Source organism: Mycobacterium sp. NGS41 (assembly GCF_059812725.1).
The window spans coordinates 113,260-159,348 of the sequence record NZ_JCALDF010000010.1 but is presented as its reverse complement, the minus strand read 5'-3'; the positions used below and the strand labels follow the sequence as shown (position 1 = coordinate 159,348).

Annotated in this window: 42 protein-coding genes and 3 pseudogenes (1 of these 45 only partly in view); 21 read left to right on the top strand and 24 right to left on the bottom strand. The window is 66.2% G+C overall.

Going from position 1 to position 46,089, the window contains the following annotated elements; translation table 11 throughout:
- A partial coding sequence (locus tag AC5Y21_RS12435; RefSeq protein ID WP_499912644.1) for a hypothetical protein occupies positions 1 to 313 on the bottom strand: 313 nt, incomplete at its 3' end.
- Positions 314 to 483: 170 nt separating this feature from the next.
- On the opposite strand from AC5Y21_RS12435, the gene AC5Y21_RS12430 reads away from it, so the two are divergent.
- From AC5Y21_RS12430 to rfbA, 3 genes are read left to right on the top strand one after another with little or no spacing between them, the layout of a single operon-like run.
- Positions 484 to 1,239, top strand: a complete 756-nt coding sequence (locus tag AC5Y21_RS12430) for a maleylpyruvate isomerase family mycothiol-dependent enzyme (protein ID WP_499912642.1) — start codon at positions 484 to 486, stop codon at positions 1,237 to 1,239.
- Between the two features lie 24 nt (positions 1,240 to 1,263).
- Positions 1,264 to 1,638 carry a nuclear transport factor 2 family protein gene (locus AC5Y21_RS12425; protein WP_499912640.1) on the top strand — a complete coding sequence of 125 codons (375 nt, stop codon included), beginning with the start codon at positions 1,264 to 1,266 and terminating at the stop codon, positions 1,636 to 1,638.
- A gap of 27 nt (positions 1,639 to 1,665) precedes the next feature.
- Positions 1,666 to 2,532 (top strand): glucose-1-phosphate thymidylyltransferase RfbA, encoded by an 867-nt coding sequence (gene rfbA, locus AC5Y21_RS12420; RefSeq protein ID WP_499912638.1) that lies wholly within the window; start codon positions 1,666 to 1,668, stop codon positions 2,530 to 2,532.
- 307 nt (positions 2,533 to 2,839) lie between these two features.
- On the opposite strand, the gene AC5Y21_RS12415 is transcribed toward rfbA, so the two are convergent.
- The 12 genes and pseudogenes from AC5Y21_RS12415 to AC5Y21_RS12360 form a co-directional block, all read right to left on the bottom strand.
- Entirely contained in the window at positions 2,840 to 4,126 is a 1,287-nt protein-coding gene (locus AC5Y21_RS12415; protein WP_499912674.1) for a pyridoxal phosphate-dependent aminotransferase, read from the bottom strand.
- Between the two features lie 30 nt (positions 4,127 to 4,156).
- On the bottom strand, positions 4,157 to 7,102 hold the full coding sequence (locus AC5Y21_RS12410) for a (Fe-S)-binding protein (RefSeq protein ID WP_499912672.1): 2,946 nt from the start codon (positions 7,100 to 7,102) through the stop codon (positions 4,157 to 4,159).
- A gap of 200 nt (positions 7,103 to 7,302) precedes the next feature.
- Positions 7,303 to 8,565: a DUF445 domain-containing protein gene (locus tag AC5Y21_RS12405; RefSeq protein WP_499912636.1), complete on the bottom strand. Its 1,263-nt coding sequence runs from the start codon at positions 8,563 to 8,565 to the stop codon at positions 7,303 to 7,305.
- Positions 8,562 to 9,221, bottom strand: coding sequence for an Abi-alpha family protein (locus tag AC5Y21_RS12400; RefSeq protein WP_499912634.1), 660 nt, complete (start codon positions 9,219 to 9,221; stop codon positions 8,562 to 8,564). The genes AC5Y21_RS12405 and AC5Y21_RS12400 overlap by 4 nt, the downstream gene beginning before the upstream one ends.
- 58 nt (positions 9,222 to 9,279) lie before the next feature.
- Positions 9,280 to 10,515: pseudogene (locus AC5Y21_RS12395) on the bottom strand (Hsp70 family protein); the annotation flags it as partial.
- Between the two features lie 22 nt (positions 10,516 to 10,537).
- Positions 10,538 to 10,756: pseudogene (locus AC5Y21_RS12390) on the bottom strand (Hsp70 family protein); the annotation flags it as partial.
- A 74-nt stretch (positions 10,757 to 10,830) separates the two neighbouring features.
- Positions 10,831 to 12,516: an Hsp70 family protein gene (locus AC5Y21_RS12385; protein WP_499912633.1), complete on the bottom strand. Its 1,686-nt coding sequence runs from the start codon at positions 12,514 to 12,516 to the stop codon at positions 10,831 to 10,833.
- An 84-nt stretch (positions 12,517 to 12,600) separates the two neighbouring features.
- Positions 12,601 to 13,008 carry a hypothetical protein gene (locus AC5Y21_RS12380; protein ID WP_499912631.1) on the bottom strand — a complete coding sequence of 136 codons (408 nt, stop codon included), beginning with the start codon at positions 13,006 to 13,008 and terminating at the stop codon, positions 12,601 to 12,603.
- An 86-nt stretch (positions 13,009 to 13,094) separates the two neighbouring features.
- Positions 13,095 to 13,757: a hypothetical protein gene (locus AC5Y21_RS12375; protein ID WP_499912629.1), complete on the bottom strand. Its 663-nt coding sequence runs from the start codon at positions 13,755 to 13,757 to the stop codon at positions 13,095 to 13,097.
- 45 nt (positions 13,758 to 13,802) lie between these two features.
- A complete protein-coding gene (locus AC5Y21_RS12370) occupies positions 13,803 to 14,390 on the bottom strand; it encodes a hypothetical protein (protein WP_499912628.1) in 588 nt (195 codons plus the stop codon).
- Between the two features lie 157 nt (positions 14,391 to 14,547).
- The gene (locus tag AC5Y21_RS12365; RefSeq protein ID WP_499912626.1) at positions 14,548 to 15,498 is read right to left on the bottom strand and encodes an amidohydrolase family protein; all 951 of its coding nucleotides are present in this window, start codon (positions 15,496 to 15,498) and stop codon (positions 14,548 to 14,550) included.
- A 4-nt stretch (positions 15,499 to 15,502) separates the two neighbouring features.
- Positions 15,503 to 16,972 carry an aldehyde dehydrogenase family protein gene (locus AC5Y21_RS12360; protein WP_499912624.1) on the bottom strand — a complete coding sequence of 490 codons (1,470 nt, stop codon included), beginning with the start codon at positions 16,970 to 16,972 and terminating at the stop codon, positions 15,503 to 15,505.
- A gap of 82 nt (positions 16,973 to 17,054) precedes the next feature.
- On the opposite strand from AC5Y21_RS12360, the gene AC5Y21_RS12355 reads away from it, so the two are divergent.
- On the top strand, positions 17,055 to 18,998 hold the full coding sequence (locus tag AC5Y21_RS12355; RefSeq protein ID WP_499912622.1) for a LysR substrate-binding domain-containing protein: 1,944 nt from the start codon (positions 17,055 to 17,057) through the stop codon (positions 18,996 to 18,998).
- A 14-nt stretch (positions 18,999 to 19,012) separates the two neighbouring features.
- Here the strand turns inward: AC5Y21_RS12355 and AC5Y21_RS12350 are convergent, their stop codons facing one another.
- The 4 genes from AC5Y21_RS12350 to AC5Y21_RS12335 are packed head-to-tail and all read right to left on the bottom strand — an operon-like array spanning position 19,013 to position 21,572.
- A complete protein-coding gene (locus tag AC5Y21_RS12350; RefSeq protein WP_499912620.1) occupies positions 19,013 to 19,447 on the bottom strand; it encodes an SRPBCC family protein in 435 nt (144 codons plus the stop codon).
- A 2-nt stretch (positions 19,448 to 19,449) separates the two neighbouring features.
- Entirely contained in the window at positions 19,450 to 20,262 is an 813-nt protein-coding gene (locus tag AC5Y21_RS12345) for a 1-acyl-sn-glycerol-3-phosphate acyltransferase (RefSeq protein ID WP_499912618.1), read from the bottom strand.
- Positions 20,263 to 20,298: 36 nt separating this feature from the next.
- On the bottom strand, positions 20,299 to 20,964 hold the full coding sequence (locus AC5Y21_RS12340) for an enoyl-CoA hydratase-related protein (RefSeq protein WP_499912616.1): 666 nt from the start codon (positions 20,962 to 20,964) through the stop codon (positions 20,299 to 20,301).
- The gene (locus AC5Y21_RS12335; RefSeq protein ID WP_499912614.1) at positions 20,961 to 21,572 is read right to left on the bottom strand and encodes a TetR/AcrR family transcriptional regulator; all 612 of its coding nucleotides are present in this window, start codon (positions 21,570 to 21,572) and stop codon (positions 20,961 to 20,963) included. The genes AC5Y21_RS12340 and AC5Y21_RS12335 overlap by 4 nt, the downstream gene beginning before the upstream one ends.
- 491 nt (positions 21,573 to 22,063) lie before the next feature.
- On the opposite strand from AC5Y21_RS12335, the gene dnaK reads away from it, so the two are divergent.
- The 4 genes from dnaK to AC5Y21_RS12315 are packed head-to-tail and all read left to right on the top strand — an operon-like array spanning position 22,064 to position 26,230.
- The gene (dnaK, locus tag AC5Y21_RS12330) at positions 22,064 to 23,935 is read left to right on the top strand and encodes a molecular chaperone DnaK (RefSeq protein WP_499912612.1); all 1,872 of its coding nucleotides are present in this window, start codon (positions 22,064 to 22,066) and stop codon (positions 23,933 to 23,935) included.
- A complete protein-coding gene (gene grpE / locus AC5Y21_RS12325; protein WP_499912610.1) occupies positions 23,932 to 24,624 on the top strand; it encodes a nucleotide exchange factor GrpE in 693 nt (230 codons plus the stop codon). Before dnaK ends, grpE begins: the two co-directional genes overlap by 4 nt.
- Before the next feature lie 38 nt (positions 24,625 to 24,662).
- On the top strand, positions 24,663 to 25,832 hold the full coding sequence (dnaJ, locus tag AC5Y21_RS12320; protein ID WP_499912609.1) for a molecular chaperone DnaJ: 1,170 nt from the start codon (positions 24,663 to 24,665) through the stop codon (positions 25,830 to 25,832).
- Positions 25,832 to 26,230 (top strand): heat shock protein transcriptional repressor HspR, encoded by a 399-nt coding sequence (locus AC5Y21_RS12315; protein WP_499912607.1) that lies wholly within the window; start codon positions 25,832 to 25,834, stop codon positions 26,228 to 26,230. Before dnaJ ends, AC5Y21_RS12315 begins: the two co-directional genes overlap by 1 nt.
- Before the next feature lie 11 nt (positions 26,231 to 26,241).
- Here AC5Y21_RS12315 and AC5Y21_RS12310 read toward each other — a convergent pair whose 3' ends face one another.
- Together AC5Y21_RS12310 and AC5Y21_RS12305 are read right to left on the bottom strand one after the other, a co-directional pair.
- Complete coding sequence (locus AC5Y21_RS12310) at positions 26,242 to 27,144, bottom strand: aldose 1-epimerase (protein ID WP_499912605.1); 903 nt, start codon at positions 27,142 to 27,144, stop codon at positions 26,242 to 26,244.
- Between the two features lie 13 nt (positions 27,145 to 27,157).
- The gene (locus tag AC5Y21_RS12305) at positions 27,158 to 28,321 is read right to left on the bottom strand and encodes an FAD-binding oxidoreductase (RefSeq protein ID WP_499912603.1); all 1,164 of its coding nucleotides are present in this window, start codon (positions 28,319 to 28,321) and stop codon (positions 27,158 to 27,160) included.
- A 218-nt stretch (positions 28,322 to 28,539) separates the two neighbouring features.
- Here AC5Y21_RS12305 and AC5Y21_RS12300 point away from each other — a divergent pair.
- Positions 28,540 to 29,364 (top strand): annotated as a pseudogene (locus AC5Y21_RS12300) (serine/threonine-protein kinase); the annotation flags it as partial.
- Positions 29,365 to 29,388: 24 nt separating this feature from the next.
- The gene (locus AC5Y21_RS12295) at positions 29,389 to 30,792 is read left to right on the top strand and encodes a DUF7373 family lipoprotein (protein WP_499912670.1); all 1,404 of its coding nucleotides are present in this window, start codon (positions 29,389 to 29,391) and stop codon (positions 30,790 to 30,792) included.
- 98 nt (positions 30,793 to 30,890) lie between these two features.
- Here AC5Y21_RS12295 and AC5Y21_RS12290 read toward each other — a convergent pair whose 3' ends face one another.
- Positions 30,891 to 31,538, bottom strand: a complete 648-nt coding sequence (locus tag AC5Y21_RS12290) for a GAP family protein (RefSeq protein WP_499912601.1) — start codon at positions 31,536 to 31,538, stop codon at positions 30,891 to 30,893.
- 221 nt (positions 31,539 to 31,759) lie between these two features.
- Between AC5Y21_RS12290 and clpB the strand changes: the two genes are divergently transcribed.
- Positions 31,760 to 34,306, top strand: a complete 2,547-nt coding sequence (clpB, locus tag AC5Y21_RS12285; protein ID WP_499912599.1) for an ATP-dependent chaperone ClpB — start codon at positions 31,760 to 31,762, stop codon at positions 34,304 to 34,306.
- Positions 34,307 to 34,380: 74 nt separating this feature from the next.
- On the opposite strand, the gene AC5Y21_RS12280 is transcribed toward clpB, so the two are convergent.
- Positions 34,381 to 35,202, bottom strand: a complete 822-nt coding sequence (locus AC5Y21_RS12280; RefSeq protein WP_499912597.1) for an enoyl-CoA hydratase/isomerase family protein — start codon at positions 35,200 to 35,202, stop codon at positions 34,381 to 34,383.
- 122 nt (positions 35,203 to 35,324) lie between these two features.
- On the opposite strand from AC5Y21_RS12280, the gene ttfA reads away from it, so the two are divergent.
- From ttfA to AC5Y21_RS12255, 5 genes are read left to right on the top strand one after another with little or no spacing between them, the layout of a single operon-like run.
- Positions 35,325 to 36,176, top strand: coding sequence for a trehalose monomycolate transport factor TtfA (gene ttfA, locus AC5Y21_RS12275; protein ID WP_499912595.1), 852 nt, complete (start codon positions 35,325 to 35,327; stop codon positions 36,174 to 36,176).
- 55 nt (positions 36,177 to 36,231) lie between these two features.
- Positions 36,232 to 37,005 carry an SDR family NAD(P)-dependent oxidoreductase gene (locus AC5Y21_RS12270; protein ID WP_499912593.1) on the top strand — a complete coding sequence of 258 codons (774 nt, stop codon included), beginning with the start codon at positions 36,232 to 36,234 and terminating at the stop codon, positions 37,003 to 37,005.
- Entirely contained in the window at positions 36,992 to 37,531 is a 540-nt protein-coding gene (gene pyrE / locus AC5Y21_RS12265; RefSeq protein WP_499912591.1) for an orotate phosphoribosyltransferase, read from the top strand. Before AC5Y21_RS12270 ends, pyrE begins: the two co-directional genes overlap by 14 nt.
- A gap of 18 nt (positions 37,532 to 37,549) precedes the next feature.
- Positions 37,550 to 38,446, top strand: coding sequence for a hypothetical protein (locus AC5Y21_RS12260; protein ID WP_499912589.1), 897 nt, complete (start codon positions 37,550 to 37,552; stop codon positions 38,444 to 38,446).
- A gap of 5 nt (positions 38,447 to 38,451) precedes the next feature.
- On the top strand, positions 38,452 to 39,096 hold the full coding sequence (locus AC5Y21_RS12255; RefSeq protein WP_499912587.1) for a TrmH family RNA methyltransferase: 645 nt from the start codon (positions 38,452 to 38,454) through the stop codon (positions 39,094 to 39,096).
- Positions 39,097 to 39,324: 228 nt separating this feature from the next.
- On the opposite strand, the gene secE2 is transcribed toward AC5Y21_RS12255, so the two are convergent.
- Positions 39,325 to 39,540: a calcium dodecin gene (gene secE2, locus AC5Y21_RS12250; RefSeq protein ID WP_499912585.1), complete on the bottom strand. Its 216-nt coding sequence runs from the start codon at positions 39,538 to 39,540 to the stop codon at positions 39,325 to 39,327.
- 107 nt (positions 39,541 to 39,647) lie between these two features.
- Between secE2 and AC5Y21_RS12245 the strand changes: the two genes are divergently transcribed.
- Positions 39,648 to 40,781 (top strand): glycoside hydrolase family 76 protein, encoded by a 1,134-nt coding sequence (locus tag AC5Y21_RS12245; protein WP_499912583.1) that lies wholly within the window; start codon positions 39,648 to 39,650, stop codon positions 40,779 to 40,781.
- Positions 40,782 to 40,842: 61 nt separating this feature from the next.
- Here the strand turns inward: AC5Y21_RS12245 and AC5Y21_RS12240 are convergent, their stop codons facing one another.
- Positions 40,843 to 41,538: a DedA family protein gene (locus AC5Y21_RS12240; RefSeq protein ID WP_499912581.1), complete on the bottom strand. Its 696-nt coding sequence runs from the start codon at positions 41,536 to 41,538 to the stop codon at positions 40,843 to 40,845.
- Between the two features lie 90 nt (positions 41,539 to 41,628).
- Here AC5Y21_RS12240 and fbaA point away from each other — a divergent pair, with 90 nt between their 5' ends.
- Positions 41,629 to 42,660, top strand: coding sequence for a class II fructose-bisphosphate aldolase (gene fbaA, locus AC5Y21_RS12235; RefSeq protein ID WP_499912579.1), 1,032 nt, complete (start codon positions 41,629 to 41,631; stop codon positions 42,658 to 42,660).
- A 72-nt stretch (positions 42,661 to 42,732) separates the two neighbouring features.
- On the opposite strand, the gene AC5Y21_RS12230 is transcribed toward fbaA, so the two are convergent.
- Positions 42,733 to 43,626: an Rv0361 family membrane protein gene (locus AC5Y21_RS12230; protein ID WP_499912577.1), complete on the bottom strand. Its 894-nt coding sequence runs from the start codon at positions 43,624 to 43,626 to the stop codon at positions 42,733 to 42,735.
- 80 nt (positions 43,627 to 43,706) lie between these two features.
- Here AC5Y21_RS12230 and AC5Y21_RS12225 point away from each other — a divergent pair, with 80 nt between their 5' ends.
- The 3 genes in view from AC5Y21_RS12225 to AC5Y21_RS12215 are tightly spaced (at most 39 nt apart) and all read left to right on the top strand, a layout consistent with a single transcriptional unit that may run on beyond the window.
- The gene (locus AC5Y21_RS12225; RefSeq protein WP_499912576.1) at positions 43,707 to 44,120 is read left to right on the top strand and encodes a DUF3151 domain-containing protein; all 414 of its coding nucleotides are present in this window, start codon (positions 43,707 to 43,709) and stop codon (positions 44,118 to 44,120) included.
- 9 nt (positions 44,121 to 44,129) lie between these two features.
- Positions 44,130 to 46,040, top strand: a complete 1,911-nt coding sequence (locus tag AC5Y21_RS12220) for a serine/threonine-protein kinase (RefSeq protein ID WP_499912574.1) — start codon at positions 44,130 to 44,132, stop codon at positions 46,038 to 46,040.
- Between the two features lie 39 nt (positions 46,041 to 46,079).
- Positions 46,080 to 46,089, top strand: the beginning of a protein-coding gene (locus AC5Y21_RS12215; protein WP_499912572.1) for a serine/threonine-protein kinase. Its footprint extends 1,877 nt past the window's final position; 10 of the gene's 1,887 nt are visible here — the first part of the coding sequence; its start codon is at positions 46,080 to 46,082; the stop codon falls past the right edge of the window.

Below are 46,089 nucleotides of genomic sequence, written 5' to 3'. Positions count from 1 at the left end.
CGGCACGGCCCGCGATGCGCTCACGCCGCTCGAGCGCGGCGCGCTGCCAGCGCTTATGCTGTTGCCCAGCAGAGATCACGGCAAGCGCAAACCCGACACCATCCGGTGGGATCATCCACCTTGAGTTCTCCTCGGCGCGCTCCGCCCACTTCGGCCGTATCAGACCAAAGATTATGGCCCCCAACGCGATACCAACCGCAACGAACAATATTTTTGGATTGGTGTCCCCTTCGACATAGGCGGCGGCACCAATGCCAATAGTGATGCAAGCAAGAGGAAGGCATACAGCGGCAACTTTTCTAGCAAGAGCCATTTATGGTCCTTTCTCTCGCGCGTGTGCTCCAGCATGCTCCGAGGTCGGTCGTGCTGGCAGACAATGCGTAAGGTACGACAGGATCCTTGAAATATCCTTGGCGAGCTCCTTGCTGTCGGCGCCTCAGGCCGCAGGGCACCTGTGGACAAACCCCCCGGTAATCTGACCCCGTGGACTTTGCGTCGGCATATCTAGAGCAGACCCGCGCTTTCGGCGACCTGATCCGCGACGCAGATCCGTCGACGCCGGTCCCGACGTGCCCCGGCTGGACACTTGAGCAACTGTTCCGCCACGTCGGGCGCGGTGACCGTTGGGCGGCGCAGATTGTCCGCGAGAAGCGCGACCAATTCCTCGATTTCCGCAGCGTCGAAGGCGGCAAGCCGCCGCCGGACCGCGCCGACGCGATCTCCTGGCTGCACGGCGGCGCACAGCGACTGATCGATGCCGTCGAGCAGGTGGGTGTGGAAACGCCGGTGTGGACCTTTCTCGGGCCGCGCCCGGCGAACTGGTGGATCCGCCGCCGGCTGCACGAGGCGGCCGTGCACCGCGCCGACGCCGCGATCGCGGTCGGCAGCGACTTCGCCCTCGATCCCGACATCGCCGCTGACGGGATCACCGAATGGCTTGAGCGCGTTGCGATTCAGGCCGGACGCGACGGGGCGCCGCTGCCGCTCGGCGACGATGACACCATCCACCTGCACGCCACCGATCCTGATCTCGGTGAGCCGGGTGAATGGACGATCAGTGTCGCCGACGGCGCGATCAGCTGGGTACATGAACACGGCAAAGGCACCGTGGCACTGCGCGGCGGCGCCGCCGAGCTGCTGCTGGCACTGTTGCGCCGTGTCTCGATCGCCGACAGCGGCATCCAGATGTTCGGCGACGACGTCGTCTGGCAGAACTGGCTGGACCGCACGCCGCTATAGGCCGGACACGGTAATTTGCAGACCATGACCACATCGGAGATCGCCACCGTTCTGGCGTGGCACGACGCGCTCAACGCCTCTGACCTGGACACCTTGGTGGCGCTGTCCAGCGACGACATTGACATCGGCGATGCGCGCGGGGCCGCGCAGGGCCACCAGGCGCTGCGCAGGTGGGCCGCTTCGCTCAATACGACGGCGGAGCTCGGCCGGATGTTCGTACATGACGGCGTGGTCGTCGTCGAACAGCAGATCAGCAGCCGGGACGACCCCGATGCCGTCACAACCGCGGCGTCAGCTTTCCGGGTGGTACGCGACCACGTCACCGCCGTCTTCCGTCATGACGACCTGGCGGCGGCGCTGTCGGCCACCGAACTCACTGAGGCGGATCTGGTCAATTGAGGCCGACCGAGCAGTAGGGAGCCACACATGCGCGGAATCATCCTGGCCGGCGGCTCGGGCACCCGCCTGTACCCGATAACCATGGGAATCAGCAAGCAATTGCTGCCGGTTTACGACAAACCGATGGTCTACTATCCGCTTTCCACGTTGATGATGGCCGGCATCCGCGACATTCTGGTGATCACCACGGTCCATGACGCGCCCGGCTTTCAGCGGCTTCTGGGCGATGGCAAGCAATTCGGGGTCAACATCAGCTACGCGACCCAGGATCAACCCGAAGGTCTGGCGCAGGCGTTCGTCCTCGGCGCCAACCATATCGGCACCGATTCAGTGGCATTGGTGTTGGGAGACAACATCTTCTACGGCCCCAGCCTGGGAACCAGTCTGAAACGCTTTCAATCCATCAGTGGCGGAGCCATTTTCGCCTATTGGGTGGCCGACCCGTCCGCCTATGGGGTCGTCGAGTTCAGCCCCGACGGCACAGCGCTGTCGCTGGAGGAGAAACCCGCTACTCCGAAGTCCAACTACGCGGTGCCGGGCTTGTACTTCTACGACAACGACGTGATCGAGATTGCCCGCGGCTTAAGCAAATCGGCGCGAGGCGAGTACGAGATCACCGAGGTCAACCAGATCTACCTGAACAGGGGCCGGCTGAAGGTCGAGGTGCTGGCCCGTGGTACGGCGTGGCTGGACACCGGAACGTTTGATTCACTGCTGGACGCCAGCGACTACGTCCGCACTTTAGAACGTCGGCAGGGCTTGAAGGTCAGCGTTCCCGAAGAGGTGGCGTGGCGGCTTGGTTGGATCGACGACGAGCAGCTGTCGCGGCGCGCGCACAGCCTGATCAAGTCCGGCTACGGTCGCTACCTGCTGCAGTTGTTGGAACGGAGCTGATTTCGCCTCGTAGTGCTTTGGGTGTGAACACACGGCTTTGCGTGTGACGCCAAGGCGAGGAAATCGGCTTTGTCCCGCCCGCGATTCACCGCGAAAGCCCAGGCTTCACAGCCAAAGTGCACGATTCACGCCGAAAGCCCGCGACGACGAATTCGCCGCGGTCACCTTGACATGAGGCGATAAGCGAACACTTCGCGCTCACATCACAGCGACAAATTGCTTGGCGGACAACGTTTGTCGCTCAGAGTCGACAACAACCGGGTATCTTGCGCTCAGCCAACGGGTCCGGCCGAGTCACCAAACGGCCCTACTGCCGGTAGCTGGTTAAAAAGTTCCCAAGCCGATCGATGGCGGCCGCGAGATCGCGCGACCACGGCAGGGTGACGATGCGGAGGTGATCTGGTTCCGGCCAATTGAATCCGGTGCCCTGAGTGACCAGGATCTTCTCCGACAAGAGCAGCTCGAGGACGAGCTGCTCGTCGTCGACGATGTCGTACACCTCGGGGTCCAGCCGGGGGAATGCGTACAACGCGCCTTCGGGCTTGACGCATGACACTCCGGGGATCTCGTTGAGCTTGGTCCAGGCCACGTCGCGCTGTTCTAGCAGCCGGCCGCCCGGAAGCACTAGATCTTCGATGCTCTGGTGGCCTCCGAGCGCTACCTGAATCGCATGCTGCGCAGGGACATTCGGGCACAGCCGCATGTTGGCCAGCAGGTTGATGCCTTCGATGAAGCTGCTGGCGTGGTCCTGGGGGCCGGTGATCGCCAGCCAGCCGGCCCGATAGCCGGCGACCCGGTAGGCCTTCGACAGCCCGTTGAAGGTCAGGCACAGCATGTCGGGAGCCAGGGTGGCAACGCTGATGTGCTCGGCGTCGTCGTAAAGGATCTTGTCGTAGATCTCGTCGGCGAGCAGCAGCAGTTGATGCTTGCGGGCCAGATCGACCAGCTGGCACAGTATTTCGCGGCTGTACACCGCGCCGGTGGGATTGTTCGGGTTGATCACGACCAGCGCCTTGGTGCGCTCGGTGATCTTCGATTCCAGGTCTGCGATATCGGGCTGCCAGCCCTGGGTCTCGTCGCACAGGTAATGCACTGGCGTGCCGCCCGCGAGTGAGGTCGACGCCGTCCACAGCGGATAGTCCGGCGACGGGATCAACACTTGATCGCCGTTGTCGAGCAGCGCTTGCAACGTCATCGTGATCAGCTCGGAGACCCCGTTGCCCAGATAGACATCGTCGACATCGAAACGGGGGAAGCCTTCGACGAGTTCGTAACGGGTTACCACTGCGCGCCGGGCCGGCAGAATTCCCTGGGAGTCGGAGTACCCCTGGGCGTTGGGCAGCGCCTGGATCATGTCGCGCATGATCACGTCGGGCGCCTCGAAGCCGAATGGTGCCGGGTTGCCGATATTGAGCTTGAGGATGCGGTGTCCCTCGGCTTCCAGCCGCGCGGCATGCGCGTGCACCGGACCGCGAATTTCGTACAGAACGTCCTGCAGCTTGGACGACTGCGCGAAGGCGCGCTGCCGATGATGACCGGCATGCAAGGGCAGCTGGTGAGTACTCACGTCACCCATGGTGCCATCGCTGTCCAGCGATATTTGCTGATAGGTGCCAAGTCGTGATCAGCGCTTGCCCGGTGGACGGGCCCCGCGTGCGATGCCCAGTCCCTTGACCGGCGCAGCCGGCGGCGCCGATTCGCCGTCGCTTTCCGACGACGGCTCAGGTTCCGCCTTCGCTTCGGGAGCCGGCTCAGCGGGTTTGACTTCGGCCGCCGGCTCGGCCGTTTCAGCCGGTTCAGCCGGCTTGGCCGGTGCCGCAGCCGCCTGCGCCTTGGGCGCTGCTTTGTTGGCTCCCGGGCGCTTGGCGCCGGCGGCGATGCCCAGTCCTTTAACGGGCGCGGCGGGCGCGGCGGGTTTGGCCTGCTCAGCGGCGGCCTCGGGTGCCTCAGAGGCCTCAGGCTCAGCGGAAACCTCGGTTGCCTTGGCCGTCTCATCCGCTGCTTTTGCGGCCGCCGGAGCGGCGGCCTTTTTGGCACCTGGTCGCTTGGCGCCTGCCGCCAGGCCCAGCCCCTTGGCGGGTGCGGCGGCTGCGGCAGCTTCGGGGGCCTTGGTGGCTTCCGCTGCGGGAGCCGCGGCTTTCTTGGCGCCGGGTTTCTTAGCCCCGGGTTTCTTGGCCCCACCGGCGATACCCAGGCCTTTAGCAGGCGCGGCAGGTGCCGCTGCGGCGGGCTTTTCGGCGGGTTGCGCTGGCGCCTCCGCTGGTTCCTCGGCGGGTGCCTCAGCCGGTGCGGCCGGCGCCGCAGCCTTGGGTTCGGTTTTCTCAACCTTCGCAGTCCGCTCGGAGGCTTCCTTGGCGGCCGTGCCCTTCTCCGGCAGTTTCACCTGGTCGCGGTCGAGAGACCCGAGCAGCACCTGAGCCACGTCGAGCACCTCGACGCCGCTGCGGCCCGCCTCTTCGGCCCGGTCGTTCACACCGTCGGTGACCATTACCCGGCAGAACGGACAGGCGGTGGCGATGGTGGAGGCTCCGGTTGCCAGCGCTTCGTCCACACGTTCGTGGTTGATCCGCTTGCCGATGTGCTCTTCCATCCACATCCGGGCGCCGCCGGCCCCGCAGCAGAAGCTGCGGTCGGCGTGGCGCGGCATTTCGGTCAGGTTCGCCCCCGCGACGCCGATCAGCTCGCGTGGCGCCTCGTAGACCTTGTTGTGGCGGCCCAGGTAGCACGGGTCGTGGTAGGTGATGTCCTGGCTGACCGGGGTGACCGGGACCAGCTTCCTGTCGCGGATCAGCCGGTTGAGCAGCTGGGTGTGGTGCAACACGGTGAAGTTGGCGCCCAGTTGGCGGTATTCCTTGCCGATCGTGTTGAAGCAGTGCGGGCAGGTGACGACGATCTTGCGGTCGACGGTCTCCACCCCCTCGAACACCCCGTCCAGGGTTTCGACGGCCTGCTGGGCGAGTTGCTGGAACAGGAACTCGTTGCCGGACCGGCGTGCCGAGTCGCCGTTGCAAGTTTCCCCGTCGCCGAGCACCAGGTACTTCACCCCGGCGATGGCGAGCAGTTCCGCGACGGCCTTGGTTGTTTTCTTGGCTTTGTCGTCGTAAGCGCCCGCGCAACCCACCCAGAACAGGTACTCGTAGCCGTCGAAGCTGTCGACATCCTGGCCGTAGACCGGGACGTCGAAGTCGACCTCGTCGATCCAGTTCGTCCGGTCGGAGGCGTTCTGACCCCACGGGTTGGCTTTGTTCTCCAGGTTCTTGAACAGCACCGACAGCTCGGACGGGAATTCCGACTCCATCATCACCTGGTAGCGGCGCATATCGACGATGTGGTCGACGTGCTCGATGTCCACCGGACACTGCTCCACGCACGCCCCGCAGGTGACGCATGACCACAACACGTCGGGATCGATCACCCCGCCCTGTTCGGCCGTGCCGACCAACGGGCGGCTGGCCTGCTCCGGCCCGGAGCCGAGTACGCGGCCGAAACCCGACTCCGGGACGTGATGCTCTTCGGCGTGCTTTTCACCGCGCAACTCTTCACCGAGTCCGCCCGCCGGAGTGCTTTCGAGCGGAGTCTCCTTCTCGCCAAGGATGTAGGGCGCCTTGGCCATCCAATGGTCGCGCAGGTCCATGATGACGAGCTTGGGCGACAAGGGCTTTCCGGTATTCCAGGCCGGGCATTGCGACTGGCAGCGCCCGCATTCGGTGCAGGTGGCGAAGTCGAGCATGCCCTTCCAGGTGAAGTCCTCGATCTTGCCGCGGCCGAATTCGGCATCGTCGGGCGGGTTTTCGAAGTCGATCGGCTTAGCTTCACCATCGACCACCGCCTCGACCGGCAGCAGCGGGCCCAGCCCGTCGGGCAGCCGTTTGAAGATGACGTTGATCGGCGCCAGGAAAATGTGCAGATGCTTGGAGTGCAACACAATTAGCAGGAAGGCCAGCATGACGCCGATGTGCAGCATCAGCGCGACGGTCTCGACGATCTCGTTGGTGTGTGGACCCAGCCCGGCCATCAGGTTGGCCATGGTGTGGGTGAAGAAGGCGCCGTTGCCGTAAGGGAATTTATCGCCGAGGGCGTTCGCCGAGGCCCCGCGGAAGATGGCGTAGGTCCAGATGACGTTGAAGATCATGAACAGAATCAGCCACGCGCCGCCGGTATGTGAACCGTAGAAGCGGGATTGGCGGCCGTATTCCTTTGGCTCGGTGCGCATTCGGATAATCGCGAAGGTGACGATGCCGGTCAGCACGGCCAGCGCGAAGAAGTCCTGCAAAAAGCCCAGCGCGTTCAGGTGGCCGATGACGGGGATGGCGAAGTCCGGCTTGAACACCACGCCGTAGGCCTCGATGTAAACCGTAAGCAGGATGAAGAAGCCCCACATGGTGAAGAAGTGCGCCAAACCGGGCAGCGACCATTTCAGCAGCTTGCGCTGGCCGAACACCTCGGAAGTCTCGGCCCAGATGCGGGCCGCCAGATCGTTGGTGCGCCCCGGAGCCGGCTGGCCGGACGTGACCAGCTGGTACAACCACCAGACGCGCTTCAGCGCCAACAAGCCCACGATGGCGGTCATGCCCAGGCCCAGGATCAATCTGATGTCCGTCTGCGTCACGAAAGGTCACCCCAGTACACAGTTATTCCGGCGTCGCTACGCCGTACCGATCAGTGCGCGTGATCGCGCCTTTGCTGGCTGCTTAACCTGCTCATAGTGACATCTTTGGGGTTTTCAGCGCGAGAAAGGCTGCCCTAAGTTGCGCAGTTCGCAGCGGATCCTCAGTGTCCCAACAGCTCCATCAGCTGCACTTGGATCTCACCGACGACGCCGCCGAGGACGGCTCCGACCGCGATCATCAACGGCTCGTCGTCCTTGAACACCGGCCGCAGGATCGATTCGTATTCCTCCGGAGAGAGCTGGCTCATCTTGTCGACGATGGTCTCTTCCAGATCGATCACACTCGTCGCGTAGTGCTGCGCCTCGAGCAGCGTCGACGGCAGGCGCTCCAAGACCAGGTTCACCACCCTGTCCTTGAGTTCGCGGTAGCGCTGCGTGCCGACGGCAAGCACGACGAGCGGCCGGGCGACACCGCTCTGCGCGTCGATTGCCTCGTCGACTTCCTTCGCGACGAACGCGAACAGTTTGTCCGAGCCGGGACCTTTCAATACGCCGTCGAGAAGGATCTCGGGTGCGAACAGGTCGTCGGCCAAGATCTTGGCGTAGTCGCGAGTGATCTTCTCGCGCTGGGCGTGCAATAGGCCCTGAAACGAAAACAGGCCAAGGATTTTCGTCTCCTGCATGGGCCGGAACAGCATGTTGAGCGCGATGTAGTCGCTGATGAAGCCGACCGTGAAACCGAACGCCGGCATGATCCACGGATTCTTGAACAGCGCCCACGCGAACATCTGCACGAGGCCGATGCCCAGACCGAAGTAGATCCCGCTGCGCCGCACGAACGCCATCGCGTCGTTGGTCACCCCGCGCATCAGCTTGACGAGCTTCTCTTTGTTGCGCACCAGGGTGGTGACGGCAAGGAACTGCAGGTCGACGTACCGGGTCAGGTCTGACTTCATCTCGTTGAGCAAGTTCTCGGTGAGCCGGGGCGCCTGAGCCTGGATCCGGTCCTGGAGCGCTTTACGGCCGGCCTCGGGAATCGAATCCCACAGCCCGGGACGGATCTGCTCGGCGAGGTCGCGCGAGATGTCGTCGACGGCCTGAGCCAGCGGAGCACGCAGCGCCTCGACCGCGTCACTGGCGTCGATCCGGTTCAACAGCTCTTCGGGTTTGAGCAGGTTCGACGTCAGCAGGTCGATCGTTTTGGAACCGACCTTGCCGGCCCGCCGGGGCACGATTCCCTGCCAGCCGAACGGTCCGATGCCCTTGAATTCCAGTGGCCGGTAGACCATTTCCAGCGCGACGATCTTGGTACTCCACCCGACAAAGGCGGCCACCAACGGCATCGACAGATAGATGGCCCAATTGACGCTGACGTCGTGTCTGATCTCACCCCAGGTCTGCAACGCGACCACAGCGGTGGTCATCGTCCCTCCTGTTGCATCGTGGCGTCCCACAACGCGTGGCCCAGGGGGGACAACGTCAACGTGAGTTTGTCGACCTTCGCGGCCAACGGCCCACGGGAGGCGTCTTCGATAGCTCGCAAGATCGAGGGCTCGGCCGTCAGGATCTCGTAGTCGTCCTTGAGGTCCGGGTCCTCCGGGCCGATTTCGACCAGACCGAGCGACAGCAGATGGCTGACGTACGCCGGGACCATTTCGGGTAAGGCCACATTCGCGTTGCGGCCGACCAGCGATGCGTTTTCCAGCACAGCCCGCCCCGGGGTGCGGCGACGTGTCCAGTCGTAGACATTCATCGCCGCTGAGGCGGAACCGTCGGACAGCGCACCGATGATTCGCGCCTCATCCGCGACGAGTTGGTCGAGTATGTGGTGGAAGAGCTCCGCCTGGCTGCCTTGAGTGCTCTGGTCGAGCGCCCGGTCGAGCAACCCGCGCATCTTGGTGCCAAGTGACTCCGACGGCGGGGCTTCCCGCTCCGCGGTCAGCGCCGGCGGCTGCTCGTCGGGCTCGTTCTCCAACAGGTTCAGCAGCTGTTGCTGGGTCCGGATCGTGGTGCGAAGCCAGAACTGCGCCACGCCGGATGCGAGTCCTACCAGTGCGCGTGGCTCCAGAGAAATTCCCACGGATGCACGGTAAGCGCGCTGGTCCGCGCTCAGTTCTCCGGGTCCCGCATGGCGCGGATCAGTACCCCCACGGAGGTGTTGGTGTGACGCGCGTCGGTGGGGCGCGCGTGATCGTCGCCGTTCCGTGTGGCGTGGTCGTTTGCGGCGAGGGGGTCGTCACCGTCGGGTAGGTACTAGTACTCGGGGCGGTCGTGGTCGGCCAAGTTGTGGTCGTCCCAGTCGTGCTCGGAAGACTGGTCGTGCTCGGCAGGGTTGTCGTGGTCGGAAGGCTCGTCGTGGTGGCCCAGGTCGTGGTCGGCGAATTGCTCATGGTGGGGGGTGGCTCCGACGAGGGGGACGACGGGATCGCCGAACCGGTCTCGGACGGCAGCGGGGATACCGGCTGGATCGCCGACGATTCAACCGGCGGTTTAATATTCCTCGGGATATTGGCCGGACTGGGCACCCTGGCCAGCTCGAACGCCGCGAACACGACGCCTCCGAGGAGCAGCACCGCAGCGACGCCGGCAACGCCCAAAAGCAATGTCGGACGCGTATACCAGGAGTGCACTGCTTCGGGTTCGACTGCCGGCTCGACAGCGGGCTCAGCGGCAGGGCTTTCGGGTTTTACTTCGTGGTCATCGGTAAACGGAACCGGCTCGGGAGCCGAGCTGGCCTCCTGCGACCAGGCCAGGGCCCGGTGGGTCGCCGACTTGCCGTCGTCGACGGCCGCTTCGTTGGCGGCATGGATGGCCCATCCGGCGGGAGAGACATCGGTCGGTTGACCGACGGCCTGGCCGGCCTGGGTTTCGACCGCGCTGGCGTGGGCGACAGCGTGGACGGCCGGCGGGGCGCTGCCGGCCGATCGCTGCTCGCCCAGTACGGCCGCGCCGATCGCGGCGCTGGATGCGGGTTCGGGCGTGGTGAAGATGGGCACCCGCAGGCGCTCCGACAATCGCGAGGTGATGAGTGGGATGCAGGCGCCGCCGCCGACGGTCGCGACTGCGGCCAGGTTGGCTTTCGGAATTCTGTTGCGCTGCAACATCTGCTCGACATAATCGACGAATCGGTCTAGCGCACCGGAAATGATGTGCTCGAACTGGTTGCGGTACAGCCGAACATCTCGACCAAAACCGGGCATTTCGGCGGGGACGACGGTCATGGTGGCCACCGACAGCTGTTCCTTGGCGTGCCGGCATTCGTCGAGTCGACGGCTCACCGAGCCAATCGGGTGGGTGCTCGTGCAGTCGGCGTTGGCGGTATTGGCGGCGCCGGCGTGCAGGTGATTGAGGATGAGCTGGTCGATCCGGTCGCCGGAGAATTCGGTGTACCGGACGGGGAGCCGGGTCTCCGACCCGCTCGACGAATCCCTGCATCACCACGCCGATTTCGGACGGGTTGGGCTTGTCGTCCGGTATACCAAGTTCGCTGGGTCGATGGTCGAACAATGTCAACGCAGATTTGCGGGTTAGCGGTGCGCTACCCACGCGAGCCGCGACAAAGTTGGCGACTCCGATTGATAGCCCAAGTGATTCAGTGTGAAGCCCAGCGCTCACGTCAGTGGGGGTACCCGCGCCCCGCTCAAAATATCGGGCGGTATGCGGTGGGCCGCGTCAGCGACCTGTGGGTGTCAGCGTCCGAACGGCGGTGGACGTCGGCTGGGCGGCGTGGAGGCCGCCGTAGTCGACTGCTGCGTGGTGGTAGACGGTGCGGTGGTCGTCTGTGACGACGACGTCTGCGGGCTGGTTGTGGTAGTCGTCGTGGTCGACGGCTGGGTTGTTGTGGTGGTTGTTGTGGTCGAGGGCTGGGAGGTCGTCGTGCTGGCCGGAGCCTGCGTGGTGCCGCTCGGCGGCGGCGCTGGAATTACCGTCGTCGTGACGCTGCCGTTCGGCAGGGTTGTGCTCACGGTTCGCGACGTTTGCGAAGGCGTCGGTTCGTTTGGCGGATTGGTTTTGTGATTTCCCATGGTGAGTGCCAACACCACCGCCAGCAGCACGGCCGCAAGGGCAGCGGCCACGCTGACCACCAGCGCCGTGCGCTTGTACCACGGCAACGGTCCCGGTTCGGGGGCGCCGCGATCTTCGGCTGCGGTTTCGGGTCCCGTGGTTTCCAGCCCATAGCCGCCGCTGTGTTCGGGACCGGTGTAGGGGACCGGCTCTTGTCCCGTGGCCGAGTCCTGTGACCAGGCCAGGGCGTACGTGGGCTTGCCATCGCCGGCCTCTTGAGTGGGCGACGCGACCAGTTCGGTCGGAAGTTCAACCGCGGTGCCCGCGGCAGTAGCAGCGCCCGCCGACGATTGCCGCGCGCCGAGCACCACCGCGCCAGTCGCAGCGCTGAACATGGGCTCCGGTGCGGTGAGAATGGGAACGCGAAGGCGTTCTGAGAGTCGGGCGGTGACCAGTGGGATGGCGGCGCCGCCGCCGGCGGTTGCCACAGCGGCCAGGCTCGCGTGCGGAATCCCGTTGCGCTGCAACACCTCTGCGAGGGCCGTGACGAATTGGTCCAGCGGCGCGGAGATGAGTTGTTCGAGCTCGGTGCGGGTCAGCCGGAAATCGGCACCGGCACCCGTCGCGATGGTGGTCACCGTGGCCGCCGACAGTTGTTCCTTGCCGCGTTTGCATTCGCTGAGCAGGCGGGCCGGCGATGCCGTTCGCGCCGTGGCGGCGAGGTTGGTGCTGGTGGCGGCGTCTTGACCGCCGGACCGCACATAGTTGGCGACGAGTTGATCGATGCCGTCACCGGAGAAGTCGGTGTACCGGACAGACTGGCCGACCTGCTGGAGACTCGACTTGGCATTGGTCAAGGTGACGGTGGTGCCGCCGGCGCCGAAGTCGCACAGCGCGACGAAGCCGTCGCTCGGAAATCCCGGTTTGGCCTGCAGCGCCGCGAGTGCGGCCGCGGCGTCGGAGAACAAAACCGGAGCCACTCCCTGGGCGGCCAGGCTTGGTTGGGCGAAAAACTCGCTGCGCAGCGCATTGGCCTGGGCCTCAGACCAATACGCGGGGACGGCGATGCTGACCGGCGATCCATAGCCGACCGTGCGCGCCATCGCCTCGAGCGCTTCGACCATCAGCGCGTCGCTCAGGTACTTCGTGCCGTCCGCGGCCACCAGCGGGGCCCGGTCGCCGACCCGCTCGACGAAACCCCGCATCACCAGGCCGGGCTCGGTCAGGTTCGGGTTCTCTTCCGGCAGGCCGACTTCGCTTGCGCGACCGTCGAACAGCGTCAACACCGGGGTGCGCGTGACCGGAGCCCCACCTGCGCGGACCGCGACCAGGTTGGCCACCCCGATCGACAACCCGAGCGACTCGCTCATATCGCGTACTCCCGTGCTTGTTGCAGTGCCGGCGGTCGTCCAGCGGTGCTCACCATAGTGGGCGTCGGTCCTGCGTCGGCTGTCTTAATGCCACGGCAGACGTTTGCGTGGCGGTGGTTGCGGTGCTTCCGGCGGATCCTGCGAAAACGTCGCCGTGGTGGTGCCGGGTGTGGCCGGCGTGCTGGTAGTGGTAGGGGATGTCGTCGGGGTTGTGGTCGGTGCCGGCGACGTGGTCGGAGTGGTTGTCGCCGTGACGGTGGTGGGTGGCCTGGTTGGGGTGGTCGGTGTCGGCTCCGGGCCCTGCATGAGCTCAAGCACTCCGTAGACGATCAGCCCGATCAGCACCGCGATCAGTAGGCCCCATCCGACCAGCGCTATGGGTTTGCGCCAGCCAGGGACGGGTTCTGGTTCAGGCTGTCCGCCGCCATATCCGGGATCGCCATAGGCGGCGGGGTCGTTTGCGCCATACTCCGGCGGCTCGTTCCTTGCCACGGCCGCTGAGCGTATCGCCTACGGCTGTCGGCAGGTGATTGCGCACCGGCCGGTGGTCAAACCTTGACCTTGCCGCGACCGGGTTGTTAAGGGGCAGGCGGCAGCGTAATCGGGGTTGGCACTCCCGGAATGGTGATCACCGACGGCAGCGGCGGCAGATGCTTGTGTGGCTGCTTCGTGGGCCCCTGCGACGGCTGCTGGGACGGTTGCTGCGATGGTTGCTGCGAGGGCCGATGCGGTGGCGGGGGGGCTCCGCTGGGCGGCGGTGCCGCGGGGGTGGTGGTCGTGGACTCCGACGGCGTCGTTGACTCCGGGGTCGTCGTCGTGGCGCTAGTGGTGGCGGTGGTCGGCTCGGTGGTGGTGGTCGTGCTTGTCGTCGGGGTGTTGCTGGTGCCCTGGTCTCCGCCGAGCAGCTGGCTGGTGCCGTAGACGATCAGCGCGATCAGGACCAGAACCAGCAGCACCCACAGCCCCAGCACCAGCCATTTGCGGTACCACGGCGACGGCTTGGCATCCGGGTCCGACGGTTCTGGCGGCCGGTATTCGTCCCGCGGACCTGGTGGTGCCGGCGGCAGGTACTGGTCATACGGACCTGGTGCAGGCGGTGGAACGTTCGGTCCGGGCGGAGGCTGCTGACCGGGCGGGGGCTGCTGACCGGGCGGAGGTTGCTGACCGGGCGGGAATTGATCCCATGGCGTCTTTTGCGTCGGTTGCCGGTTGAAGTCATCGGGTGGGCCATAGTTTGCCACGGCACCGATGGTACTGACGTCACCTGTCGACCGCGCGTGGCCGACTCAGAAGGTGTCCACCTTTTGGAGGCTGACGAACATGCCGTGGCGGGTGTTGTTGTTCGTGAACCGGGTGCCATCGGTGGTGGCGTTGATCGTCCAGCCCTGCGCGTCGTAGGTCTTGTAGTCGATGGTGACGGTCGGGATGGCCCCGAGGTTGCCCAGGACCCACTGCACGGAGCCGTTGGCGTTGATGTTGACGCCGTTGGCGCGTTCGCCATCCTGCATCGGCGAGTTGGTGAACGCGGCTTCGCATCCGACGCTGTTCGAGTTGATCTGGCAGCGCGTCAAACCGGATTTGGTCTCGATGAAGACGTAGCCGTTCTGGTCGGGCTTGAGCGGGATGGCGCCGGCCGGAGCGGTCGGGCTTGTCGGTGCCGTCGGCGTGGTCGGCGTGGTCGGCGGCAGTGGAGCCGCAGTCGGCATCGCGGTGGCGGTCTCCCTGGGCGTGGGGAAGGACGGTTCGGTTGGCCCAGTGCCCGGCACGGCGACCGGCTTACCCTCGATCAGGGTGCTGCAGCCGGCCACCAGCGCGCTACTCAGCAGCAACGACCCTGCAGCCACACCCAACCGTGCTTTTGGCGATAAGAGCACGCGCTACTCCTGAGAAATCAGAGATATCGGAGTCAGATTACGGCCGCGGCGCGGCAAGTCGCGGCAGTGACGCGCGTTTGAAACCGCCCCGATGGCAAAGCGTTACCGCTGCCGGAACGGGCGCTGCCGCTTGCTCACGCTGCTGTAGCCGGCCGGCTCACAGCCCCAGCAGGTTCTCGGCGTTGCGATGGCTGATCCGGGCCCGGTCGTCCTGGCTGAGGGGCAGATTGTCGAGGAACGCGCGTGCGGCTTTCATCGAACCGAAGGGGTAGTCGGTTGAGAAAGCCACCCGGTCGACGCCGACTTGCGCTACCAGGTTGGCGTATGTCGCTTCGTCATTGAAGTTGGCGAAGGTGTAGTTGACGTTCTCCCGCAGGTAAGTGCTGACCGGATGCCGCAGTCCGGTCAGCTCGGGCGTCAGGGTCGTGTCGAACCGGGGCAGCATGAACGACGTCGCTTCACCCATGTGCCCGATGATGAGCTGCAATGTGGGGTGGCGGTCGAACACGCCGGCGAGAATCAGCCGCAGCACGTGCGTGGCGGTGTTGATGTGCCAGCCCCATCCCACGGTGGCCAGCGCGAAGGTGACGTCGGCGGCAAAACCGGCGTAGCAGGACTCGATGACGGCGGCCGGCGGAATCGTGGGGTGAAGGTAGATCGGAACTTTCAGCGTTGCCGCGCGACCGAGGATGGGTTCGAAGGAGGCGTCGTCCAAGTAGACGCCCTGACAGTGCCCGTTGATCACCGCGCCCCGAAATCCGTACTCGCGCAACGCCCGTTCCAGTTCTTCGGCCGCCGCCTCGGGTGCGCTCACCGGCAGCGTGGCGAAGCCCGCCAGCCGATCCGGATACCGGCCGACCGCCGCCGCGAGTTCGTCGTTGCACGCCCGTGCCAAGCGGGTGGCGGCGGGCCCGTCCAGCTGCTCGACGCCGGGAGCGGCCAGCGACAGCACCGCCAGGTCGATACCCGCGTCGTCCATCGCCGCGATACGGCCATCGCCCAGGTCGGAGATCGGCTCGACGATGCCCGCGCGGGCCTTGAGCCAACTGCCCGGCCCGTTCAGGAACCCTGTTGTCGCATAATGTTCTTCGAGCGCGATCGTTCGCATCCGACTATCCCTCCAGCACTCTGGTGGCTGCCTTCCAGCGCGGCAGCTCGTCCCGCCGGGCGGCAAACCGGACCGTCTTGGTGTATCCGTATTCGGCCAGCGTCTCCTGGGCGTGCTCACGGCCGAAGCCGCTGTGGCCCACGCCGCCGAATCCGGTGCCGACGGCCACGCGAAAGTAGTTGTTGATCAAGACGGTGCCGGCCCTGATCTGGCGGCTCACCCGCAGCGCTCGGTCGACGTCCTGGGTGAAAACTCCTGCGACAAGGCCGAATTGGGTGTCGTTGGCGATCCGCACCGCCTGGTCCTCGTCGCTGAAGGGCAGCAGCGTGACGACCGGGCCGAAGATCTCCTCGGTAGCCACCCGCATGTCCGGGGTGACGTCGGTGAGCAGAGTGGGCGGCACATAAAAGCCGTTGGCGAGTCGCGGATCGCTGGGCAGCGGCGCCTGAGCGGCGATGCGGGCACCGTCGGCGACGCCGATGTCGAGGTACTCCAGGACCCGCTTTTGCTGCGCGGCGGTGACCAACGGGCCGACGTCGGTGTCTGGATCGGCGCCGTCACCGACCCGAAGCCGGCGCACCGCGGCGCCCAGCCTCTCGGCGAAGTCAGCGAAGATGCTGTCCTGCACCAATATTCGTGACGACGCCGTGCAGGCTTCGCCCTGATTGAAGAACCCACCGTCGACGGCGGCCAGCAGCGCCTCGTGTAGATCGGCGTCCTCGAAGACCAGCAGCGGGTTCTTACCGCCCAGTTCCATCAGCGTCGGGGTGAGGTTGTCGGCCGCAGTCCGCAGCACCGCCGAGCCGGTCTGCGGCGAGCCGGTGAACGAGACCTTGCCGACCAAGGGATGCCCGGCCAGCGCCGCCCCCACCGCCCCCGCTCCGGGGACCACGTGCACCAGATCGTCGGGCAGCACCGAACCGATGAGTTCGACCATGCGCAGCACCACCGAGGGCGCCTGCTCGGGCGGCTTGAGCACGATGGCGTTGCCCACAGCCAGCGCGGGGGCGGTCTTACCGGCGGTGTGGATGGGTGGCCAGTTGAACGGCACAATCCCGGCGATCACCCCGAACGGTTCCAGCGTGGTCACGTCGAAAACCGGGCCGTAGTCCCGCGCGCGGCTGGGCAGCACCTCCACCACGCTGGCGAAGTAGTCGAAGATCCCGATTGCGGCTTCGACGTCGAATTGCCGGGCCTGGGTGACCGGCTTGCCCATCTCCAGCGATTCCAGTGCGGCGATCTCGTCGGCGTGGGCGCGAAGGACGTCGGCTGCCTTGCGCAGGTAGCGGCCGCGCTCGCGGGCCGGGCGTTGTGTCCAGTCCAGATGCGCGGCGTGTGCGGCTCGCACGGCCTGGTCCACCTGCTGCGGCCCGGACCCGTGTACCACGGCGACCGGCTGACCGGTGGCCGGATTGTCGACGGTGAACTGGTCCTGCTCAGATGCTGACGACCAGCGGGTTCTGGTGACCTGCACGCTTCGACGCTACGCACGCCCGTGCGATCATCGCCAATGAAAGCTTCTGATGGCTCCCAGCAGCACAGGTGATAATGGCCGGGTGGAGCTACGCCACCTGGAATACTTCCTCGCCGTCGCCGACGCCGGTAGCTTCACTCAAGCCGCCAAACGGTTGCATGTCGTCCAATCCGGTGTGTCCGCGACGGTCAAAGCGCTGGAAGGCGAATTGGGCGCGCAATTGTTCGTCCGCGGCAAGGCCGGAGTGACGCTCACGCCTGCCGGCCAGGAGCTGCGGGCCCACGCCCGCGCGACACTGGACGCTGCCCGCGCCGCCAAAGACGCCGTCAACGCCACCCGCGGCGCGGTGCGCGGCACCGTCACCGTGGGGACGTTGACGTCGATCAGCGTCATCGACCTGCCGACATTGCTGGCTGACCTGCATGCCCGACATCCCGAGGTGCGGATCCAGCTGCGCGCCGCCAGCTCCGGAACCACCGGACTGGCGCAACAGTTGCGCGACGGGGATCTCGACATCGCATTTCTGGTCTTCATCGGCGCCCCGCCGACCGATCTGAACGCCCGGCTGGTCGCCGAAGTCCCACTGCTGCTGGTGGTTCCGGCCGAGCACCCAATCGCCGAGCGGGATTCGGTGGCACTGGCGGATCTGGCCGGATTGTCGTTCGTCGACGGCCCGCCGGGATACGGCAACCGAACCGTGGTCGACAACGCATTCGCCGCCGCCGGCGTCGAACGGACCGTCGCCGTGGAGGTCGCCGACATCGGCACCGCCGCGCGTTACATCCGAAACGGGCTGGGAATCGGCTTCATGAGCTGGTCCGTCCTCGACGACGTCGACGATTCGGGCCTGGTGACGGTCCGGGTGGCCGATTGCGATCTGCGTTGGCGGCTGTACGTCGCCACGTTGGCGACCCGCCCGACCAGCGCCGCCACCCGCGCCCTGCTGGCGCTGATCGAAGAAGACCTCCCGGACTCGGCCGCTTCGCCACACCGACAGGCGGTGGCGCTGCAGCGTGGCGAGGTGCGCAACCTTGGACCGGTCGCCGGGAGCGGAGCGCCCTCCGGGATACCCGGCATCGGCGCTGCGGACCTGGGGGAGATCGTTCAACTGCCCGACGGGTCGTATGTGGCCGTCTTCGGCGATGCATTCGGCGGTAGCAAGGTAGGCAGCGACCCGCACTACCCGTCGGTGGCGGTGCCGGTGACCTTCGACGACACCGGGCACCCGCATTTCGGTGCGCCCCTGACCGGACCCCGGGGAAGCCCGAACCCGTTGTTCATCCCGCCGCCGCAGGCGCGCGACACGAACACGCTGCCGTCGGGCAGCATCCGGGTCAACGGCAGGACCTACCTGCTGGTGGTGGGCACCAACGCGCTGCGCCCCGAGGGCGGTTCGTGGCTGGTGGAAGTCACCAATGACCCGTCTGCGGGCTGGACGCCGGTCGCAGGGTCATGGCGTCCGGCCGACTATGCAAACGGTGGCCAATCACAGCTCAGCGGCTACCAAAGCCAAGACGGCCACGTGTATATCGCCGCCGACGCGTTCGACCGCAGCCATCCAGTCACCCTCTACCGCGCCGACCCCGATACTTTCCCCGACCGCTCCGCGTGGCAGCCCTACGTGCGGCTGCCCGACGGCAGCACCGGCTGGGGCGCACCAGGACAAGAAGCCGTCGCGATCAGTGCCACCTGCTTTGGTGAACTCCGCTTCTGGGAAGTCGACGGTGCGGCCGTGCTATCCGGCTTCAACGTCCGCGGTGGCCCCGACGGCGCTGTGGAGATATGGGTAGCCGATCACCCCACCGAGGTGTTCAGCAAGGGCGCGATGACCGTCGTCATGCAGCAGAGTGACCCGGCTGCTCCGAACTTCGTGCCGCAGAACTACGGCGGCTACATCGTTCCCGGCTCCACCCTTGACTTCATGAACATCTTTGCCAGCCAATGGAATACACTCGCCGATTCGCACGGGATACCGTTCGGGGAGCCGTACAACACGCAACGGGTCATCGTCAACGTCAGCCGCTGAGGGGCCCCGGGCGGCTACCGCTCGAATTCGAGGTGGTGTCGGATTTCCTCGGCGATGGCTTCCAGGTTGCGCGCGACCAGACCGCGTCCGATCATCTCGCTGATCCAGGCAATGCCGTATCCGGTGACCGAAAACGCCAAAGTCATTGTGAGCCGGCTGCCTTGATCGTCGGGCTCGACGAGAGCATCGAATGAGTGTCGCGTTCCCCGTACCGATTGCCAGTGCAGCCGGTTGCCGTCGGGCGGTTCGATGAGCACCCGTCCGCCCAGGTGCACGGTGCCGCTGTCCAGGTAGACATCCCACAGCTCGCCGTCGTCGCGGGACTCGATGAATCGGCATCGGCTGAGCGTGGACGTCTTGGACAGCAGCTTGTGCGGGTCGGTGACGAAGGCGCTGCTCTCGTCGAGCGGGCAGCGCACGCGGCGGGACACGCTGATTTTCTGGGTCATAGTCAGCGGACCATCGGCACGACGGTTCTGCTGGCCAGCTTGGACAGCCCGACCTGCATGACGCTGGTGACGTAGTCGTAGGCGTGATCCCAATCCGGTTTGTCGCCGAAGCGTTCGCGTAGATCGACCGGCTCGAGCACTTGCATGCGGATCTTTGCCGGCAGGGGAAAATGCGGCAGCGGGAGCGGCGACAGCCCCCACGGGACGCTGAGAGTCATCGGCATGCTCTTCACTCGGGCCAGTTTGTCCAGCCTCAGCAGCTTCGCGGTGCGACGGCCGTCGTTGAGGATGACCAGCGTGTCGTGTCCGCCGGTGGCGACCACCGGCATGATTTTCACGTTGCATCGGTGGGCCAATCGCAAGAAGCCCTGGCGACCGGAGAAGACGATCTTGTTCCGGTCGCGCCACGGGCGGAGCGCCTCCACATCCCCGCCGGGGTAAACAAGCGCGGAACCGCCACTGGTGAAGACGGTCTCGGCGAAAGAGTTGGCAGCCGGCACCACGCCGAGCTTGCGGGTCCATCCCCCGACAACGGGTGCGGCCGTAATGGTGTCGTGCGCCAGTCCATACAGCGGGCGCCCTTCGACGGTGAAAAAGGTGTTGTAGGCAAGCAGGAAGATGAAGGTGTCCGGCGTGGAGCCGCCACCGCTGTGATTGCCGACGAACAGTACCGGCTCGTCGGGAACGTTTTCAAAGCCGTGCACCTCGGCCCGAAACCAGATCGTCGAGGCTAACCACAACGGCGGCAGGACTGCGCGGATGAACTCGGGATCGCGGTGGCGAAGTTGTTCGGGTATCGGGGCGTTGTCGGTCACCTCGATGAGATTAACCACTTTTTCACGGCGGGAACCTTAATCCGCGCCCGGCGCGGTGAGCGCGGCGACGGCATTGGCGAACATGGTCTGCTTGATCGCGCCCAGCGTGCCCTGGTCTTTGCGGCCCAACGGGCGCAGCAGGTCGACCGCGGCGTCGGTCACCGCTTCTTCGGCGGCGGTAGCGTCGACGATTCCGATGCGCGCGGCGTCGTCCCCGCCGAAGCGGCGGCCGGTCGTCATCGAGGCGACTGCCGTCTGCGGAGCGAGCTTGGCCTGGATCAGCGCGGCCATACCCGGCGAGAAGGGGATGTTGATGTCCACTTCGGGAAAGCAGAAGTAGCCGCGATCGGCGCGCATCACCCGGAAGTCGTGAGCCAGGGCCAGCATCGCCCCGGCGCCGAACGCGTGGCCGACGACCGCTGCCGCGGTGGGAATGGGCAGTGTCAGCACGCGGGCCAGCAACCCGCCGACCCGCCCGACGTACCACTGGGCCTGGTCGGCGTGAGCGGTGAGCCAGTCCAGATCCAGGCCGTTGGTGTAGAACTTGCCGGCCGCCGTCGTCACCAAGCCGTCCGCGCCGCCGGCGACGATCTCGTCGAGTCGCGCGTTGATGTCGTCGAGAAAGTCGGGCGAGAAACGGTTTTCGTCGTCGCCGAGGTCCAGGATGGCGATCTTCTCGTCGTAGTCCAATTTGATTGTCACGGTGGTGTTCCTTTCTGCGGCGGCGGACCGACGTCCAGCACTGCTTTCACGGCCGCGCGCAGTTGCTGACGCGCCGTCGTGCTGCGCAAGCGGTCGCGGCGCAGCAGGATCGCGGTGGGCAGATCGACGATGGACATGGTGATGGTGTCGACGGCAGCGGCGTCTTTGCGGTCCCACACACTGACCGCAAGCCGAATCATCAAACTGACCAGCGTCGCCTCGAGATCCCTGATCTCGGTGGCGATCTCGTCGGGTAGGTCTGGGTGCAGGAGCTGGTCACGCTGCACGGTCAGTAGCAGCCGGCACGAATCCGGATACTGCTCGGCGAAAACCGCGGGCGTGTCAGCGGCAGCCAATACGGCCTGGATTCCCGACGGTGCCTGATCCACCAACTCTGTCTGGGCATCCAGAAACCGGTGCCCGGCCCGCAGCCACGCCCGGGCCAACAGTCCCGTCCGCGACCCGAAGGTGTGATACACCGCGCCGTTCGAGACGCCGACGGCCGCGCTGATCGCCCGGATGGTCACTGCGGCCGGCCCGGAGGCGGCCACCAGCGACTCGGCGGCGTCGAGGACGCGGTCGGGGTCATGTATGCGGGGGCGGGGCATGCGGACAGGATAACAGAGCAAGCGCTCTGTTATTTCCGGGGCCTCGCTGCGTCGGCTGTGAAGTGTTGGCGTTGAGGGTGAAGCCACGGCGTTGACGGTGAAGCCACGGCGTTGACGGTGAAGCCACGGCGTTGGCTGTGAAACGACGGCTTTGCGCGTGCATGTAGGGCGCAGATTCGTCGATTTTCTCGCCCCGGATACACAATCAAAGCCGCCAGTTCACGCTCAAGCCGCCACTTCAAAGCCGCCACTTCACGCTCAAGCCAGCACTTCACGCTCGATGCCTCGCCGCGATAGGCCCCCGACCGCCCAGGCCGAGAGATTTCGGACCCCCGGGAACAAGATGTCGGCGCCTGCCGTTAGCATGGTCAACAAGTTGAGTGGATGCAGCTCAAGTCTGAGTTGACATCCGGGCTTTACCGGTAGCAGTCTTGAGCGGGGTTCACTCAGCATAGTGCAACACAGAAGCCAACTACTCAGGAGGAATCACTATGGCTCGTGCGGTCGGTATCGACCTCGGGACCACCAACTCCGTCGTATCCGTGCTGGAAGGTGGCGACCCGGTCGTCGTCGCAAATTCCGAAGGCTCCCGGACCACGCCGTCCGTCGTCGCATTCGCACGCAACGGCGAAGTGCTCGTCGGCCAGCCGGCCAAGAACCAGGCGGTGACCAACGTCGACCGCACTGTGCGTTCGGTCAAGCGGCACATGGGCACCGATTGGTCCATCGAGATCGACGGCAAGAAATACACGGCGCAGGAGATCAGCGCCCGGATCTTGATGAAGTTGAAGCGCGACGCGGAGGCCTATCTTGGTGAGGACATCACCGACGCGGTCATCACCGTCCCCGCTTACTTCAACGACGCCCAGCGCCAGGCCACCAAGGAATCAGGCCAGATCGCGGGTCTCAACGTGCTGCGCATCGTCAACGAGCCGACCGCCGCAGCCCTGGCCTACGGCCTGGACAAGGGCGAGAAGGAACAGACCATCCTGGTCTTCGACCTCGGCGGCGGCACCTTCGACGTCTCGCTGCTCGAGATCGGCGAGGGCGTGGTCGAGGTTCGCGCCACCAGCGGTGACAACCACCTGGGCGGCGACGACTGGGACGACCGCATCGTCAACTGGCTGGTCGACAAGTTCAAAGGGACCAGCGGCATCGACCTGACCAAGGACAAGATGGCCATGCAGCGGCTGCGGGAAGCCGCCGAGAAGGCCAAGATCGAGCTGTCCTCGTCGGGCAGCACGTCGATCAACCTGCCCTACATCACCGTCGACGCGGACAAGAACCCGTTGTTCCTCGACGAGCAGCTGACCCGCGCCGAGTTCCAGAAGATCACTCAGGATCTGCTGGACCGCACCCGTCAGCCCTTCCAGCAGGTCATCAAGGACGCCAGCATCTCGGTGTCCGACATCGATCACGTGGTGATGGTCGGCGGTTCGACCCGGATGCCCGCGGTCAGCGATCTGGTCAAGGAGATGACCGGCGGCAAGGAGCCCAACAAGGGCGTCAACCCCGACGAGGTCGTGGCCGTGGGTGCCGCGCTGCAGGCGGGTGTCCTCAAGGGCGAGGTCAAAGACGTTCTGCTGCTTGACGTTACGCCGCTGAGCCTGGGTATCGAGACCAAGGGTGGCGTGATGACCAAGCTCATCGAGCGCAACACCACGATCCCCACCAAGCGGTCGGAGACCTTCACCACCGCCGACGACAACCAGCCGTCGGTGCAGATCCAGGTCTATCAGGGTGAGCGCGAGATCGCCTCGCACAACAAGCTGCTCGGCTCCTTCGAGCTGACCGGTATCCCGCCGGCTCCGCGCGGCGTCCCGCAGATCGAGGTGACCTTCGACATCGACGCCAACGGCATCGTGCATGTCACGGCCAAGGACAAGGGCACCGGCAAGGAGAACACCATCCGGATCCAGGAGGGCTCTGGCCTGTCCAAGGAAGAAATCGACCGGATGATCAAGGACGCCGAGGCGCACGCCGACGAGGACCGCAAGCGTCGCGAGGAGGCCGACGTCCGCAACCAGGCCGAAACGCTGGTCTACCAGACGGAGAAGTTCGTCAAAGAGCAGCGCGAAGCTGAAGGCGGTTCGAAGGTCCCCGAGGACACGCTGAACAAGGTCGATGCCGCAGTGGCGGAGGCCAAGACAGCGCTCGGTGGCTCGGATATCGCCGCGATCAAGTCCGCGATGGAGAAGCTGGGCCAGGAGTCGCAGGCACTGGGACAGGCGATCTACGAGGCCACCCAGGCCGCTCAGGGCGCCGCCTCTGACGCTACGGGCGCCGAGCCCGGCGCCGGCGCCAGCGCATCCGACGATGTGGTGGACGCGGAGGTGGTCGATGACGATCGGGAGTCAAAGTGACGGAAGGCAATCCGGAACAGGTGACGGTCACTGACAAACGACGGATCGACCCCGAAACAGGTGAAGTTCGGCACGTCCCTCCCGGCGGTCCGCCGGGAGGCGACGGGCCTTCGGGTCAGGCCGGCAGCCCCGCGGATCAGGCCTCGGACAAGACGACAGACAAAGTCGCCGAGCTGACCGCGGACCTGCAACGGGTGCAGGCCGACTTCACCAACTACCGCAAGCGGGCGTTGCGCGACCAGCAAGCGGCCGCAGATCGCGCCAAAGCGGCTGTCGTCAGCCAGTTGCTGGGTGTGCTCGACGATCTCGACCGGGCGCGCAAGCATGGCGATCTGGAGTCGGGGCCGTTGAAGTCGGTCGCCGACAAGCTGACGAGTGCGCTGACCGCGTTCGGCCTGACGTCCTTCGGTGCCGAGGGCGAGGATTTCGACCCCGTCCTGCATGAAGCCGTGCAGCACGACGGCGACGGCGCCGAGGGCTCCAGACCGGTGATCGGGACCGTCATGCGGCAGGGCTACAAACTGGGCGACCAGGTCTTGCGCCACGCCCTGGTCGGGGTCGTCGACACGGTGCCCGGCGACTCGGTCGATACGGCCGTGCCGGCCGCCGAAACCGAGCTGGCCGACACGGACGATAACGCGGACGCCCCGGGCGAGCAGGGCACAGAATCAGAGTCAGCGGAAAATTAGTGACGGCAATGCAGGAAGGTGAGAGGGGGTGACGCGAAATGGCCCAGCGCGAATGGGTCGAAAAGGACTTCTATAAGGAGCTGGGCGTCTCCTCCGACGCCAGCGCCAAAGAGATCAAGACGGCATATCGCAAGCTCGCTTCCGATCTGCATCCGGACAAGAACCCCGGCGGGGCGGAGCGGTTCAAAGCTGTCTCCGAGGCGTACAGCGTGTTGTCCGACGAGGCCAAGCGCAAGGAGTACGACGAAACCCGCCGACTGTTCGCCGGCGGTGGTTTAGGTGGCCGGCGGTTCGACACCGGCGGCTTCGGCGGCTTCGGAATGGGCGGTGACGGCGCCGAATTCAACCTCAACGATTTGTTCGACGCCGCGGGCCGGTCCGGCGGGACCAACATCGGCGACCTGTTCGGCGGCTTGTTCGGCCGCGGCGCCAGCCCTCGTCCCACCCGGCCACGCCGCGGCAACGACCTGGAGACCGAAACCGAGCTGAACTTCATCGAGGCCGCCAAGGGCGTCGCGATGCCGTTGCGGCTGACCAGCCCGGCGCCGTGCACCAACTGCCACGGCAGCGGCGCGCGCCCGGGCACCAGCCCGAAGGTGTGTCCCACCTGCAACGGCTCCGGCGTGATCAGCCGCAACCAGGGCGCATTCGGCTTCTCCGAACCCTGCACCGACTGCCGGGGCAGCGGCTCGATCATCGAGCACCCCTGCGAGGAGTGCAAAGGCACCGGCGTCACGACCCGCAGCCGCACCATCAACGTGCGGATACCGCCCGGCGTCGAGGACGGGCAGCGGATCCGGCTGGCCGGGCAGGGCGAGGCCGGGCTACGGGGTGCCCCGTCGGGCGACCTGTACGTGACGGTGCATGTGCGGCCCGACAAGGTCTTTGGCCGCGACGGTGACGACCTCACCGTGACCATCCCGGTCAGCTTCGCCGAATTGGCGTTGGGCTCAACGCTTTCGGTACCGACGCTGGACGGCACGGTGGGCGTCCGGGTGCCAAAGGGTACCGCCGATGGCCGCATCCTGCGGGTGCGCGGACGCGGTGTGCCCAAGCGCAGCGGCGGCAACGGCGACTTGCTTGTCACCGTAAAGGTTGCCGTCCCGCCGAATGTGGAGGGCGCCGCCCAGGAGACGCTGGAGGCCTATGCGGCGGCCGAGCGGTCAAGTGGTTTCGACCCGCGGGCCGGATGGGCAGGTAATCGCTGATGGTCAGGGATCCGAAGAATCCGAAGAAAAGGCAAGAGTCGCGGACGTTCTTGATCTCGGTGGCCGCCGAATTGTCCGGCATGCACGCGCAGACGCTGCGTACTTACGACCGGCTCGGGCTGGTCCGCCCGGAACGCACCTCCGGTGGCGGGCGTCGCTATTCCGAGCACGACGTGGATCTGCTGCGCGAGGTGCAGCGGCTCTCGCAGGACGAGGGTGTCAACCTCGCCGGCATCAAGCGGATCATCGAGCTCACCAACCAGGTGGAGGCGCTGCAGTCGAGGCTGCAGGAAATGAGTGAGGAATTGGCGGCCTTGCGCGCCACCCAGCGCCGCGATCTCGCGGTGGTGCCCAAGAGCACGGCCCTGGTGGTCTGGCAGCCACGCAGGTCGCGTTAGGGCGCGTTAGCTCACACCCGAATAGAGAACTGGGCCACCGCCGGCTCGCCTGGGTGCGCGCTGCGATAGCCGCCTTGACGCAACGCGTCGGTTGGCGCGGCCATCGGCTCGAAACATACCAGGTCCTCGGCGGGGGGTGCGAAGATCTGCGCCGCCGGGAAGCCGTGATCGAAGCGGACCTCGATGCGTCGGTCAGTGCCCGACACCGCAAACACCGCGCCGTCGGCGACCTGGTCGTAGCCATCGTCGAAAGCCTTGTCGCCCAACGTTTCCGAGGCGGCCGGCTGCGGCTCGCTCTCGCCGGTAGGCAGTCCACGGTCGTCGACGAGCAGATGGCGCAGCCGCGGCGTTTCGATGCGCCACTGGCTGCGGGGCACGCCAGGCAACCGAAGGTACGGGTGGAAGCCGAAACAAAGCGGCACAGCCTTGTCGGTGGTGGCGGCCGCGGTGGTGTGCACGGTCAGCGTCCGGTCGACGAGCCCGACCCGCACCACCAGCAGGTGCGGGAACGGGAAGCTGGCCAGTAGCGCCGGATCGGTGCCGAAGTTCAGTTCGGCGATCAGCTCGTTGGCCGTTTCGCTCATGACTCGCCAGCCCCGATAGCCGGCGACCAGGCCGTGGATCGGCAACCCGTTCGGGTCGGTGCGGACGCCGTCGGTGCCGGGCTCCAGGGTGACGACCTCGCCGTCGACGGTATAGCTGTTGGAGCCCAACCGATTTGCCCACGGGTAGAGAATCGGGATGCCCATCGTCTTGCCGTCGGTGAGGTAGGCATCCAGACCACGTCGCTGGCCGAGTAGTTCCACCTCGGAGTCGGTCAGCGAAACGCCGATCATGCCGGCCTCCGGTACGAACTGCGCGGCCACCGGCGACGACGGGGGCGACGAAGGGTCACGCAGCGTAACTGAGCGCATGGCTTACCTCGACTTACCTGGACAGCGGATCGTGTTGGATACGTTCTGGCGGAGTGCCTTTGGCGATCAGCGCCGCTTTGGTGGCGCGGACCATGGCCGGTCCGCCGCAGATCAGGATCTGCCGGTCGCCCCAGCCCCCGTATTTGGTCACCACCTCTGGCAGCCGGCCGGTTTGGTGCACGTGCAGGCCGCGGGGCGGCGTCACGTCCGGGTAGTCGGCCGCCCAGGCCGGGTCGCGGCTGTACTCCGAGACCGGCGAGACCGACAGCCACGGGTTGTGGGCCGCGACCTGCCACAGGGTGGGCAGGTCGTAGAGCTCGCAGCGGTATCGCGCGCCGAAGAACAGATGCACCCGTGGGTTCTGCGCGTGGCGGGAGAGATTAATGATCAATGCCCGCAGCGGCGCGAGTCCGGTGCTGCCGGCCACCATCAGCACGTCCCCGCCGTTGGGGTCCACCCACATGCCGCCGTGCGGGGTGGACAATCGCCACCGGTCGCCGGGCCGAGTCTCGTTGACGACGGCGGTGCTGACCAATCCGCCGGGTACGACTCGGACGTGGAACTCGATCGCGCCGTCGGGGTCGGCCGGAATGGCGGGGCTGAGATATCGCCAGCGGCGCGGGCATTGCGGGACGTGGACGTTGACGTACTGGCCGGGGTGGTAGGGCATCGGGCGGTCCAGGAGCAGCCGAACGACCGCCAGATCCCGCGACGCGCGGATGTGCTCGGTGACGGTGCCCTCCCACCAGGCGGGTCCCTCCTCGGCGTCGGCGGCGCCGCTCATCACCCCGGTGATCAGGTTGAGCGACTGCGTAGCCGCGGCGTCGACGGCATCCGTCCACGCCTCACCCAGCCGGGTCCGCAGCATGGTGTAGAGCGCACCCCGCAACGTGTCGTAGTGACCCGGCAGCACACCGTATTTGCGGTGATCGCGGCCGAGCTGGGCCAGAAACGCCACCGGCTCGTCGGCGCGCTGGGCGACCAGCTCGCCGTACACCCAGTGCAGCGCGTGAGCGAAAGCGGCGCGCTGGCCTTCCATTTCGGGTGGAAACAGGTCGCGCACCGAGACGTCGAGGTCAAACCAGTGGGCGTAGAACCGCCGAACGAGTTCGTTGGGGGTTTCCGGCTGAAATGCGTCGCGCAACACCTGCAACGCGTTTTGGTCCTCTAACCCCACGGACCTCGATTCTAAGCGCGCCCGGGAATCACTGGGCTCGGGAATGCAGTAGTCGACTACTTAACCGATGGAGTACTGCCGCAGTTAGCGTTTGCCTGCAGTAGGCAGAAGATCCTCGGCCGATCGCCCACACCTGACCTCGACGACTTGGCGATCGCCAAGCGAAGTCGACTGTCGCGTAACGATATTGAGTGGTGACCGGCTACAGGAGAGCGGCGATGACTACAGGCCTACAGCTGGGGACGCGGTTCGGTCCTTACTTGCTGAAGCGGTTGCTGGGCAGCGGCGGTATGGGAACCGTCTATGAGGCCCAGGACACCGTCATGGACCGCGTCGTGGCGTTGAAGCTGATTGCGCAGAAGTACGCGCTGGACCGGGGCTACCGGCAGCGGCTGCAGCGCGAAGCGCGGATTGCCGGGCGCTTGCAGGATCCGCACGTCGTGCCGATTCATTCCACCGGCGAGATCGACGGGCAGCTCTACGTCGATATGCGGCTGATCAACGGCATCGACTTGGACACCATGCTGGAGCGGACCGGGCCGCTGCCGCCCGCGAAAGCCGTGTCGATAGTGGCCCAGGTCGCCTCGGCGCTAGACGCCGCGCACGGTGCCGGCGTGCTACACCGCGACGTGAAACCGGGCAACATCCTCATCACGGCCGACGGCTTCGCCTATCTGGTGGACTTCGGGATTGCCAACGCCGCTACCGAGGAGACGTTGACGCAGGCCGGCGACACCCTGGGAACCTGGACCTACATGGCGCCGGAACGCTTCACCGGCGACAACAGTGTCGTGACTCTCCGTGCCGACATCTACGCGCTGGCCTGCGTGCTGTTCGAAGCGCTCACCGGCACGCCGCCATTTACCGGCGACCGCGGGACCCTGGTCGCCGCGCACCTGACCACGCCGGTGCCGCGGGCCAGCTTGCGTGTCGGGCTGCCACCGGAGTTGGACGACGTGATCGCGCGTGGCATGGCCAAAAAACCCGAAGACCGCTACGCGACGAGCGGTGAGTTTGCCCGGGCGGCGGAGCAGGCGATTGCGTCCCTGGGCTCCGCGACCGCCGCCATGCCGTTGCCCACCATGGCGGCTCCCGCGACGATTCCGCCCGCGTACTACACGCCACCGCCCGGGCCGCAAACGCCACCGCCGCACTGGGCGCAGCAGTTGTCCGAACCGCCGGCGCCGTATGGTCCGCCGCCGGTAACGCCGTGGCCGCAGGCCGGCCCCACGGGCGGCAAGCGACGCCGGAGGATCCTGATCGCGGCGGCCGCGGCCGCGCTTGTGGTCGCCCTGGTGGCCGGCGGCATGATCTGGAAGCTGGACGGCGGCACATCGCCCTCGCAGGCCCGACGGCCCGACGTCAGCAACCTCGACGTCGGGCATTACCAGACGAAGCCGCGGCAGCTGTCGGGTCCCACATCGAAGGAGGAGGGCGTGTTCCTCGAGTCGTTCCGCCTCGCCGAGGGGATCGTGAACCCCTATGATGTCGACCCGATAATCGATCACGTTTACGGAGTTGCTGTCGCGGATTCAAAGGCTGCTGCCACGACCATCTCCGGGACCGGAACCCCGCTCACCCAACCGGTCTTGGACAAGTACGGCATGATCGCCGCCTACGTCGTCCAAGGCTACTCAAAGCGCATCCAAGACTTCGTTCGTGAGAAGGCCGGCGACTTGATGATGGTCATGTTGACCAGCTTTCCCAATGAGGACGCGGCGGCGCGGGCCGCAAGGGAGATGGACGCGACCGACTTCGCGGTTAATCCGGAAAACCAGGCGGTCGCGGTCCCGGGGTACCCGCAAGCTAAGGCGCACTACCGCAACATGTCCCCGTCGGTCGGGGCGACCGTTGCGGTGGGCAGGGTCGTTGCCTCCATCGCGGTTCGCAGCGACGAGCGTCCCAATCTGGACTATCTGCTGAAGCGAATCCAGCGCATTTTGGACTTGCAGACGCCGCTCATGGACAAGCTGATGCCCTCCGTCGACGCCGGCCTCACGATGCTCCCGCGCGATGTGGACAACATGCTCAGTCGTGTTCTCCTTGCGGGAGACCAACCGAAGATATCCGCAAATTTCGGGACGGTCGGTCCTCGTGCGGTCTACGTGTGCCAGGACGCCAAACCCACCAAAGACGGGCTGTACGCCAAGGCTGGGGTTGACCGGTGCGCCTTCACCCCCGACGGTGTGCTGCTGCGGGCCCGCGACGAAAAATCGGCGCAGACCCTGCTGTCCCAGGTGACCGAGGCAAACCGGGAGGAATTCGCCGACCACGACGTCGCAGCACCCGCGGATGTCCCGAATGCCCGCTGCCACGAGAACAAGTCAAAGATCTGGGCGGACAACGCGAACGTTCGCTTCATGTGTTGGGTCACATACGGGCGTTACGTGGGTCTGGTGTGGAGCAACGAGGAAAAGGACGCGGGCCAGCGCGCCGCCGCCCAGTACGCGATCCTCGTCAACAGCGCCTGAGGACGCTACGGCGTCCCGTCGGTCCCGTTCGCGCCGAACGGCGATTCCCGGTTTCCGTCGCTGCGGCCGGCCCCGCCACCCGCGCCGTCCGTAGCTAACTACAGCTGACGGATTCCCTTGTAGAGCACGACCAGCCCGATCAACACCAGAATGGCCGCGACCAGGGCGGCGTTGTGCTTCTCCATCCAGTCCTTGAGTCGCTGCAGCGCAGGGTCGAGGCGGCCGCCGCTGAGCGCGTAGCCCAGCACCGGGACGGCGACCGAGGACGCTGCCACCGCGATGAACAACGCCGCGGACGCCACGGTTCCCACTGCGCCCAGCGCGTCGGTACCGATGGCCAGACCGGCGGCCGCGCAGACGAACAGCACCTTAGGATTCACAACGATCAGCACCAATGCCGTCAGCGCCGCCCGGGCCGGGGTGACACTGGTGAACGTTCGCATCCACGCCGGCATGTGGTCATGACCCTGCCGAGTCAGCCAGCGGATGACTCCGAAGACGATCAGCAATATGCCGACGGCTATCCGCAGCCACGCCGCCCAGTGCGGCGGGGAGCTTCTCAGGCCGCCGAGCATGCTGGAGATGGCGATCGAGACCGCGGTCAGTCCGGTCAGCCCGAATAGCCAGCCGCCCAGGTACGCCAGACTGGTCAGCCGGGGTTGCGGCGCGTGCAAGACGAGCACCGCCGGGATGATCGAGAACGGCGAAACCGTGATCACCAGCGCCAGCGGCAGCAATTCCACCATTTATGGACCCCATCCGACCGTCACGGCGAAAACCGTAGCCGATCAGAACCCGCGGACCGCTCGGGCTGAAACCGGCTCTCCCGGCCCAGGCGCGGCGCGGGGCTATTCGAGTATCAGAAAATTCGCTAAAGTTGAGCGGAACAGACTCAACCTTGACGGCGTTGAACAACGCGACAAGCATTTTTTCAGAACCTTCTTCTTGAAAGGAACGGAGGCTGTTCGTGGACTCTTTCAACCCGACAACCAAAACGCAGGCTGCCCTGACGTCGGCGCTGCAGGCGGCGACCGCCGCCGGCAACCCCGAGATCAGGCCCGCTCATCTGCTGTTGGCGCTGCTGACGCAGAACGACGGGATCGCCGCGCCGCTGCTGGAGGCTGTCGGCGTCGAACCCGCGACGGTCCGCGCTGAAACGCAGAGCTTGCTGGACCGGCTGCCCCAGATCAGCGGCTCCAGTTCGCAGCCGCAGCTGTCCCGCGAGTCGCTGGCGGCCATCACCACGGCGCAACACCTGGCCACCGAGCTGGACGACGAATACGTCTCCACCGAGCACCTGATGGTCGGGCTGGCCACCGGCGACTCCGACGTCGCCAAGCTGCTGACCGGCCACGGCGCCTCGCCGCAGGCCTTGCGGGAAGCGTTCGTCAAGGTGCGCGGCAGTGCCCGGGTCACCAGCGCCGATCCCGAATCCACCTATCAGGCGCTGGAGAAGTACTCCACCGACCTGACCGCCCGCGCCCGCGAAGGCAAGCTCGACCCGGTTATCGGGCGGGACAACGAGATTCGCCGCGTGGTGCAGGTGCTGTCCCGTCGTACCAAGAACAACCCGGTGCTCATCGGCGAGCCCGGCGTCGGCAAGACCGCGATCGTGGAGGGTCTGGCCCAGCGCATCGTGGCCGGCGACGTGCCGGAGAGCCTGCGCGACAAGACCGTCATTGCACTGGACCTCGGGTCGATGGTGGCCGGCGCCAAGTACCGCGGTGAGTTCGAGGAACGGCTCAAGGCCGTGCTCGACGACATCAAAAACTCTGCCGGACAGATCATTACGTTCATCGACGAGTTGCACACCATCGTCGGCGCCGGCGCGACCGGCGAGTCGGCGATGGACGCCGGCAACATGATCAAGCCGATGCTGGCCCGCGGCGAACTGCGTCTGGTCGGTGCCACCACGCTCGACGAGTACCGCAAGTACATCGAGAAGGACGCCGCGCTGGAGCGGCGCTTCCAGCAGGTCTTCGTCGGGGAGCCTTCGGTGGAGGACACCGTCGGGATCCTGCGCGGGCTGAAGGACCGCTACGAGGTGCACCACGGGGTGCGCATCACCGACTCCGCGCTGGTCGCGGCGGCCACGCTGTCCGACCGCTACATCACCGCACGGTTCCTGCCGGACAAGGCCATCGACCTGGTCGACGAGGCCGCCAGCCGGTTGCGGATGGAAATCGACTCGCGGCCCGTCGAGATCGACGAGGTTGAGCGCCTGGTGCGCCGGCTGGAGATCGAGGAGATGGCGCTGGCCAAGGAGGAGGACGAGGCCTCCAAGGAGCGGCTGGAGAAGCTGCGTGCCGAGTTGGCCGACCAGAAGGAACGGCTTGCCGAGCTGACCGCGAAGTGGCAGAACGAGAAGAACGCGATCGACGTCGTCCGCGAACTCAAGGAGCAGCTGGAGGCGTTGCGCGGGGAGTCCGAGCGCGCCGAGCGGGACGGCGACCTGGCCAAGGCCGCCGAGCTGCGTTACGGCCGTATCCCCGAAGTGGAAAAGAAGCTGGACGCGGCCGATACGACCGCTCGGACTCACGAAGCTCAAATGCTCAAGGAAGAGGTCGGCCCCGACGACATCGCCGACGTGGTGTCGGCGTGGACCGGCATCCCGGCGGGACGGCTGCTGGAAGGCGAGACGGCCAAGCTGCTGCGCATGGAGGACGAGCTGGGCAAGCGCGTGGTCGGTCAGAAGAAAGCCGTGCAGGCGGTTTCCGACGCGGTGCGGCGCAGCCGGGCCGGAGTGGCCGACCCCAACCGGCCGACGGGTTCGTTCCTGTTCCTCGGCCCCACCGGCGTCGGCAAGACCGAGCTGGCCAAGGCGCTGGCCGACTTCCTGTTCGACGACGAGCGGGCCATGGTCCGCATCGACATGAGCGAGTACGGCGAGAAACATTCGGTGGCCCGGCTGGTCGGTGCGCCGCCCGGCTACATCGGCTACGACCAGGGCGGCCAGCTGACCGAGGCGGTGCGCCGGCGGCCCTACACCGTGGTGCTGTTCGACGAGGTGGAAAAGGCCCACCCTGACGTGTTCGACGTGCTGCTGCAGGTCCTCGACGAGGGGCGGTTGACCGATGGGCAGGGCCGCACGGTCGACTTCCGCAACACGATCCTCATCCTGACCTCCAACCTGGGGTCGGGCGGCAACGAGGAGCAGGTCATGGCGGCCGTGCGGGCGGCATTCAAGCCGGAGTTCATCAACCGGCTCGACGACGTGCTGGTTTTCGACGGGCTCAACCCCGAAGAGCTGGTGCAGATTGTCGACATCCAGCTGGCCCAGTTGGACAAGCGGCTTGCGCAGCGGCGGCTGCAGCTCGAGGTGTCGTTGCCGGCCAAGGGCTGGCTGGCGCAGCGCGGCTTCGACCCGGTGTACGGGGCGCGTCCGCTACGGCGGTTGGTGCAGCAGGCGATAGGCGACCAGCTGGCCAAGATGCTGCTGGCCGGCGAAGTGCACGACGGCGACACCGTTCCGGTCAACGTCAGCCCGGACGGCGACAGCCTGATCCTGGGCTAGCGGCGATCGCTAGCGCGGCGTAGCCGGGCGAAGCGGGTCGCCGCCATCGGGCTAAGCGGCGATGCCGCTTCGGGCTACGGCCGCTTGCCCAGCTCGAAGTCGCGTGTCTGGGCGCCGGCGTCGATGACCGCCCGTAGCCGCTCCCTGGCGACCGGCTGCGCGAGCGCTTCGCGAAACAGCTGATCCTCGATGCGCAGGCCGGTTGCAAGATCGGCCTGCCCGTCGATGGCGGCGTCGACCGCGCGCTTCGCGTTCGCGATCGCCACTGCGGGACTCGATGCGATGCGTGCGGCCAGCTTGTCGACAAACCGCCGCAGCTCGTCGACCGGCAGCGCCCGGTCGACGTATCCCCAGGCTTCGGCGGTCGCGGCGTCGACGTCCAGGCCGCCGAGAATGACTTCGAGGGCTCGGCCCCGGCCAACCAGGCGGGGTAGCCGCTGGGTGCCGCCGCCGCCGGGGATGATCCCCCCCACGGCTACCTCGGGCTGGCCAAAGCGTGCTTTGCCGAGTGCGGCATAGCGCATGTCGAAGGCCATCGCGAACTCGCTTCCCCCGCCGCGGCAGACGCCTTCGATGATGGCGATGGTGGCCTTGGGAAGCATCCGGAATTGCTCCATCGCGGCATGGAAGAACGACAGCTCGTCGTGCAGAGCGATGTCGTCCATCGGCAGGTCCAGAATCATCGCAGCGTCTGCGTGTGCGATGAAGATTTCCGGGTCGGCCGAGTCGACGATCAGCACCCGCACCTCGTCGTCGGCCGCGACCTCCTCGGTGAGGCGGCCGATCTCGTCTGCCAGGGGGATATCCAGCAGGTTGATCGGCGGATTATCGATCGTCGCCCGACAAATGCCGTCTTGCGTTGCGATCCGAAGCAGCTGGTAATCCCGATAGGCCATGGCCGGAACACTAGGGGAGTCCGGGCGGGGCAGGTACGAGTTTCCGGCGCCAGCAAACCTTAATTTGGTTGTGACCTGGTCGGATTCTCTGTTCGGGTCTAACAGCAGATACTCTTGTCGGGATGGTTCCGCTTTGGTTCACGCTGTCCGCACTGTGCTTCGTCGGTGCGGCGGTGCTGCTGTATGTCGATCTCGATCGGCGGCGCGCGCGAAGCAGGCGACGGAAATCGTGGGCCCGGTCGCACGGATTCGACTACGAGCCCGAATCAACCGACATACTGCAGCGCTGGAAGCGCGGCGTCATGTCGACGGTCGGCGACGTCGTCGCCGAGAACGTCGTGCTGGGTCAGATCCGCGGCGAAGCGGTGTACATCTTCGATATCGAGGAAGTCGCCACGGTTATCGCGCTGCACCGCAAGGTGGGCACCAACGTCGTGGTGGACCTGCGGCTCAAAGGGCTCAAAGAGCCACGCGAGAGCGACATTTGGCTGTTGGGTGCGATCGGGCCGCGGATGGTGTACTCCACCAACCTCGATGCCGCCCGGCGGGCCTGCGACCGTCGCATGGTCACCTTTGCCCACACCGCACCGGACTGCGCCGAGATCATGTGGAACGAGCAGAACTGGACGCTGATCAGCATGCCGATCGGCAGCACTCGCACCCAGTGGGACGAGGGTCTGCGGACCGTTCGCCAATTCAACGACCTGCTGCGGGTACTGCCGCCGTTGCCCCAGGACACTCCTCAAGAGACGGGGGCGCCGACGCCCCGAGTCACGGCGCCGAGCCGTCCGCTGGCGCAGGCCGCGCGGGCCGAGTTGCCGCCCAGGCGTGCCGGGACCGACGTCGCCGGATTGCTGTCCGACGCGGGTCGCCGGCCGGAGCCGATCCACCGCGATGAGGGACGTTCTCAGTCCACTCGGCGCCAGCCGCCGACCGGCCGCAACGGCCAGCAGGCCACGAACTATCAGCACTGATCGGGCGCGGGGTGGGCCGGGGGCCGGTTAAGCGGTCGTCGTTAGGATGTCGCTCATGCCCCGCCCTGTCGCCCTGATCACCGGGCCCACGTCTGGGATCGGCGCCGGCTACGCGCGACGCTACGCACGCGACGGATACGATCTGGTGCTGGTCGCCCGCGACGTCGACAAGTTGACGCAATTGGCCGAAGAGCTACGGGCGGATGCGGGACAGATCGAGGTTTTGCCCGCAGACCTCGCGGAGCCCGCCGACCGCGATAAAGTCGTCGACCGGCTGGCTGCCGGTGTGCGAGTCCTGGTGAACAACGCCGGTTTCGGCACGTCCGGCGAATTCTGGACGGCCGATCCGGCCCTGCTACAAAAGCAGCTCGACGTCAACGTCACCGCGGTGATGCACCTGACTCGCGCCGCACTGCCGGCCATGCTCGACGCCGGCGCCGGAACCGTCATCAACATCGCCAGCGTGGCCGGTCTGGTGCCTGGGCGGGGGTCGACGTATTCGGCGTCCAAGGCCTGGGTGATCTCGTTCACCGAGGGCCTGGCCGGGGGATTGGCGGGCACCGGTGTGAGCGTGCATGCCGTGTGTCCGGGCTTCGTGCACACCGAATTCCATACCCGGGCCGGGATCGACCAGCCCAAGGTGCCGTCGTTCATGTGGCTCGAGGTCGACGACGTGGTCAGCGAGAGCCTGGCCGAGATCGCTCGCGGCAAGGTGATCATCGTTCCGAGCATTCAGTACAAGACGATCGTCACCGCCGGCCGGCTCATTCCGCGAAACCTGTTGCGGGCCACCGGCAGACGAGTCGGCGGCGGCCGTGGCCGAACCTGACCGGACGGAACTCGCCGAGTTGGTGCGCCGGCTATCGGTCGTGCACGGCCGCGTCACGCTGTCGTCGGGCAAGCAGGCGGAGTATTACGTCGACCTGCGCCGCGCCACCCTGCATCACCGGGCCTCCGCGCTGATCGGCCGCCTGATGCGTGAACTCACGCGCGACTGGGACTACGCCGTCGTCGGCGGACTGACCCTGGGCGCCGATCCGGTAGCGACGGCGATCATGCACGCCCCCGGTCGTCCGATCGACGCGTTCGTAGTCCGGATGTCCGTGAAAACCCATGGCCTCCAACGTCTTATCGAGGGATCCGAGGTGTCGGGTCAGCGCGTGCTGGTGGTGGAGGACACTTCAACGACGGGTGATTCGGCGCTGACCGCGGTGCGTGCCGTCCGAGACGCGGGCGGGGACGTCATCGGCGTGGCGACCGTGGTGGACCGCGACACCGGCGCCGCGCAGGCCATCGAAGCCGAGGGACTGCCGTACCGCAGTGTGCTGGGCCTCGCCGACCTGGGGTTGAGCTAGGCCGCCATCGGGATCACTGTGCGTACGTTCATTGCTCTGGCCTGCCTGGCAGCCTGTCTGGTGGGCTGCTCGGACTCGAAGCAGTCCAGTCGTCCCTATGGTGCCCAGGCTGTGCGGCTCGGTGAATCGCTGGGCCTGCTCGGCTGGAACATGTCCGTGTCGAACCTGCGCTGGGACGAGGACTACGTGCTGATCGACGTCGACGCGTCTCCGACGGACCCGAAGGCGCCGCACACAAAGGCCGACGACATCCGGTTCGGGCTTTACGGTGCGCTGGCACACCCGATGGAGTCGAACGCGTTGGGCAGCTGCGATGACGCGATGACCAAAGTGCACGACATCACCACGCCGCTGTCGGCACCGGCCGGCCGGCTGACCGGCACGGTGTGCCTGGGTCCGCTGAAGGACCGAAGCCAGGTGCGTGGGGTGTACAGCTACTCGCCGCGCGACCGCATCCCGGACACCTCGGCTGCGTACCCGGCGGCATTTCCGGTCGGCTTGCCGCCGACCAACGCGAACGACACCGGCTTGGTGGTCAAGACCACCAGCCTGTCGGCCTGGCGCGCCGACGGTACGCCGGTAACGCAGGCGCAGCTCGGTGATCCAGGGGCATTCGCCGGCAACGGCTACATGCTGCTGGGGCTGCAGACCGACGCCGTCGCCGAGCGGTATCGCGACGACTCCGCCAAGCGTGGCGGGCCGATGATGTTGCTCGCCTCGCCGACACTGCCGGGCCGCGAACTGAGCCCGGCCTGCGCCGTGTACGGGTCGACGGTGCTGATCCTGCCCGACGCATCGTTGAACGCGGTGCATGTCAATGCGTCGCTGTGCACGCAGGGTGAAATCAACCAGGCGTTGCTCTATGCGACGGTGGCGATAGTCGGCACCCACGCCGGCGTCTGGACCATGCGGTGAACGAGGTGGGCGAGCCTGGGCCCACCGAGTGGGGCGCAAGCGGCGGCGGCGTCGGGCCTTGGGTGGGTGAGGTGCCCGACGATCCGCGATATGACCCGGTCTTGTTGCGGGAGGGCGATACTCGCAATGTCGTCGACGCCTACCGGTACTGGACCCGGGAAGCGATCGTTGCCGACATCGATACGCGGCGTCACGCGCTGCACATCGCGATCGAGAACTTCGGACACGACGCCAACATCGGCTCGGTGGTGCGTACCGCCAACGCGTTCGCCGTGGACACCGTGCACATCGTCGGTCGCCGGCGCTGGAATCGCCGCGGTGCCATGGTGACCGACCGCTACCAGCGGCTGCGCCATCACAACACGGCGGCAGAACTGCTGGACTTCGCGGCGGCCGCCGGTTTGACCGTCGTCGCGGTGGACAACGTCCCGGGCGCGGCGCGCCTGGAGCAGACGGCGCTGCCGCGGGACTGTCTGCTGGTATTCGGTCAGGAAGGCCCCGGCATCACCGACGACATCTGCGCGGGTGCCGCTGTCACGGTGTCGATCGCCCAGTTCGGCTCGACGCGCAGCATCAACGCCGGTGTGGCGGCCGGGATCGCGATGCATGCCTGGATCAGGCAGCACGGGGACATGTCACGTGCCTGGTGAATGTGCCGTGGCGTCGTCGGGTGTGAAGCCGTGGCGTTGGGCGTGAAGCCACGGCGTTGCGCGTGAAGCCACGGCGTTGGGCGTGAAGCCACGGCATTGGGTGTGAAGCCACGGCGTTGCGCGTGTAACGGCGGTGGACATTCGACGATTTTTCCGCCCTGCCTTCACCGCGAACGCCAATGATTCACAGTCGGCGCCAACGATTCACAGCCAACGCCGGAAGACCGGTCAGCTGGGGCGCGCCGGCCTCATCTTGAACGAGACCTCCAGCTTGATGCGATAGGTGATCTTGCCGGCGCTGTCCACCGACATGTCCTGCTCAATGACCCGCGCCACGCGAATGTCGTCGACGCTTTCCCGCGCTCGCTGCACCGCCTCCGCCGCGGCCTGCTCCCAGGATGTCGGGCTGGTCCCGATGATGTCGATCACCTTGTACACGCTCATGGGTGTCAAGCGTATAGCCAGCTCGAGACCGTCACGTGGACCTTCGGCGAAACCTCTGGCCAGCATCGACGCCGACTGGCCCGCCGGATAGGGCAGGATCGGCAGGTATGGAGCAGCTTTGGGCGAACCGGGCGGCCAGTGCGGAAGCCGCCGTCACGCAACGGCACCTGAAACGGCTGTGGGCGTTGCCCGGTACTCAGCTAGGGGTGGTGGCCTGGCCGTCGGTCCGGAAAGACCGGTTGTTCGGCACGTGGCATTACTGGTGGCAGGCGCATCTGCTGGATTGCCTCGTCGACGCGCAACTGCGCGACCCGCAACCCCAGCGACGCATCAGAATCAACCGGCAGGTTCGCTCCCACCGGCTGCGCAACAACTTCTCGTGGATCAACAGCTACTACGACGACATGGCGTGGCTGGCGCTGGCGCTGGAACGTGCCGCCCGGATAGCCGGCGTCGAGCGTCGGCGCGCATTGCCCAAACTCGCCGACCAGTTCATCAAGGCATGGGTGCCCGAGGACGGCGGCGGCATCCCGTGGCGCAAGCAGGACCAATTCTTCAACGCCCCAGCCAACGGCCCGGCGGGAATCTTCCTGGCCCGTTACGGGGACCGGCTGAAGCGGGCCGAGCAGATGGGGGACTGGATCGACCGCACCCTGATCGACCCGGAGACGCACCTGGTGTTCGACGGCATCAAGGCCGGCTCGCTGGTTCGCGCGCAGTACACCTACTGCCAGGGCGTGGTCCTCGGGCTGGAAACCGAGCTGGCCGCCCAGACCGGCGCAGAAGTCCGGGGACGACACCAGGCGCGCGTGCATCGGCTGGTCGCGGCCGTCGGCGAACACATGGCGCCGTCAGGGGTGCTGAACGGAGCCGGCGGCGGGGATGGTGGCCTGTTCGGGGGCGTCACTGCGCGCTATCTCGCACTGGTAGCCACGACATTGCCGGGCGAGTCCGCCGACGACGTCGTGGCCCGCGACACCGCCCGCACCATCGTGCTGTCGTCGGCGGAGTCGGCATGGGACAACCGGCAGACGATGGACGGGCTGCCCGTCTTCGGAGCGTTCTGGGACCGCGACGCGGAAATGCCCCAAGCGCGCGGACAGGAGGCGCAGTCGGTCGAGGGTGCGGTGATGTCCTCCGACATACCCGAACGGGACCTGTCGGTGCAGATTTCCGGATGGATGTTGATGGAGGCCGCCTACAGCGTCGCGGCAGTCAACGACAAAACGGACGAGCTCTGATGGTGGCGACCCGCTTCGCCCGGCTGCGCCGCGCTCGCGATCGCCACGAGGTCTGACGCCACTACTCGGTTAACGCAGCCGGATCCGGTTCATCCGTGGGCTCTTGCTTGGGCGCTCGATGCCGTGACCGGTAGAGCCGAATGGCCGAGATGAACGCCGGCAAGAGCGATACAAACAGAATGCCCAGAATGATTTTTTCCAGGTTCTGGTGGACGAACGGCACGTTGCCCAGGAAGTAGCCGGCCAGAGTCGTACCGCCTCCCCAGGCGATACCGCCGACGATGTCGAACCCCAGAAACACGGGATAGCGCATGTAGGACACCCCGGCAACCACCGGTGTGAACGTCCGGATGAACGGTGCAAACCGGGCCAGGATGATCGCCCACGGACCGTACTTCTCGAAGAACGCGTGCGACTCGGTCACGTAGTGCTTCTTGAAGAACCGGGAGTCTTCCTTCTTGAACAACGCCGGACCGATCCGGCGACCGATGAAATACCCGGTTTGATCGCCCAGCACCGCGACCACGGCCACCGCCGGGGCCAGCACCCATATAGTGACCGGTGGATCCGGGTGCGCTGCCAGCAGACCACCGGTGAACAGCAGCGACTCGCCGGGCAGCAGTGGAAACAGCAGGCCGGTCTCGATGAAGACGATGATCAGGATGCCGGGCAGCACCGCCGAGCCGAAGACACCATGGGCGCCCAACCAATACATCGGGTCGAGGATGTTCCCCACGGCCACCACGGCAGTGCTCATGACCTGACAACATACCGGGGTCCCCCACCCGGATCGACACAAGTCAGGGTATTGCGATACTGAGGAAATCCCGCCCTGAGGAGGAATTCCATGCCCATCGCAACCCCCGAGGCCTACGCCGAGATGCTGGGACGTGCCAAGGAGAATTCGTACGCCTTCCCGGCCATCAACTGCACCTCCTCGGAAACCATCAACGCCGCCATCAAAGGCTTCGCCGACGCCGGCAGTGACGGCATCATCCAGTTCTCCACCGGGGGCGCAGAGTTCGGCTCTGGGCTCGGGGTCAAGGACATGGTGACCGGTGCGGTTGCGCTGGCCGAGTTCGCCCACATCATCGCGGCCAAATACCCCGTCAACGTCGCGCTGCACACCGACCACTGCCCGAAGGACAAGCTCGACAGCTACGTCCGCCCGCTGCTGGCGATCTCGTCGGAGCGGGTTTCAGCGGGCAAGAACCCGTTGTTCCAGTCACACATGTGGGACGGCTCGGCGGTGCCGATCGACGAAAATCTGGAAATCGCTCAGGAGCTTCTCAAGCAGGCGGCGGCCGCCAAGATCATCCTCGAGATCGAGATCGGCGTGGTGGGCGGCGAAGAGGACGGCGTCGCCAACGAGATCAACGACAAGCTCTACACCACGCCGGACGACTTCGAGAAGACCATTGACGCGCTCGGCCACGGCGAGCACGGCACTTACCTGCTTGCCGCGACATTCGGCAACGTGCATGGCGTCTACAAGCCCGGCAACGTCAAGCTTCGCCCCGACATCCTCGCCCAAGGACAGAAGGTGGCCGCGGCCAAACTCGGACTCTCCGATGACGCCAAGCCCTTCGACTTCGTCTTCCATGGTGGTTCGGGCTCGGAGAAGTCGGAGATCGAGGAGGCGCTGCGCTACGGCGTGGTCAAGATGAACGTCGACACAGACACCCAGTACGCGTTCACCCGCCCGATCGTCGGTCACATGTTCACCAACTACGACGGCGTGCTCAAAGTCGACGGCGAGGTGGGCGCGAAGAAAGTCTACGACCCACGCAGCTACCTGAAGAAGGCCGAAGCGGGAATGAGCGAACGCATCGTGGAGGCCTGCAACGACCTGCACTGCGCCGGAAAGTCGCTCGGCTAAGGCCGAGAAGACGCAAAAGCCCCCATTTCGAACCGGAATTGGGGGCTTTTGCGTCTGCTCGCGCAGGTAAGGCTAGCCGCTGGGGGACTGGCAGATCTTCCACTGATCGTCGCGGTACTGCAGGTCAAAGCTGCGCGTCGAGCGGACCTGCGGGTCGTAGGCCATGTACGTCGTGACGTTCGCCTCGGCGTGCTGGCCGTTGACGGCGACCTCGTCGATGGTGTCGATGACCGGAAACTGTCGGGCCGCCGCGACCCGGCGGTAGGTCTCCTGCCACGCGCGCTCGTCGTAGTCCACATAGCCGTCGCGGGTGGTGCCGCAGGTGATGCCGCGCAACGTCGCCAGATCACCGGACTGCAGCGCGGCATCCAACTGCCGGATGGTTTGCCGCACCCGATCTTCCTGCGAGGCTTTCGGGTGGTGGTGCTTGGTCAGCAGCACGGTGAGCAGGACCGCGATCGCCGTTAGTGCCAAGACGATGACGACTATCGCAAGCACCCAACCCAGCTTCTGGTTCTTGGACGCTGTCGGCGACTTCCCCCCGTCGCGAGCCGGGATCGATTGTGGCACCGCAGTTTTCGGTGGCAAACCCTGGTTCGGCGGGGCTGGCTGCACGGGGGGCCCCGCCGGCGCGCCCGATGGCGCCGGGGCGGACGGCGGCTTTTGGGCCCCCCGCGGCCGGGCTGGTGGCGGTTTCGGGATGATCTCGGTTTCCGGGTCCGTACCGGTGGCGATGACCGTCGTCTCGTTGGCGTCGAAGCCCGGCGCGGTGAAGCGGCGTTCGCGCGGCAACTCTGGGTTTGTCTCCGGCTCCTTGTCCGGGTCGCCTTTGTTAATCACGACGGTCTCCGTCTCGGAGTCGCTGGGCACCAGAGGTTGGTCCTCGGCAGACCCTGCCGTCCGCTCACCCGCCGGGTCGCCTGGATTCGGCCGCGCGCCGCGGTCGGGCCGGGGTGCATCAGACATGGTCGTAGCTTAACGACTGGATCGTCGGTTGGGGGCATGGCGAGCTAGACGTCTGTGAACCCGACGGCAAAATAGAACCCATGACGCCGATGGGTGATCTCCTGGGACCCGATCCAATCCTGCTACCTGCCGATAGCGAGGCCGAGGCGGAGTTGCTTGCCAAGGAACACCCGGGCATCGTCGCCGCCGCGCATCCGTCGGCTTCGGTGGCCTGGGCAGCGCTGGCCGAGGAGGCGCTGGCCGACGACAAGGCCATCACGGCCTACGCGTATGCCCGTACCGGCTATCACCGCGGCCTGGACCGGCTGCGCCGCAACGGCTGGAAGGGTTTCGGCCCGGTGCCGTACTCGCACGAGCCCAACCGCGGCTTTCTGCGGTGTGTGGCGGCGCTGGCACGCGCGGCCGACGCGATCGGTGAGACCGACGAGTACGCGCGTTGCCTGGATCTGCTTGACGACTGCGACCCTGCGGCCCGCGCCGCGTTGGGCCTGTAGGGGCTGGGTGTGGTCGAGGATTCAGCGGGCGGTGAGCCGACGGATTCGCGTGTCGGTGCATCGTTCGGGCCGTATCGGTTGCTGCGGCTGTTGGGCAGCGGCGGGTTCGGTGAGGTCTATGAAGCCGAAGACACCGTCATGCACCGGGTGGTGGCGCTGAAACTGCTGAGCAGTACCTACTCGCAAAACCCGGTGTTCCGGGAACGGCTGTTCCGCGAGGCTCGTACCGCCGGTCGGCTGCGCGAGCCGCATGTGGTGCCCATTCACGCCTGCGGGGAAGTCGACGGGCAGGTCTACATCGACATGCGGTTGGTCCGCGGCGTGGATCTGGAGACCGTGCTGCGGCGCGAGACCACGCTGGAGCCGGGCCGGGCGGTGGCCATTGTGCGCCAGATCGCGGCCGCGCTGGACGCTGCGCGTGCGGAAGCGGTGATCCACCGCGACGTCAAACCGGCCAACATTCTGCTGGCCGGTGACTTCGCCAGCCTGGTTGACTTCGGGCTGGCAAGCGCCGCGGGTGACGCCAGACTGACCAAGCCCGGTAAGGCGGTCGGGACCTTCGACTACGTGGCCCCCGAACGACTCAGCGGCAACCTGGTGGATCACCGCGCTGACATCTACTCGCTGGCCTGCGTGCTGTACGAGTGCCTGACCGGCGCTCCGCCGTACGCGCACCACCAAGACCTGCCCGAGCTGATGACCGCGCACATGACCAGCCCAATCCCACTGCCTAGTCAGCAGCGTCCCGGTATTCCCGTGGGGTTCGACGAAGTGATCGTCCGCGGCTTGGCCAAAAACCCCGACGACCGCTATGCCAGTGCCGGCGCACTGGCCATCGCCGCGCAGCGCGCACTTGGCGCACTTGACCCACACGACAAGGGTCAAACCACCAGCGCTTGGACGCCGCAACAGCCGCAACAGCCGCCGGGCCCCCCGCCGCCGGGTCCGCCGCAACCGCTGCCCTACCTACCCGCCCCGCCAACCCGCCGTAAATCCCGCCGCCGCCTAGTGATCGCCGTCGTCGCCGTCGTCGCGGTCGTCGCGGCCACCGCAGTCGTCCTCGGGATCGTTCACCGGCATCCCGCCCCGCATGCCGCCGCCAGGCCGCGCCCGTCGTCGACGACCGCTACCACCTTGCCGTTCCCCGCTTTGCAAAACCCGCGGGGCGTGGCGGTGGACACCGCGGGCAATGTTTACGTCGCCGAACTAGGGGCCCCGGGTGCGGGCGGCGGACAAATCCTGAAGTTGGCACCGGATCGAACCACTCCGGACGAGCTTCCCTTCGGGGGAATTGAAGCCGACGGAGTGGCCGTGGATAACAGTGGCAACGTGTTCAGCGCCGCCGTCAGCCTCGACAACCTGAGCGGCGTGTGGAAGCTGGCGCCGGGAGCCCGTGGCCCCAGTCTGCTGTCATTCGGGCACCTCACAAGTCCGGTTAGTGTGGCGATCGGTACGGACGGCTGTGTCTACGTCGTCGACGAAGGCCTCAGGCAGGTATTCAAGCTGGCACCCGGCGCCGCCAGCCCCGAACGGCTGATGCCCACAACCCTGTTGAACATGGCGGCCGGCGCGGCCGTCGATAATCACGGCAACCTCTATGTCGTCGACACCGGCGAGCGGCACGTGTTGAAACTGGCCGCTGGCGCCACCGAACCCACCACGCTGCCGTTCGGCGGCCTCGAAAATCCTTACGGCGTCGCAGTGGACCCGGCCGGCAACGTCTACGTCTCCGACCCGGGCAAGCATCGGATATATAGATTGGCTTCCGGGGCGGCCTCTGCCACCGATTTGCCGTTTCCCGGTCTGACCGAGCCGTATGGTCTGGCGACCGATAGGGACGGCAACATCTACGTGACCGACTGCAAGCGAATTGACAAATGCAAGAGCGGCAGAGTGCTGGAATTGGGCCCCCCGCAATGATATTCGCCCGGGGTACGGCTGCGCTGGCAGGTGATCACCATGGTCGATG

Bases quoted from the DNA above. Each gene is read 5' to 3' on its own strand.
- AC5Y21_RS12425 (WP_499912640.1), top strand. From the start codon at position 1,264: ATGACCACATCGGAGATCGCCACCGTTCTGGCGTGGCACGACGCGCTC.
- rfbA (WP_499912638.1), top strand. From the start codon at position 1,666: ATGCGCGGAATCATCCTGGCCGGCGGCTCGGGCACCCGCCTGTACCCG.
- AC5Y21_RS12410 (WP_499912672.1), bottom strand. From the start codon at position 7,102: ATGACCGCCATCGTGGGCTTGTTGGCGCTGAAGCGCGTCTGGTGGTTG.
- AC5Y21_RS12405 (WP_499912636.1), bottom strand. From the start codon at position 8,565: ATGACCACCGCTGTGGTCGCGTTGCAGACCTGGGGTGAGATCAGACAC.
- AC5Y21_RS12385 (WP_499912633.1), bottom strand. From the start codon at position 12,516: ATGAGCGAGTCGCTCGGGTTGTCGATCGGGGTGGCCAACCTGGTCGCG.
- AC5Y21_RS12365 (WP_499912626.1), bottom strand. From the start codon at position 15,498: ATGCGAACGATCGCGCTCGAAGAACATTATGCGACAACAGGGTTCCTG.
- AC5Y21_RS12350 (WP_499912620.1), bottom strand. From the start codon at position 19,447: ATGACCCAGAAAATCAGCGTGTCCCGCCGCGTGCGCTGCCCGCTCGAC.
- AC5Y21_RS12335 (WP_499912614.1), bottom strand. From the start codon at position 21,572: ATGCCCCGCCCCCGCATACATGACCCCGACCGCGTCCTCGACGCCGCC.
- dnaK (WP_499912612.1), top strand. From the start codon at position 22,064: ATGGCTCGTGCGGTCGGTATCGACCTCGGGACCACCAACTCCGTCGTA.
- dnaJ (WP_499912609.1), top strand. From the start codon at position 24,663: ATGGCCCAGCGCGAATGGGTCGAAAAGGACTTCTATAAGGAGCTGGGC.
- AC5Y21_RS12315 (WP_499912607.1), top strand. From the start codon at position 25,832: ATGGTCAGGGATCCGAAGAATCCGAAGAAAAGGCAAGAGTCGCGGACG.
- AC5Y21_RS12310 (WP_499912605.1), bottom strand. From the start codon at position 27,144: ATGCGCTCAGTTACGCTGCGTGACCCTTCGTCGCCCCCGTCGTCGCCG.
- AC5Y21_RS12295 (WP_499912670.1), top strand. From the start codon at position 29,389: ATGCCGTTGCCCACCATGGCGGCTCCCGCGACGATTCCGCCCGCGTAC.
- AC5Y21_RS12290 (WP_499912601.1), bottom strand. From the start codon at position 31,538: ATGGTGGAATTGCTGCCGCTGGCGCTGGTGATCACGGTTTCGCCGTTC.
- AC5Y21_RS12280 (WP_499912597.1), bottom strand. From the start codon at position 35,202: ATGGCCTATCGGGATTACCAGCTGCTTCGGATCGCAACGCAAGACGGC.
- ttfA (WP_499912595.1), top strand. From the start codon at position 35,325: ATGGTTCCGCTTTGGTTCACGCTGTCCGCACTGTGCTTCGTCGGTGCG.
- AC5Y21_RS12270 (WP_499912593.1), top strand. From the start codon at position 36,232: ATGCCCCGCCCTGTCGCCCTGATCACCGGGCCCACGTCTGGGATCGGC.
- secE2 (WP_499912585.1), bottom strand. From the start codon at position 39,540: ATGAGCGTGTACAAGGTGATCGACATCATCGGGACCAGCCCGACATCC.
- AC5Y21_RS12245 (WP_499912583.1), top strand. From the start codon at position 39,648: ATGGAGCAGCTTTGGGCGAACCGGGCGGCCAGTGCGGAAGCCGCCGTC.
- AC5Y21_RS12240 (WP_499912581.1), bottom strand. From the start codon at position 41,538: ATGAGCACTGCCGTGGTGGCCGTGGGGAACATCCTCGACCCGATGTAT.
- fbaA (WP_499912579.1), top strand. From the start codon at position 41,629: ATGCCCATCGCAACCCCCGAGGCCTACGCCGAGATGCTGGGACGTGCC.
- AC5Y21_RS12230 (WP_499912577.1), bottom strand. From the start codon at position 43,626: ATGTCTGATGCACCCCGGCCCGACCGCGGCGCGCGGCCGAATCCAGGC.
- AC5Y21_RS12225 (WP_499912576.1), top strand. From the start codon at position 43,707: ATGACGCCGATGGGTGATCTCCTGGGACCCGATCCAATCCTGCTACCT.